The organism is Desulfovirgula thermocuniculi DSM 16036, assembly GCF_000429345.1.
Lineage (GTDB): Bacteria > Bacillota > Desulfotomaculia > Desulfotomaculales > Desulfovirgulaceae > Desulfovirgula > Desulfovirgula thermocuniculi.
The window spans coordinates 1-57,671 of sequence record NZ_AUBR01000015.1 but is presented as its reverse complement, the minus strand read 5'-3'; the positions used below and the strand labels follow the sequence as shown (position 1 = coordinate 57,671).

The 57,671-nt window shown below is 60.3% G+C and carries 49 protein-coding genes, 1 tRNA gene, 1 rRNA gene and 1 other annotated feature; of the genes, 35 read left to right on the top strand and 16 right to left on the bottom strand.

Annotated elements, in window-relative coordinates; translation table 11 throughout:
* Positions 1-156: 156 nt before the first annotated feature.
* On the top strand, positions 157-1,032 hold the full coding sequence (locus tag G454_RS0105205) for an HpcH/HpaI aldolase/citrate lyase family protein (protein WP_027717749.1): 876 nt from the start codon (positions 157-159) through the stop codon (positions 1,030-1,032).
* 23 nt (positions 1,033-1,055) lie between these two features.
* On the top strand, positions 1,056-1,559 hold the full coding sequence (locus G454_RS0105200) for a hypothetical protein (protein ID WP_027717748.1): 504 nt from the start codon (positions 1,056-1,058) through the stop codon (positions 1,557-1,559).
* 260 nt (positions 1,560-1,819) lie between these two features.
* On the opposite strand, the gene G454_RS0105195 is transcribed toward G454_RS0105200, so the two are convergent.
* The 9 genes from G454_RS0105195 to G454_RS0105155 all read right to left on the bottom strand — a co-directional run bounded on the left by G454_RS0105195 (position 1,820) and on the right by G454_RS0105155 (position 12,425).
* Complete coding sequence (locus G454_RS0105195; RefSeq protein WP_169719314.1) at positions 1,820-3,646, bottom strand: methyl-accepting chemotaxis protein; 1,827 nt, start codon at positions 3,644-3,646, stop codon at positions 1,820-1,822.
* Between the two features lie 63 nt (positions 3,647-3,709).
* Positions 3,710-5,869, bottom strand: a complete 2,160-nt coding sequence (locus G454_RS0105190) for an FAD-dependent oxidoreductase (RefSeq protein ID WP_027717746.1) — start codon at positions 5,867-5,869, stop codon at positions 3,710-3,712.
* A gap of 39 nt (positions 5,870-5,908) precedes the next feature.
* Positions 5,909-6,415, bottom strand: a complete 507-nt coding sequence (locus G454_RS0105185; protein ID WP_027717745.1) for a 4Fe-4S dicluster domain-containing protein — start codon at positions 6,413-6,415, stop codon at positions 5,909-5,911.
* On the bottom strand, positions 6,412-8,526 hold the full coding sequence (locus G454_RS0105180) for a molybdopterin-dependent oxidoreductase (RefSeq protein ID WP_027717744.1): 2,115 nt from the start codon (positions 8,524-8,526) through the stop codon (positions 6,412-6,414). The genes G454_RS0105185 and G454_RS0105180 overlap by 4 nt, the downstream gene beginning before the upstream one ends.
* 42 nt (positions 8,527-8,568) lie before the next feature.
* Entirely contained in the window at positions 8,569-9,099 is a 531-nt protein-coding gene (locus G454_RS17840; protein ID WP_156896670.1) for a hypothetical protein, read from the bottom strand.
* A 90-nt stretch (positions 9,100-9,189) separates the two neighbouring features.
* Entirely contained in the window at positions 9,190-10,395 is a 1,206-nt protein-coding gene (locus G454_RS0105170) for a sulfite exporter TauE/SafE family protein (RefSeq protein ID WP_027717743.1), read from the bottom strand.
* A gap of 266 nt (positions 10,396-10,661) precedes the next feature.
* A complete protein-coding gene (locus G454_RS0105165) occupies positions 10,662-11,330 on the bottom strand; it encodes a Crp/Fnr family transcriptional regulator (protein ID WP_027717742.1) in 669 nt (222 codons plus the stop codon).
* 97 nt (positions 11,331-11,427) lie between these two features.
* Complete coding sequence (locus G454_RS0105160; protein ID WP_245574323.1) at positions 11,428-11,931, bottom strand: nitroreductase family protein; 504 nt, start codon at positions 11,929-11,931, stop codon at positions 11,428-11,430.
* Between the two features lie 65 nt (positions 11,932-11,996).
* Positions 11,997-12,425, bottom strand: a complete 429-nt coding sequence (locus G454_RS0105155; protein ID WP_245574322.1) for a universal stress protein — start codon at positions 12,423-12,425, stop codon at positions 11,997-11,999.
* Positions 12,426-12,549: 124 nt separating this feature from the next.
* Here G454_RS0105155 and deoC point away from each other — a divergent pair, with 124 nt between their 5' ends.
* The 4 genes from deoC to G454_RS0105135 all read left to right on the top strand — a co-directional run bounded on the left by deoC (position 12,550) and on the right by G454_RS0105135 (position 15,471).
* Positions 12,550-13,227: a deoxyribose-phosphate aldolase gene (gene deoC, locus G454_RS0105150; protein ID WP_211229963.1), complete on the top strand. Its 678-nt coding sequence runs from the start codon at positions 12,550-12,552 to the stop codon at positions 13,225-13,227.
* A 398-nt stretch (positions 13,228-13,625) separates the two neighbouring features.
* A tRNA-Val gene (locus G454_RS0105145) sits at positions 13,626-13,700 on the top strand.
* A 143-nt stretch (positions 13,701-13,843) separates the two neighbouring features.
* Complete coding sequence (gene ytxC / locus G454_RS0105140) at positions 13,844-14,842, top strand: putative sporulation protein YtxC (protein ID WP_169719313.1); 999 nt, start codon at positions 13,844-13,846, stop codon at positions 14,840-14,842.
* A gap of 5 nt (positions 14,843-14,847) precedes the next feature.
* Positions 14,848-15,471, top strand: a complete 624-nt coding sequence (locus tag G454_RS0105135; RefSeq protein ID WP_211229962.1) for a DUF445 domain-containing protein — start codon at positions 14,848-14,850, stop codon at positions 15,469-15,471.
* Positions 15,472-15,521: 50 nt separating this feature from the next.
* Here G454_RS0105135 and G454_RS0105130 read toward each other — a convergent pair whose 3' ends face one another.
* Complete coding sequence (locus tag G454_RS0105130) at positions 15,522-16,103, bottom strand: flavodoxin family protein (protein ID WP_027717736.1); 582 nt, start codon at positions 16,101-16,103, stop codon at positions 15,522-15,524.
* 20 nt (positions 16,104-16,123) lie between these two features.
* Entirely contained in the window at positions 16,124-17,056 is a 933-nt protein-coding gene (locus G454_RS0105125) for a radical SAM protein (RefSeq protein WP_027717735.1), read from the bottom strand.
* A gap of 158 nt (positions 17,057-17,214) precedes the next feature.
* Positions 17,215-17,470: a binding site (T-box leader), on the top strand.
* A 46-nt stretch (positions 17,471-17,516) separates the two neighbouring features.
* Here G454_RS0105125 and thrS point away from each other — a divergent pair.
* The gene (gene thrS, locus G454_RS0105120; RefSeq protein ID WP_211229966.1) at positions 17,517-19,421 is read left to right on the top strand and encodes a threonine--tRNA ligase; all 1,905 of its coding nucleotides are present in this window, start codon (positions 17,517-17,519) and stop codon (positions 19,419-19,421) included.
* Here the strand turns inward: thrS and G454_RS0105115 are convergent.
* Positions 19,418-20,539, bottom strand: coding sequence for a methyl-accepting chemotaxis protein (locus G454_RS0105115; protein WP_027717733.1), 1,122 nt, complete (start codon positions 20,537-20,539; stop codon positions 19,418-19,420). The two genes, thrS and G454_RS0105115, sit on opposite strands and share 4 nt — an antisense overlap.
* 316 nt (positions 20,540-20,855) lie before the next feature.
* Here G454_RS0105115 and infC point away from each other — a divergent pair, with 316 nt between their 5' ends.
* From infC to G454_RS22310, 23 genes are all read left to right on the top strand, one after another.
* Positions 20,856-21,410 carry a translation initiation factor IF-3 gene (infC, locus tag G454_RS0105110; RefSeq protein WP_027717732.1) on the top strand — a complete coding sequence of 185 codons (555 nt, stop codon included), beginning with the start codon at positions 20,856-20,858 and terminating at the stop codon, positions 21,408-21,410.
* Positions 21,411-21,415: 5 nt separating this feature from the next.
* Positions 21,416-21,610: a 50S ribosomal protein L35 gene (gene rpmI / locus G454_RS0105105; RefSeq protein WP_027717731.1), complete on the top strand. Its 195-nt coding sequence runs from the start codon at positions 21,416-21,418 to the stop codon at positions 21,608-21,610.
* Positions 21,611-21,658: 48 nt separating this feature from the next.
* Positions 21,659-22,018: a 50S ribosomal protein L20 gene (gene rplT, locus G454_RS0105100; protein WP_027717730.1), complete on the top strand. Its 360-nt coding sequence runs from the start codon at positions 21,659-21,661 to the stop codon at positions 22,016-22,018.
* A 26-nt stretch (positions 22,019-22,044) separates the two neighbouring features.
* Positions 22,045-23,415 (top strand): TrkH family potassium uptake protein, encoded by a 1,371-nt coding sequence (locus G454_RS0105095; RefSeq protein ID WP_245574321.1) that lies wholly within the window; start codon positions 22,045-22,047, stop codon positions 23,413-23,415.
* A gap of 9 nt (positions 23,416-23,424) precedes the next feature.
* Positions 23,425-24,069 (top strand): potassium channel family protein, encoded by a 645-nt coding sequence (locus G454_RS0105090; RefSeq protein ID WP_027717728.1) that lies wholly within the window; start codon positions 23,425-23,427, stop codon positions 24,067-24,069.
* An 8-nt stretch (positions 24,070-24,077) separates the two neighbouring features.
* Positions 24,078-24,875, top strand: a complete 798-nt coding sequence (locus G454_RS0105085; RefSeq protein WP_027717727.1) for a TrmH family RNA methyltransferase — start codon at positions 24,078-24,080, stop codon at positions 24,873-24,875.
* Between the two features lie 395 nt (positions 24,876-25,270).
* Positions 25,271-26,797 (top strand): flagellin N-terminal helical domain-containing protein, encoded by a 1,527-nt coding sequence (locus G454_RS22570; protein WP_027717725.1) that lies wholly within the window; start codon positions 25,271-25,273, stop codon positions 26,795-26,797.
* A gap of 79 nt (positions 26,798-26,876) precedes the next feature.
* Positions 26,877-27,482 carry a hypothetical protein gene (locus tag G454_RS0105070; protein WP_027717724.1) on the top strand — a complete coding sequence of 202 codons (606 nt, stop codon included), beginning with the start codon at positions 26,877-26,879 and terminating at the stop codon, positions 27,480-27,482.
* Between the two features lie 21 nt (positions 27,483-27,503).
* Complete coding sequence (locus G454_RS0105065) at positions 27,504-29,315, top strand: motility associated factor glycosyltransferase family protein (protein ID WP_169719312.1); 1,812 nt, start codon at positions 27,504-27,506, stop codon at positions 29,313-29,315.
* 358 nt (positions 29,316-29,673) lie between these two features.
* Positions 29,674-30,330 (top strand): acetyltransferase, encoded by a 657-nt coding sequence (locus tag G454_RS20820; protein ID WP_084413276.1) that lies wholly within the window; start codon positions 29,674-29,676, stop codon positions 30,328-30,330.
* A 53-nt stretch (positions 30,331-30,383) separates the two neighbouring features.
* Entirely contained in the window at positions 30,384-31,361 is a 978-nt protein-coding gene (locus G454_RS0105060) for an SDR family NAD(P)-dependent oxidoreductase (RefSeq protein WP_027717722.1), read from the top strand.
* An 18-nt stretch (positions 31,362-31,379) separates the two neighbouring features.
* Complete coding sequence (locus G454_RS0105055; protein ID WP_035107011.1) at positions 31,380-32,489, top strand: LegC family aminotransferase; 1,110 nt, start codon at positions 31,380-31,382, stop codon at positions 32,487-32,489.
* Complete coding sequence (gene neuC, locus G454_RS17835) at positions 32,461-33,705, top strand: UDP-N-acetylglucosamine 2-epimerase (RefSeq protein WP_051275916.1); 1,245 nt, start codon at positions 32,461-32,463, stop codon at positions 33,703-33,705. Before G454_RS0105055 ends, neuC begins: the two co-directional genes overlap by 29 nt.
* Complete coding sequence (gene neuB / locus G454_RS0105045) at positions 33,692-34,711, top strand: N-acetylneuraminate synthase (protein WP_027717720.1); 1,020 nt, start codon at positions 33,692-33,694, stop codon at positions 34,709-34,711. The genes neuC and neuB overlap by 14 nt, the downstream gene beginning before the upstream one ends.
* On the top strand, positions 34,696-35,820 hold the full coding sequence (locus G454_RS0105040) for a nucleotidyltransferase family protein (protein ID WP_169719311.1): 1,125 nt from the start codon (positions 34,696-34,698) through the stop codon (positions 35,818-35,820). The genes neuB and G454_RS0105040 overlap by 16 nt, the downstream gene beginning before the upstream one ends.
* A 5-nt stretch (positions 35,821-35,825) precedes the next feature.
* Positions 35,826-36,533, top strand: a complete 708-nt coding sequence (locus G454_RS0105035; protein ID WP_027717718.1) for an acylneuraminate cytidylyltransferase family protein — start codon at positions 35,826-35,828, stop codon at positions 36,531-36,533.
* Between the two features lie 31 nt (positions 36,534-36,564).
* Entirely contained in the window at positions 36,565-36,819 is a 255-nt protein-coding gene (locus tag G454_RS20815) for a site-specific integrase (RefSeq protein ID WP_245574320.1), read from the top strand.
* Positions 36,820-37,175: 356 nt separating this feature from the next.
* Positions 37,176-38,198 (top strand): phenylalanine--tRNA ligase subunit alpha, encoded by a 1,023-nt coding sequence (pheS, locus tag G454_RS0105020; protein ID WP_027717717.1) that lies wholly within the window; start codon positions 37,176-37,178, stop codon positions 38,196-38,198.
* A gap of 24 nt (positions 38,199-38,222) precedes the next feature.
* The gene (gene pheT, locus G454_RS0105015; protein WP_027717716.1) at positions 38,223-40,652 is read left to right on the top strand and encodes a phenylalanine--tRNA ligase subunit beta; all 2,430 of its coding nucleotides are present in this window, start codon (positions 38,223-38,225) and stop codon (positions 40,650-40,652) included.
* A gap of 74 nt (positions 40,653-40,726) precedes the next feature.
* A complete protein-coding gene (locus G454_RS0105010) occupies positions 40,727-41,014 on the top strand; it encodes a cell division protein ZapA (protein WP_051275914.1) in 288 nt (95 codons plus the stop codon).
* 55 nt (positions 41,015-41,069) lie between these two features.
* Positions 41,070-42,815, top strand: a complete 1,746-nt coding sequence (gene polX / locus G454_RS0105005; RefSeq protein ID WP_027717714.1) for a DNA polymerase/3'-5' exonuclease PolX — start codon at positions 41,070-41,072, stop codon at positions 42,813-42,815.
* Between the two features lie 4 nt (positions 42,816-42,819).
* Positions 42,820-43,410, top strand: coding sequence for a DNA-3-methyladenine glycosylase (locus tag G454_RS0105000; protein ID WP_027717713.1), 591 nt, complete (start codon positions 42,820-42,822; stop codon positions 43,408-43,410).
* A 15-nt stretch (positions 43,411-43,425) separates the two neighbouring features.
* Positions 43,426-44,382 carry a Nif3-like dinuclear metal center hexameric protein gene (locus tag G454_RS22310; RefSeq protein WP_027717712.1) on the top strand — a complete coding sequence of 319 codons (957 nt, stop codon included), beginning with the start codon at positions 43,426-43,428 and terminating at the stop codon, positions 44,380-44,382.
* Here G454_RS22310 and G454_RS0104990 read toward each other — a convergent pair.
* Positions 44,377-45,129 (bottom strand): response regulator, encoded by a 753-nt coding sequence (locus G454_RS0104990; RefSeq protein ID WP_245574319.1) that lies wholly within the window; start codon positions 45,127-45,129, stop codon positions 44,377-44,379. The genes G454_RS22310 and G454_RS0104990 overlap by 6 nt on opposite strands.
* 77 nt (positions 45,130-45,206) lie before the next feature.
* On the opposite strand from G454_RS0104990, the gene G454_RS0104985 reads away from it, so the two are divergent.
* Complete coding sequence (locus tag G454_RS0104985) at positions 45,207-47,741, top strand: U32 family peptidase (protein WP_035107005.1); 2,535 nt, start codon at positions 45,207-45,209, stop codon at positions 47,739-47,741.
* 417 nt (positions 47,742-48,158) lie between these two features.
* Here G454_RS0104985 and G454_RS0104970 read toward each other — a convergent pair whose 3' ends face one another.
* Complete coding sequence (locus tag G454_RS0104970; RefSeq protein ID WP_027717709.1) at positions 48,159-49,637, bottom strand: hypothetical protein; 1,479 nt, start codon at positions 49,635-49,637, stop codon at positions 48,159-48,161.
* Entirely contained in the window at positions 49,618-50,259 is a 642-nt protein-coding gene (locus G454_RS0104965) for an IS607 family transposase (RefSeq protein WP_027717708.1), read from the bottom strand. Before G454_RS0104965 ends, G454_RS0104970 begins: the two co-directional genes overlap by 20 nt.
* 42 nt (positions 50,260-50,301) lie before the next feature.
* Between G454_RS0104965 and G454_RS0104960 the strand changes: the two genes are divergently transcribed.
* A complete protein-coding gene (locus tag G454_RS0104960; protein ID WP_027717707.1) occupies positions 50,302-52,656 on the top strand; it encodes an endonuclease MutS2 in 2,355 nt (784 codons plus the stop codon).
* Here the strand turns inward: G454_RS0104960 and G454_RS17825 are convergent.
* Entirely contained in the window at positions 52,634-54,934 is a 2,301-nt protein-coding gene (locus tag G454_RS17825) for a transglycosylase domain-containing protein (protein ID WP_245574318.1), read from the bottom strand. The two genes, G454_RS0104960 and G454_RS17825, sit on opposite strands and share 23 nt — an antisense overlap.
* A 135-nt stretch (positions 54,935-55,069) precedes the next feature.
* Here G454_RS17825 and tyrS point away from each other — a divergent pair, with 135 nt between their 5' ends.
* The 3 genes from tyrS to G454_RS0104935 form a co-directional block, all read left to right on the top strand.
* Positions 55,070-56,284: a tyrosine--tRNA ligase gene (gene tyrS, locus G454_RS0104950; RefSeq protein WP_483782830.1), complete on the top strand. Its 1,215-nt coding sequence runs from the start codon at positions 55,070-55,072 to the stop codon at positions 56,282-56,284.
* 141 nt (positions 56,285-56,425) lie between these two features.
* Positions 56,426-57,046, top strand: a complete 621-nt coding sequence (gene yunB, locus G454_RS0104940; RefSeq protein ID WP_156896669.1) for a sporulation protein YunB — start codon at positions 56,426-56,428, stop codon at positions 57,044-57,046.
* Positions 57,047-57,205: 159 nt separating this feature from the next.
* Positions 57,206-57,671: ribosomal RNA gene (locus G454_RS0104935) — 16S ribosomal RNA — on the top strand; the annotation flags it as partial.

Genomic DNA, 57,671 nt, shown 5'->3' with positions numbered 1-57,671 from the left:
TACCGTCTGCATTTAACATCTCCTCTGGCCTGCTTAAATTTTAGCACGGCCGGAGAGAAAAACCAAGCCGCCATTCATCCCCCGATTAAAAATCGGGGCATTCTGGCGGGGCTTTTGTAAACCAGGGGACAAAAGGTTACGAGGTGGTGTTAAGGGATGTTTTTGCTGCGCACCCTCCTTTTCGTGCCGGCTGTTGACCGGCGCAAGGCGGAAAAGGCCTTTACCACGGAGGCCGATGCGGTCATCTTCGACCTGGAAGATGCGGTGGCCGAAAACCAGAAAGACGCGGCGCGCCGGGCAGTGCGGGAAATGCTGGCCGCCCTTAGCCCCACCCGGCCGGTTTTCGTGCGCGTCAACGGGCCGCAGTCCCCCCACATCCTGCGCGACCTGGAAGCGGTTGTGGACCTGCCGCTGGAAGGTCTGATGGTAGCCAAGGCAGAGTGTGGCGAGGACGTAGCCCGAGTGGACTGGTTGCTCTCCCTCCTGGAAAAAGAGCGCGGGTTACCCATGGGAAGGCTGGCGCTCATACCCTTTGTGGAAAGCGCCCGCGGGATTGCCAAAGCCCAGGAAATTGCCGCCGCTCCCCGAGTGGCGTGCCTGGCCTTCGGCGGAAACGACTACCTCGCGGACCTGGGGGTGGCCTACTCACCGGAAGGGGAAGAGATGGCTCACGCCCGCTGCCAGCTGGTGGTGGCCTCGCGGGCGGCAGGCATTGCCCCGCCGCTGGACACGGTCAACCCGGACTTTAAAAACATTCCCGCCCTGGTGGACGACGCCCGCCGCGCCCGCCGGCTGGGCTTCGGCGGCAAGCTGGTCATCCACCCCGCCCAGGTGGCCCCGGTAAATGAGGTCTTTACCCCCACGAGGGAAGAAATTGCCTGGGCCCGGGAGGCCGTCGAAGCCTTTGCCCGGGCCCAGGCCGCCGGCAGCGCCGTCATCCAGGTGAAGGGGAAAATGGTGGAGCTGCCCATTGCCCGCCGCGCAGAGCAGGTCCTGGCCGCCGCGCGTCGGCTGGGCCTGCTGGAAGAGTGATAGGCAAGGGGGGCGGATGAGTCATGCCCGAACACCAACTGCTAAGGGAAATCCTCGGTGAACTGAAAGTCCTGAACCAGCGTGTCGCCAGCCTTGACGATCGCCTCGCCGGCCTCGACGCGCGCATCAACGTTCTCGACGCGCGCGTTGCCGGCCTTGACATGCGCGTAGCCAACCTGGAAGAGCGTTTTAACAACCTTGACACGCGCCTCACCGGTCTCGAAGAACGCTTCAACAACCTCGAAGAGCGCTTCAACAACTTCGACATACGCCTCGCCGGCCTCGAAGAACGCTTCAACGACCTTGCAGCAGGGCAGGAACAACTCTGGCAGGCGCTGGCCAGAATTGAAAGCGAGCACGGCGAAAAGCTAGCGGCCCTCTGTGACGGCTTTAAACTTCGCGGCGACCAGCTTGAGGAGCTCAAGCGCCACCTGGATCACCGCCTTGACTCCATTGCCCTTGACCTGGCTTATCTTGTCAGCAAGGTCGCCAGCCATGAGGTCGCGCTAATTAAGCTGGTCAAGTAGAGCCGCACGGCGGTAAGCCCGAGCGTTACTGGTGAGGCGGTAAAAAATTGTGTCGGCCCCAAACCGGGCATAAGGACGAAGGGGCCTTTACCCCGGGGGCCGACTAGAGTGATCTTCAGCCTATAGGTCACAGCAGCCGAAAGCCAAAAAGCTGCGGTATGCCGAACAGTGCAGGAAATGCGCCCTTATGGGTCTACGCCCGCCGCGCGGAGCAGGTCCTGACCGTCGCGCACAGGCTGGGTTTGTTGGAAAGGGGGGGTCTAGTGGAGCTTAAAGCGGTTTATCCTTTCTTCCAGGGTTAAGGCCAGCTTGGCTAGTTCTTCGGCCACGCGGGTGACCTGTTCCATGGCCGCCGATTGCTCTTCAACTGTAGCGGCTACTTCCTGGCTGGCAGCGTTAATCTCGCTGGTGGTCTCGGCTATTCTTTCGACCTGGTTAACCAGGTCCTGGATGTGCCGCACGATATTCTTAAACCGGCTGCCGCTTTTCTCGGCCAGCCGGAGCCCTTCCCCAATGCCCGAAATGCTGTTTTCCATTTCCTTTATTGCGAGGTCCGTTTCTTCTCTTATTTCGCGGATGAAAGCCCCGATCTCCGCTGCTGCCCGGGCGGACTCCTCAGCCAGCTTGCGTACCTCATTGGCCACAACGGCAAAGCCCTTTCCTTGTTCCCCGGCGCGGGCCGCTTCAATGGAGGCGTTGAGCGAAAGAAGATTAGTCTGGCGGGCTATTTCCGTGATGACCTCCACAAAGCGCCCGATGTCCTGGGAACGCTGGCCCAGGCCGTGGACAACCCGGGAAAGACGACCAATTAAGGTATTAATTTTTTCCACCTGGGCAATTAAGTTGGCTACGGCCTCTTCCCCTTCTACCGCTCCTTGGGACGCATGGTGTGCAGCCTCTTTTAACTCATGAGTTCCCTGGCTTAAACCTTCGGCAATTTGCGCTAGGGCTCCAGCTACTCCAGTAGCTTGCCGTGTGCCGGAGGAAATTTGCCCCATGTGTGCAGATAACTTTTTGCTGGAAGCCGACAGGGCCACAGCAGCAGAAGCAACTTGATTAATTAAAGAGCGAATGCTTTCCAGCATTTTACAAAAACTTTCCGTTAAACGACCTACTTCATCCTTGGAGGAGCAGTGGGGAGAAACCGTAAGATCTCCTTCTCCAACCCTGGCCATTTCCTTTAAGAGATTGGAGAGGGGGTGCAAGAAGCGCTGCATTATTACGTATAAAACCGCGGTGGAAAAGAGAGCGGCCAGGAAAAAGAGCACCGCTATTTTAGTTACAGCACTGCGCATATCGGCCAGCACCTGCTGCCGGCTCACAACAGCTTTTACATACCCAACCGTAGCTCCCGTGAAATCCTTCAGCGGTATTAACTGTACGGCCAGTTGCCCGCCTTTTATGTACGCAAACTGCGCCTGACCCTTTTCCAAACAGGCCTCGAGCAGCTTTTCATCCACCGGGTAAGAATCCTCTTCCTGAGTTGCTGCCAGGAGGTCTTTCCTGTCCACCCAGGAGATGCCCCGCTCGCCACGGCGGTAAACAAAAAACTCTCCTCCTACCTGCTCCTTCCACCTGGCCAGCAGCTCGCTGTTAAACCCCAGCCCGTATTCCACGCTTCCCACGTGCTGGCCCTGATAAAAGACAGGTGCTACGGCCCGGAAACCAAAGCCGCCCCTTCCTTCTTCCAGGCCGCAGGTCAATTTCTTTTCCCTATTAGCCTCCACTACCGTAGCGCGAAATGAGGAAAGGTCATCCCCGTACTTTTCAGGCATGTGTAGCCGCAGAAAGGCTGTGGCAGGAGGCAGGTGGAACTGGAACTGCTCCACCCCCTCTCTTTTTACCTGCAGCCACACGGGCTCCGTCAAAGCCCTCAGCTTCTCCCTGTCGCGGGCAGCCAGAGCCTCCTGCACGGCAGGGTTACTGGCCACGCTCTCGATGCCCAGGCGAAGGCCCCGGTAGGTTTCCGTAAGGTGGGTTTCCACCAGATTTTGCACTGAACTAAGCCGTTTCCGTTCTTCCCGCATGATAATGCTTTTTACCTGCCAGTAGCCCAGAGCCAGCATAGCTGTAAAGGACAAAATCATTATGAAAAAAAGGGGGACAGCGAGGCGGCCCCTTATGCTGTTAAACATGGTGGCACCTCCGCTCTAAATGGCGCGGTGAATCACCCAGGCCCTGCGGGCACAGGCGGGGCAAGCACCCGCGGGGTAAACGGGCAGTACATTTTCTTTTAGCCGCTCTTTCAGGTAATCCAGGTGCCTTGCCGTGGCCAAAGGAGCGCCGCATACGCGGCACCGCACCAGCTCCAGGCGGCTTAAAAGGCAACCCGCCATGGCTAGCTCCCTGTAACCGCCCCTATCCTCCAGGGTAATAGCACCGGTGGGGCAGGCGGCTGCGCAGGTGCCGCAGCCAAGGCACTTCTCCCCTACCGCGCCAAACCCCGCTTCCCGGCGCGCAGGGTTTGCCAGGTGCCCCAGCTGCAGGGCGTCCGGCCCCACCGACCGGCAGCTTTCGGTGCACCGCCCGCAGGCCACGCAGAGGTCGCAGCGCAGGCAGCGCGCCGCCTCCAGGGCCGCCTCTTCCGGGGTCAGGCCGCGCATGTTTTCTTCAAAGCTCTTACTTTTCTCCGGCAGGTAAAGGACGGGGAAGTAGTCCTTACCGGGAAGGTCTCTTGTGGCGGGCGTGGCCGGGAAGAAAACCCCGGGTTTCCTTTTCACCGGGTACTTTATGGTTGCTGCGGGCCTCTTCCCGCGCAAAAAGGCGTCGATGGCCGCCGCCGCCCGCTTGCCCGCCGCCACGGCCAAAACAGCCGAAGCCGGGCCGGTCACCGCGTCGCCCCCGGCAAATACGCCCGGCCAGGAGGTTTCCATGGTGTCGGGGTTAACGGAAATGCAGCCGCCGGAAAGCTGCACGACCGGAGTACCGCCGCTACCGCCGAGAAAGCCCAGGTCCGGCTTTTGGCCGATGGCAAAAATAACCAGATCGGCCGGCAGCGCAAACTCCGAGCCCTCAAGCGGCACCGGCTTCCTGCGACCGCCGGCATCCGGCTCGCTCAAAACGTTCCTCACGCACACAAGGTGGCAGAGCATCTGCCCCTCCCCCACCGCGCCGGCGGGGGAAACCAGGTAATCAAAGATTACCCCTTCCCTTTCGGCTGCCTCGACCTCTTCGGCCAAGGCGGGCATCTCCCGGCGCGTGCGCCGGTAGAGGATCCTCACCTCAGCCGCCCCCAGGCGCACGGCAACCCTTGCCGCGTCTATGGCCACGTTGCCCCCGCCCACCACCACAACCTTTTTCCCGCCAAGGTCCGGCGTTCCCGTGCCCTCAAGGAAGCCTTGATTAACCCGGCGGAGAAAGCTCACCCCGTCCAGCACGTTTGCGTAGCGTGCATAGGCCGGGTCCGGCAGCGAACCCTTCCAGGCACCCGTTCCCAGAAAGACCGCGCTGTATCCCCCGGCAAAAAGCGCAGCTATTTCCTCTGCGCCACGTACGGGGGTTTTCAGCCTTATCTCCACTCCCAGATCCATAAGGCGGGAGATCTCATCCCAGAGCACCTCGCGCGGCAGGCGGTAGGGAGGGATGCCGTAAGCCAGCATGCCGCCCGGGTAGGGCATGGCTTCAAAAACGGTCACGCCGTAGCCGCGCCGGGCGAGGAAATAGGCGCAAGAGAGCCCCGCCGGGCCGGCGCCCACCACGGCCACCCGCTCTTTGTACTTTTTTTCGGCTTTCAGAGGCAAGACGCCCGCGCTCTCCCGCGCCCCGTCGTAGGCCAGCCTCTTTAAGGCACAAATGGGTAAAGCGTGGTCTACGGTTCCCCTGCGGCAGGCGCGCTGACAGGGATGCTCGCAGATACGCCCGAGAACCCCCGGAAAGGGGAGGTCTTCTAAAATTAAGCTGAGCGCTTCCCCGTACCTCTTTAAGCCCACCAGAGCTATAAAGTGAGGGATATCAATTCCCGCCGGGCAGGCCGCCTGGCAGGGGGCGGGTACCAGCCGGGGACAGGTACCCGCCACGCACAGGCGGTTATGCAGGTGCACAAGGAAGTCGTCCTCGTTTTGCGCAAGGAAAAGCACCAGCTCTTCTCCCGCCTGCCCTCCCTGGCCGCAGCGGCAGGCGGCGGCAATTTCGCCGGCCAGCTCTTTTAGCTGGAAGAAGGCGTGCTCCGGAGCTTTACCCTCTCTTATTTCTGCCAGCAATTCGCGAAAAAGCTCCAGGTAAAAGCGGCAGCGGCTGCACAGCTCTACACCCTGCAGGCGGCGCGCCACCACCTCTTCCGCCCCTTTGACCGCACAGCACTCTCCCCTCATACGGCCAGCATCCTTTCCTAAATTCCTAATTCCTAATTCCTAGGTGCGGGAAGCAAATATCTCCCGGGCGTAGCGCACCCTCCTGATGTCGGGCATGCGCTCGGCCCTCCCGAAACTAAGGGCACCCGTGGGGCAGGCGGCAACGCAGGCGGGCTTTAAGCCGGCGTCGAGGCGGTCCTTACAGTAGTCGCACTTCACCACCGCCCCTCTCTCGCTATCCCACTGGGGGGCTCCCCAGGGGCAGACCAGGATGCAGCCCTTGCACCCCACGCAGAGGGCCTGGTCCACAAAGACCACGCCGTCCTCCGGGCGACGCTGCATGGCCCCGGTAGGGCAGGCCGGCACGCACCAGGGCTCCTCGCAGTGGAAGCAGGCCATAAAAACAAAGGCGGCGCGAAGCTGGCTTGCCGGGCGCAACGGCCCTACCGTGATCACCTGGTTGGGCCGGGGGCCCACGGGCAGGCCTTTATGGACCTTGCACTGCACCTCGCAGGCATGGCAGGCAATGCATTTTTTTTCGTCGTGGTAGAGGTAATAGACGCTCATCGGCCTGTTCCCCTTTCTTCCTTAGAAATGGGCCTTACCGTTACCAGGACGTGCTGCAGGGCCGGGCTGCCGCCGACCATGTCGGTAATGTTCTCCTCCAGGGCGGTATCGCTGGCCCCCCTGCGGTAACATCTGGTCTGGGCCGGCACCCGGCGGCCAAAGCCGTGGAGCATGAAGACGGCCTCCGGATGGATGAGGTTGGTGACGTATGCCCGCGTGACCTCCCTGCCCCGGGAAGAGATTACTTCCACCATCTGGCCGTCCTTTATGCCCAGCTTTTCCGCCTGCCGGTCGTTAATCCAGATGACGTTCTCCGGCACCAGCTCGTTGAGCAGGGGGTTGTTCTGGGTGGAAACGTGGGTGTGCACGGCGCACCTGCCGATCATCAGCCGGAAGTAACCCTCAGGCGGCGGCGGCACCGGCTCGTACTTGGGGAAGGAAGGGAAGCCGTTTTTCTCCAGCAGGCTGGAAACAAACTCGATTTTGCCCGACGGGGTTTTAAGCTTTAAGCCGTCTTTGCGGTCCCAGAAAAGCGGTTTGTCGCTAAACTCCACGAACCCCTTTTCCTCAAAGTCACTTATGCTGATCCCGGTGCCGTTGAGCTGGTAGGCCCACAGGTCTTCCAGGGTCCGGTAGGGGAAGTAGTGGCCGATGCCCAGGCGCTCGGCCAGGAGCTTCATAATTTCCCAGCCCGGCTTGGTATCGTAGCGGGGCTCTACCGCCGGACGGCGCATGTACAGGGCCGGCTTTAAGCCGCTGGCTTCCTGGATGGAATCGCCCCTTTCAAGGTAAATGGACTCCGGCAGCACCACATCGGAAATCCAGGCCGTCTCGCTGAACTGGATGTCAATGGTCACCAGAAGGTCGAGCTTCATAAAAGCCTGGCGGTTGTACTCGTAGTCCGGGATGGAAAGCATGGGATCGAAGCGCCACACCAGCAGGGCTTTAACCGGGTAGGGATCCTCTTCCAGGATGGCCTTGGGCAGCATCTGCACCACCCCGTGGTTGGGGTCGGGCAGGGGAAACTCCGGCGTGCCTACTTTATCGCACCTGATGTCTTCCACCTCGGGCAGTTCCTGGTCGGTCAGCTTATTGAGTGGCTTCTTGCCTACATCTTTTAAGCCTTTTTTAAAGAAAAGTCCTCCAGGGGTCTCAATGCTGCCCATGAGGGCGTTGAGCATGATGATGGACCGGCGGAAGTAAGTCTCGTTAAGGTAGTGGGAGCAGCGGTAGCCGTAGTGGAAGACCACCGCGGGCCTGGCTTCGGCCACCTCCCGGGCCAGGCTCACAATCTCGTAGGCCGGAATACCCGTTTCCTTCTCCGCCCACTCCGGGGTGTACGGCTCCACAAACTCCCGCAACTCCTTTAACCCCAGCACCCAGCGCTCTACGAACTCCTTGTCGTAAAGGCCTTCTTCGAGGATCACGTGCATCAGGGCGTAGTTTAAGGCCAGGTCCGTGCCGGGCCGGATCATGAGGTAGCGGTGCGCCTTGGTGGCCGTAACCGTCACGCGGGGGTCGATGTAGGTGATCTTGGTGCCGTTTTCTACGGCCTTCATCAACTGCTTAACCTGCTTGAGCTCCAGGGATTCAAAGATGTTCCTCCCGTACAGGACCACGTGCCTGGCCCGGCCCAGGTCCACGCCCACCTGGGCATCGGTGTAGCCGGTGAGGGTTCTGAAGGCCGTGTTGAGGGAGCCTTTGCAGCAGGAATCGTGGGTAAAGTAGTTGGGCGAGCCCAGGGCCCGCACTAAGGTCTTGCTGATGTGGGAGTTCAGGTGGGCCCTTTCCGCCAGGGCAATGCTCCGCCCCCCGTACTTTTCCTTGATTTCCTTTAGCCTCTGCGCCACGTAGTCCAGGGCCTCGTCCCAGCTGACCTCCCGCCACTGCCCGGAGCCCCGGGGGCCCGACCTGATGAGGGGCTTCTTTAAGCGCTGGCTGTCGTTTAACAGCGCCACCCCGGCTGCCCCCTTGGGGCAAATGCTTCCCTCGATGCCGGCTGCATGGGGGTTCCCCTCAATGAGCTTGACCTCTCCGTTTTCCACCGTGACCTTTATGGGACACCTGACGGTGCACATCAGACAAATGCTGTACACGCTGTGTGCTGCCATATCCCCTTGCTTTCCCTCCCGCCTCATGATAAGCTTGCCGGTCTAATCGTAGCTGCTGAGCATCTCCTTTACGTGTCGGAAGTAAGGCAGCCGGTACATCACGCGGCCGAAAATCACCCGCGCCATTATATAACAGACGAGGAAAACAAACACATAATTTACCGCCCAGGGGGTGAAGGGAATGGGGAAAGGTATGCCGCCAAAGCGCCCCTGCATCCAGGCCAGGGCAAAGAAAACCGGCCAGAGGGAGGCGGCGGAAAGGCCGACGGCATTGAAGAAAGCCTTCCCAAAAGCTTCGTTGGCCTCTTTATTGCACGCCCTGTAGGCCTCCTCATTTCCCTCCGCCAGCGCCGCCATGGATAGCCGGTGCAGCTTTTCCAGCCGGGCGTTGATCCGGTCCAGGTGCTTTTTATTGGCCTTAAAGACCAGGGAAATGGTAAATTCCCCCACAACCACCGCCAGCAAGGCCACGAGAAAAGTCCCCAGGAAAAAGTCCACCACCGGCTCTCCCGTAATCCTGTAAAAGGCAATTAAAAACCGATCCAGCGCCGCCCAGAAACTCATTCCCCTCACCTGCCCTCACTCCAAGGAATGGCCAAAATCTTTTGCCGGGCTCCGGGAGCACCCGCGGAGCCCGGCGCACGCAAGTAAACCGCAAGACACCTACATGGGCACCCAGGCACGGCCAAAGAAGCCCTTGCTGAAGTAGCCCAGGCCTACATACAGGGCAAGAACCACAAAGATGCGCTTCAGCCAGATGTCGGGAATGTACTTCTGGGTGCGGGGGCCGATCATGGAGCCGATGAACACGCCCACCAGCTCCACGCCAATCATGCCCCAGTCCATGGCCGCGCCGGCAGCGGTAATGTAAGTGGTGATGCTGGTGAGCATGCTCACCAGAACGGCCATGGCCGAGGTACCGGCCACCACGAACATGGGCAGCCCGACAATGCTCGTCAGGTAGGGCACGTACAGGAAGCCGCCGCCCACGCCCAGGAAGGCGGAGATGGCCGCAATGACAATGCCGCCCACGAAAGCCCAGATGGGGTTGAACTTGAACTCCACGCCAAAGAAGGAAAACTTAATGCTGGTCAGGCCCCACTGGGTAACGGTGATGCCTTGGGCGGCCTCTTCCTTCTTTTCCTTCACGCTCTGCTCAAAAGCCTTGGCCGCTTCCCGGGCCGCCTTCTTGCTGGCCTGCCCCCGGGGAGTAGTTTCGTACAGCAGCACCCCGCCAACTACAAAAACGAAGAGACCGAACCAGCCCTGGTACTGGCTGAAAGTCACTTTGCCGCCGGTCAGGATGGGGATAGCCACCGCTCCCACGATGGAGCCAAGGCCCAAGGCGATACCCAGCGGCCAGGCCAGGCGCCTGGCCTTCAAGTAGTTGATGGTGCTCAGCAGCGCCGACAGGCCCACCAGCCACTGGTTGGAGGCCCGGATGCTGTCGGTGAGGAGCTTGTTCAGCTGCGGTGCCGTTTTCTTGAAGGCATTGACGTAGTTGCCCAACCCGTAAACGGTCATGTGACCCACACCGGCCATAATGCCGCCAAAGGCACCGACGGTGGAAAAAATCCAGCCCACCCAGATGGCCCACAGGAAGGCCAGGGGGTAGTTAATCTTGGGCGCACCGGGGATACCGAAAGCTCCCCTGGGCGCGTCGGGGTTGATATACCCCGGCTTGTCTCCCACAGGGGCTTTGGCAATGGCCTCGCCCAGCTTGCCCTTTAAACCCAGGTCGCTGCCCACCACTTTGGGGGCTTCCTTGGAGGCGGTTTGTGCCCCCACACCGCCGGCTCCCAGCGCCAGCACAACGAGAAGTAAAAAGGACATGATGAGAGCGATTTTGCCGAGAGACTTCCGCTTCACCAAACTCCTTCACCCTTTCTTTAAAAGTGTTTTCCGGCCCGCACGAAAGCTACCTTGAACTTTCCTCCTTCTCCCCTCCCCGCATAAAAGGTTAATCCTTAAGATAACTTAAACTTATCCATAAAAATTTAACCAAAGACCTCTGCCTTTTTAATGTCGCGCACGAGACAAAAAAGGTGTCTGCTTGCCGACAAAGCGCCTGCCGGCACGCAGACACCGCGTTGAAAACGGAAAAAACGTTTAGCCGGCCCGAAGAGCCGGCTGCTTCACATGATCCACCTGGCCAGTCTTTCCGGATCGATGATTTTAATAAACCTGCCCTCGTAAGCAATGCTTTTTTCCTGCTTGAAGGTATTAAGCAGGGTGGTCACCGTCTGGCGCGAGGCGCCGACCATGCTGGCCAGCTCCTCGTGGGTCAGCAGGAGGTCGATCTTGATGCCGTCCCTGGTCTTCACCCCGCAGCGCTCGCCCACCTTCAGCAACGTCAGGGCCAGGCGCCCCGGAGCCTGCCAGCAAACCATTTCCTGGATGATTTGCTCGGCCTCCCGCATGCGCGCCCCCAGGAGCTTGGCCACCTTTAAGGCCAGAAAGGGATGCGTGGCCAGGAGCTCCTCGAACTTGTTCTTGCGTACCACCACCAGGCTCACGTTGCTGATGGCCCCGGCAAAGCAGGTCCTCTCGCCGCCCCAGAGGGTTTCGGCCAGGCCCATTAGTTCCCCGGGGCTGCGGATGCTGCCCACGGTGACGCGGCGACCGTCGGCAGAGAGCCGGTAGATTTTTACCCAGCCGCTCTCGATAAGGTAGACCCGGTCGGCCATATCTCCCGCCGCGAAGATCACGTGGCCCTTGGGGTAATGCACCGTGGATCCTGCCTGCCTGATGAGCATTTTCTCTATGTCGTCCAGGGCCACCCTTTCCAGATGCGGCCTAAGCATAGGATACCTCTCTCCCGGATGGCCAAGATATTAGCCGGACAGTTAGTATTAATTTTCATATACACCCCGCCGCCGTGTCAATACGCTTGTCCTTACATTAAACGTAGCTTACTATTTCCTCCGGCTCCCTCCGGGTGGTGCGGTGAACCGGCTCCTCTGCCGGGTAGCCCACCGGGATGATGGCCACGGGCACGCGGTGCGGGGGAACGGCCAGGCATTCCCGCACGCGGTCCTCGTGAAAGGCTCCCACCCAGCACGTCCCCAAGCCCATAGCGGTGGCCGCCAGGAGGATGTTCTGCACGGCAGCTGCCGTGTCCTGGTAGCAGTATAGTCGCCGGCCCCGCTCGCCGTAAACACGGCCGGAGCGCTCCGGCTCGGCACAGACGACGATGACTACAGGCGCCTGGGCGATAAAACGCTGCTCCAGGGCCGCGGCGGCCAGGCACTCCTTCACCCCCTGGCTGCGCACCACGTAAAAAAACCAGGGCTGCAGGTTTCCGGCAGAAGGAGCCCAGCGGGCAGCCTCCAGCAGTTGCCCGATTGCCTCCTCCGGGACAGGCGTGGCCTGGTACCGCCGCACGGAACAGCGCTTTTTTATCACTTCCAGCAAGGCGCTCACCTCCACAAAAAGCGCAGCCGTACAATTTCATTATGCCCCCTCCGGGGCTACTTTACCACCACCACCGGGCAGGGAGCCAGGTGGATTACCTTGTGGCTCACACTTCCCAGCGTCATGCCCCCCGGCTCACCGTACCCGCGGCTGCCCACCACCACCAGGTCGTACTGCCCCTCCCTGGCCAGGCGGGCAATGGCTTCGGCAGCGTTTCCCCGCTCCACAGCAGCCCGAAATTCTTTCCCCTCCGGCGCGAAAACTTCCCTAACGGCGGAAAAGACTTTCTCGGCACGGGCCTCTATTTCCTGATCCAGCTCTTTTTGCTTAATAAAGGAGCACCCGCCGGGATCGGGAAAAAGGCTGTGGCAGGAGGGGCCCACGTAGAGGGCCGTAACCTCCACTTTCGGGCTGAGCCTGCAGAAGCGGAGGGCCAGCCGGGCAGCGCGCAGGGAGTTCTCCGAACCGTCCACCGCCAAAAGCACCTTCAAGGCCGCTCTACCCCCTTTAACTACTTTAAAAATTTCCACGAACCTGCCCCAAAAACCTGCCGGTGCTCTATAATCTTGCGTTAGGAGCAAAATCGCAAAAGGGGGCTTGAGGACTAAAATGACTTTGACCACGGCTCAGCTGGCCGGGGTAATCGACCACACCCTCCTTACCCCCACGGCCACCGGGGCCGATATACGCCGGCTCTGCGAGGAAGCCTTAAAGGCGGGTTTTGCCGCCGTATGCGTCAATCCCGCCCACGTGCCGCTGGCCCACCGGCTGCTGAAGGGCTCACCGGTAGCCGTGTGCACGGTGGTCGGCTTCCCCCTGGGGGCCACCACGCTGAAGGCCAAGGTGGCGGAGGCAGAAGAAGCAATAAGAAACGGCGCCGCGGAACTGGACATGGTCATTAACATCGGCGCTCTGAAGGAGGGGGACTGCGAGTACGTCCTGGCCGAGATACGGGAGGTGGTCGGGGCAGCCACCGGCATCCTGCCGGAGGCCAGGGTCAAGGTGATCATTGAAACGGGCTACCTGGAAAACGAAGAAAAAGTAGCGGCCTGCCGGTTAATTGCTCAGGCCGGGGCCCATTTCGTCAAGACCTGCACCGGCTTTGGCCCGCGGGGGGTGACGGTGGAGGACGTCAGGCTATTGCGGGAAAACCTCCCGCCAGGTGTGGGGGTGAAGGCCGCGGGGGGCATCCGCACCCGCGCCCAGGCCCTGGCCCTTCTCGAGGCCGGCGCCAGCAGAATCGGCACCAGCGCCGGCCTGGCCATCATCGGGGACCCGGGCTCGTAAATTTCCTGAGCGATCCCCAGTTTTAAGAGCGCGATTTAGCTCGTAAGCGAGCGACGACGAGCAATTTTGCCCCGATAAGTATCTCGTACAACGAAAAAAATTGGCTTGCAAAATTGCTCGTCGCTTGAGCCGAGCGGAAGACCAAACTTAGCGAAATTGAAGGTGGAGGTGGGGCCGAGGCCTTGGATGGCCGAGGCCGGCTCGTGAGGCAAGGAAGCCGAATGAGCCGGGGACCCCGCCGGAGCCCGAAAATTGAGCGCTAGTTTGGTCCGCGAGGCGAAATTTAAGCGAGCGGGAGCTAAGTCACGCCTGGCAAAAAGGTGGGGGTACCTGAGCTGCCGGGGGCCTTGACAAGGTGCCGGATTTGCGTGATAATGGTGGTGTGGCTTGTAAGACCCGGGCGGGTAGTTCAGTGGGAGAACGTCTGCTTGACGCGCAGAAGGTCGTGGGTTCAATTCCCTCCCCGCCCACCAGATAAATCAAGGCTTCCGGGGTTGGAAGGAGATTTCCAACCCCGTTTTTTATGCAACCGTACAGCAATTGGGAGGAAAGGAAATCCGCCGGAATTTTCCGGCGGGTGGGGGTGGTGGCCTTCCCGCGTGGGAGGCTTTTCTTTTTGCTCGGCCTGCCAGCGGCTCCCTGCGGCCTGCTTTCCCGCCCGGCGGCGGCCCCGGGCCTGCCCGTATACCGTTCCGGGGGGTACACATATACTAAAAACCGGGAGGGGCAAGGGAAGATGGCGGGCATTTCTATCGGCACGGCCCGGCACACCAGCTTAATTAAGGCCTGCCTGGGGCGGGAAATGAAAATCATGGAAAAAGAAGGGCTGAAGATCAGGTTGCGGGAGTGCAGCTCCGGCAAGTATACTTTTTTCTCCTGCCAGGTGCTGCCCGACGGGCAGAAGAGCGGGGAAGAGTTGGAGCGCATTTTGCGCTGCCGCATGGCCAGGGTGCTTTCGGATTTAATCCTCAACCACTGGCAGGGGTTGCTGCTCAAGGACATGATCCGCGAGAACTACTACTACTTCGATGAGGAGGAAAAGAGGAGCATCCTGCGCTATGCCAAAAACCGCCTCGGCGGGGGAGGGAGAAGTTCCTGCGCCGCCCGCTACCCGGCACTGCGCCAGAAGATCATGGGCAAGCTCCTGGACTTTTTAAGCCACCACAACCAGCTGGTGGTGGAGGGTTTTATCCGCTTCCGCCTCAAGGAATACGTGGAGGTCCTGGAAGAGGCCGTTGAAAGGGCGGTCGACGATTTCCTCCTGGAAAAGGAATACCGGGAGTTTATCCGCCTCCTCAGGTATTTTGTGGAAATCCAGGAACCCCGGGTCAACCTCGTACACCTCCTCCGGGAAGGAAGCGGGGCCTTCCGGCTCTACGATGAATCCCGAAGGCCCATCAGGCTGGATTGTTTCGAGGGCCTTTTGTATAACCTGTCCGCGGAAGAGCTCAATTATGACGACGTGCTCATCAGCGTCCTCATTACCCTGGCGCCGCGGCAAATTACGGTGCACCGCCTGGCGCACGACAAGAGCACGCTCGTACAAACCGTCCGGCAGGTTTTTGGTGAAAGGGTGCGGGAGTGCCTTGACTGCCCCCTGTGCCGGGGAGAATAATATTCATGAGGTGGGAACAGTTGCACTGGGGGCAGGCCGTGCTCATGCCCGTAACAGGTGCTTTTATCGGGTGGCTGACCAACTGGATGGCGGTACGGCTCATCTTTCGCCCCCACCGCCCCGTGCGCGTGCTGGGCTATACCATTCAAGGGGTGGTGCCCCGGAGGCGGCATGAGATAGCCAGGCTTATCGGCAGGGTGGTGGAGGAGGAACTCCTGCCCAAAAAGCACCTCCTGGGCTCCCTGATGACGGAAAAAATGACCGCAGAGATCGTCCGCTCGGTGGAGGAGGCAGTGCGCCTGCGGGTGATGGACAAGCTCCCCGCCTGGCTGCCTTTTAATTTGCGCCGGGCCGCTGCCGACCTCCTGGCGGAGCAGGTTAAAAAGGAGTTGCCCCTTTTGGTGCGCCAGCTGTGGGGCCGCCTGGAGGAAGAGGTTGACCTCTCCCTGGCCGCGCTGGTGGAGGAGCGCATCAACGGCTTTTCGCTGGAGCAGGTGGAGAAGATCATCACCGCCGTTGCGGCGCGGGAGCTAAAGCACATCGAGTACCTGGGCGGCGTGCTTGGTTTTATCATCGGCCTCCTGCAGTTGGGGGTCCTCTGGTTTGCCAGGTACGGGGGGCATTTATAAAAAAAAGCGGCCCGGCTGCCGGCAGGAGGGCCGCTTTTTTACATTACCCTCTACTGGGCCAGCTTTTTTAGCACGCGGGCCATGTTTTGCCCCAGCGTCTTAAAGGTGTTAAGCGCCTCTTCGTCTTTGAGGATGTCGCCCGGGGCAAGGGCCAGGCCGAGGTTCCAGTAGTTGGACGAGGGGATGACCATCTGCGAAATGCCGAAGAAAAAGTTGATGGCGGAGTAGGCAAAGGTGGCCCCTGCCCTCCGCGCCACGACCACTGCCGCGCCCACCTTCCCTTTGAGCATATCGTCGTTGGCCCTGGCCACCATGCCGCAGCGGTCGATGAAGGCCTTTACCTCCGCAGTGACATTGCTGAAGTAGACGGGCGAGCCGATAATGATGCCGTCCGCAGCAACCGCCCGGGCGATGAACTCGTTCATTTCGTCCCCGCCCTGCTGGCAGCGCTTGTCCTTGCTCTTGAAGCACTTGAAGCAGGCGGCGCACCCGGCCAGGCGCCTGCCGCCCAGCTGCACGATTTCGCCGCTTATCCCCTCCTGGGCCAGCGCGCCCAGGACCGCTTCCAGGGCGTGGTAGGTGTTCCCTTTGGGCCGCGGGCTGCCGTTAAAGGCTACGACGATAAGGGACAAAGCCTAAACGCACCTCCTTTTTAGAGTCCCCGCGCATATTCGGGGCGCAGAAGAGCAGGGTTGCGGCTGGACAGGACGTAATCCAGCGCCTTAAGCATCTTGTCGCGTTCCGCCGGCAGCCAGCCGCGCACGGAAAAGTAATTCGAGGCGTGCATGGAGCTGAAAAAGCAGCGGGTAAAGCGGCTGTGCTCGATAATTATCTTCAATTCGGCGAGGGTCTGGAAGGGGTCCAGGGGCTCGAACTCGCCCCTTTGGGCCTGCTCGTAGAGGGGCGTGCCGGGGATGAGGGTTAGGGTGAGGGCGCCCACAAAGTCGGGGTCCATGGCGCTCAAGACGTTAGCCGTGGCCAGGGCGTGCTTGATGCTGTTTCTTTTGCCGGCCAGCCCCAGGATGACCATCACGGAAAGGAGGATGCCTGCCTCCTTGGTCAGGCGGGCGGCTTCAATCATCTGCTGGCTGGTGTAGCCTTTGCCGACCGCCGCGAGGGTGTCGTCGTCGCCGCTTTCCAGGCCGAGGTAAAAGATGCCCACCTTCAGCGCCTTCAGCTCCTTGAGCTCGGACGGGGTGCGCCGCAGGATGTCCCCGGCGGTGGCGTAGGTGCCGACCCGCTCGAGGTCCGGGAAGCGCCCGTTCAGGTAGGCCAGCGCCTCCACCAGCGGCCGCTGCGGGTAGACCAGGGCGTTGGCGTCCTGGAGAAACACCCTCCTGCCGTCCCAGCCGCGGGCAACGGCGTAAACGATGGGCGGCATGTCGGAGCGCACGATGCCCAGGCGCAGGAACTGGTGGAGGGCGTCGATCTCTTCCTTGACCTCTGCCAGCGGGCGGACCTGCAGCCTTGTGCCGTAATAATTGCAGAAAGTGCAGGTGTTGTTGGAACAGCCGCTGGTCAGCGGCAGGTAGTAGCTGCGCCACTCGCTGGGCGGGCGGATGATCTCGGGGCGCGCAAAGGCCATATATTGCGGGGCACCTGCCTTGAAGAGTTTCTTTTCGCTAAGGAAAATTATTTTTTATTGGCGCCATTCTGGCAATGGCCGTTTGAGACCCCTGCGGCCTGCTGGTTGACACGGCGCCGCCCGTTCAATATAATTTTCCCGGTAAAGCAGTTTTTCGGGCAAAAGCGTTGATGGGGAAGAGTAGGCCCGGGCAGCCTGCCGCCAGAGAGGGGAAGGCCGCGGCTGGAAGCCTCCCCCGGCAGGAAGGGCTGAAGACCGCCCCGGAGCTGCCCCGCCGAACGCCCCGCAGGGGGCCATTAGGCGGGGCCGGCCACGGCGCCGTTATGTTGCCGCAAGAGGTGGGCCGCCGTCGCTCGTTTCGTCCCGGCGGCCAAGCAGGGTGGAACCGCGGAAAAGAAATTTTTCGTCCCTGAAAAGGGGCGTTTTTTATTTTGCCTTGCAGGAGGGAGATGCGGCGGTGATAAGGGTAACTTTAGCCGACGGCACGGTGAGGGAGTACCCCCCGGGCACGACTTTGGGCCAGGTGGCCCGTGACATAAACCCGCGGCTGGGCCGGGAGGCCCTGGTGGCCGCCGTTAACGGGAAGCTGGTGGACCTCAGCTACGGGCTCGGCGAAGATGCCGAGGTACGGTTTTACACCTTCGAGGACGAGGAAGGGCGGGACGCTTTCCGCCACAGCGCCGCCCACGTGCTGGCCCAGGCCGTGAAGCGCCTTTTCCCCGAGGCCAAGCTGGCCATCGGGCCGGCCATTGAGGGGGGCTTTTACTACGATTTCGACGTCCCCCGCCCTTTTACCCCGGAAGACCTGGAGAAGATTGAGCGGGAGATGGAGGCCATCGTCAAGGAGGACCTGCCCATTGTGCGCCGCGAGGTATCCCGGCAGGAGGCGCTGGAGTTTTTCGCGGCGCGCGGCGAGCCCTACAAGGTGGAGCTGATCCGCGAGCTGCCCGAAGGTGCAGTGATTTCCTTCTACCAGCAGGGGGAGTTTGTGGACCTCTGCACCGGCCCGCACGTGCCTTCCACCGGGAGGATAAAGGCCCTGAAGCTGACCTCCGTGGCGGGGGCCTACTGGCGGGGCGACGAGCGCAACAAGATGCTGCAGCGCATTTACGGCACCGCCTTTCCCAAAAAGTCCCAGCTAGAGGAGCACCTGGCCCGCCTTGAAGAAGCCAAGCGCCGCGACCACCGCCGGCTGGGCGCCGAGCTGGACCTCTTCAGCCTCCAGGAGGAGGGACCCGGCTTTCCCTTCTTCCACCCCAAGGGCATGGTGCTGCGCAACCAGCTGGAGCAGTTCTGGCGTGAGGAGCACTACAAAAGGGGCTACCAGGAGATCCGCACGCCCGTTATTTTAAACCGCGCCCTGTGGGAGAGGTCCGGCCACTGGGACCACTACCGCGAGAACATGTACTTCACGCAGATTGACGGCGTGGACTACGCCATTAAGCCCATGAACTGCCCGGGCGCCATCCTGGTTTACAAGAACCGGCTGCACAGCTACCGGGAGCTGCCCATCCGCCTGGCCGAGCTCGGCCTCGTCCACCGGCACGAGCTTTCCGGCGTCCTGCACGGTCTCTTGCGGGTGCGCTGCTTCACGCAGGACGATGCCCACATCTTCATGCTGCCCTCCCAGATCAAGGAGGAGGTCATCGGGGTCATCGACCTCGTGGACCACTTCTACAAGGTCTTCGGCTTTAACTACAAGGTGGAGCTCTCCACCAGGCCGGAGAAGTCCATGGGCTCCGACGAGATCTGGGAGGTGGCCACGAGAGCCCTGCAGGAGGCACTGGAAGCTAAGGGGATGCCTTACAAGGTCAACGAGGGTGAGGGCGCCTTTTACGGGCCCAAGATAGACTTCCACCTGGAGGACTGCCTGGGGCGCACCTGGCAGTGCGGCACCATTCAGCTGGACTTCCTCATGCCCGAGAAGTTCGACCTGGTGTACATCGGCGAAGACGGCGCCAAGCACCGCCCGGTCATGCTCCACCGCGTGGTCTTCGGGAGCATCGAGCGCTTTATCGGCATCCTCACCGAGCATTTTGCCGGCGCCTTCCCCACCTGGCTGGCACCGGTGCAGGTAAAGGTGCTGCCCATTGCCGACCGGCACATGGAGTACGCCCGCCGCGTGCTGGAGCGGCTGGAAGCGGAGGGCATAAGGGCGGAGCTGGACGCGCGCAACGAGAAGGTTAACTACAAGATCCGCGAGGCCCAGGTACAGAAGATTCCCTATATGCTGGTCATCGGCGACAGGGAGGTGCAGGAAAGCACCGTGGCCGTGCGCCACCGCGCCAAAGGCGACCAGGGCTCCTTTACCCTGGAGGAGTTCCTGGGCCGCCTGAAAGAGGAAATTGCCCGCAAGGCTTTCTAGGCATCCAGGCGGAACCTTCGCGAGAGGGCGAGCAGCTCGGCGGAAAGCCCTTCCATTTCGCGAATGGTGGCCTTGGCTTTTTCCATGCTTTCGAGGTGCCTTTCCTGTGCCCCGGCGATGTGCTGAATGCTGTTGGCCACTTCTTCTGCGGCGGCGGTTACCGCCTGCACCTCGCCGGCCAGCGCTTCCATGCGGGAGGTAATCCCCTCCACGGTACCGGTTATCTCCCGCACCATTTCCAGGCCGGCCCTTATCTGGTTGATGTTCTCGCCGGCTTTTTGCACTGCCCTGTGCGTTTCCCTCTGGATGAGCTCAATAAGCTCCTGGATTTTGCCCGTGGCGCTTCCGGCTTGTTCGGCCAGCTTGCGCACCTCTTCCGCTACCACCGCAAACCCTTTTCCCTGCTGGCCGGCCCGGGCCGCTTCAATGGCCGCGTTTAAGGCCAGGAGGTTGGTCTGCTCGGCAATCTGCCTGATCACCTCTGCAAACTGCGACACCTGCTGTGCGGCCCGGGTCAAATCCTGAATGGCCGTGGCGTTTTCCGCGGACGCCCTTTGCATGGCGTTCATCTGCTCTTCAAGGCGCAATAATCCCCTGCTTCCTTCCAGCGCGTGGCCGGCGGTTTCTTCGGAGGCCCTGGCGATGGTCTGTGCGCTGGCCGAGACTTCCTGGCTGGAAGAGGCCACCTGGCTTACGGCGGAGGCCGTGGCCGCGGCCTCTTCGGCTGTGAGCTCGGCGTAGTTCACCAGCTCGCGGCAGGTTTTTTCAATCTTGCCGCTGATCCTGCCTAAATCGGAAGTCAGGCCGTCCAGGATCTCGCGGAAGGCCTGCTTTATTTCCCCTACGGTGTTAATGGACCTCGCGCCGCCGCTCAGGCTCTTTGCCGCTAGGCTTTCCAGGTCGTTAATGACCTCCTTCATGGGCGCGATGACTTGCCTGAAGTTTCTGGTACTTATGGCGATGCCTAAAAGCCCGGCCAGAAAGCCGGAGGTGAGCACCACCAGAAGCTTGTTTGCGGAGAAGGTGTTAACTGCATAACCGATGACCATTCCCCCGGGTACGGCCAGCAGGAATGTCCTGGCCAGGTACCGCCCCAGACCCGCTTTCCTGATGTTCAAGCCGCTCTGCCCCCTTAATAAATGAATATTCATTCACTTTACAACTAAGGATAAATTATCCCCCCCGGGGTGTCAATAAGCAATTTCGCTGGCCACGCTGCCTTGACGGTTTTTTGCCTGCCGTGCTATAATTGGGTGAACAATTTAAGAGGGCACCTTTTGGTTTAAGCAGAAGCCATCCGCTTCTCACCCCACGACGCCCCGGAGGGCTGTCCATGGGGTTCTTTGAGCCGGCAGGACGTACCTTTTGTTGAGGAGAGCTTAAAGCGGGTGGGCGGACCCGTTTTTATTTTGCACATTTCCGGAGGTGGTATGTATTACCAAAGACTACCGGGTGAACGAGGAGATCCGGGCCAGGGAAGTGCGGGTCATCGATCCCTCGGGGAACCAGATCGGGATCATGCCCTTGAGGGAAGCATTGCGCCTGGCGGAGGAGAGGCAGCTGGACCTGGTGGAGATCGCCCCCCAGGCAAAGCCTCCGGTCTGCAAGCTGATGGATTACGGCAAGTACAAGTACGAGCAGAGCAAGCGGGAAAGGGAAGCCAGGAAGAGGCAGCGCATTATCAACGTCAAAGAGGTAAAGTTGCGCCCCAGCATTGAAGAGCACGACTTTCAAATCAAAGCCAGGAACGCGGCGCGCTTTTTAAGGGACGGGGACAAGGTAAAGGCCACCATCATGTTTCGCGGACGGGAGATTATGCACACCGAGCTGGGGCACCAGCTCCTGGTGCGCTTGGCGGAGCAGCTAAAGGACTTATCCATTGTGGAGAGGCAGCCGAAGCTGGAAGGCAAGAATATGGTCATGATCCTGGCCCCGCGGCCGGATTTGCATAAACAGGAAGTAAAGCAGGAAATGGAAGAAAGGGGTTGAATCCGTTGCCCAAGCTCAAGACACACCGCGGCGCAGCCAAGCGTTTCCGGAAGACGGCTACCGGCAAGTTCAAGCGTTCCCGGGCTTTCCACAGCCACCTCCTGAGCAAGAAGAGCTCGCGCCGGAAGCGCAGGCTCTTAAAGCCGGCCTACGTCAAGTCCACGGAGGCGAAGAAGCTAAAGAGGTTGCTTCCTTACTAGACGGGTTTTCGCCCCACATTGCACATTGCCAAGAGGAGGAGATAGACCATGCCTCGCGCCAAAAGCAGCGTCGTATCCCGCAGGAGACACAAGAAGATCCTCCGGCTGGCCCGGGGTTATTTCGGGGCCAAAAGCAAGCTTTACCGCATTGCCAAACAGCAGGTCATGAAGTCCCTGGCCTACGCCTACCGGGACCGGCGGGCCAGGAAGCGGGAATTCCGCCGCCTGTGGATTGCCCGCATTAACGCCGCCGCCCGCATGAACGGCCTCACCTACAGCCGCTTCATGGAGGGCCTGCGCAAGGCCGGCATCCAGATCAACCGCAAGATGCTGGCCGACCTGGCGGTGAACGACGCCCCGGCCTTCAGCCAGCTGGTGGAGATAGCCAAGTCCAAGGTTGGCGCCTAGTCTTTGTTGAGAAGGGTTGACCTTGCTTGTTCAACCGCAGTGGCAGGGTTAGGCTGGACTCGCTCAAAGGTTTTCCCCTTCGCTTAAGCCCCCCGCAAGTCCTGGTGCTGGGATTTGCGGGCGTGATCTTATCGGGGGCCCTTTTGCTCATGCTGCCGGTGGCCAGCCGCGCAGGCACGCCGACGGATTTCCTCACCGCCCTTTTTACCGCCACCTCGGCCACCTGCGTGACCGGCCTGGTGGTGGTGGACACGGCCACCCACTGGTCCACCTTCGGGCAGGTGGTCATCCTGGCCTTAATTCAGGTCGGCGGCCTGGGCTTCATGAGCATGGCCACCTTTTTCTTTATCCTCATGGGCAAGCGCATCGGCTTAAAGGAGCGCCTCATAATCCAGGAGTCGCTGAACCAGCTACGCGTCTCCGGCGTGGTGCGCCTGGTGCGGGCCATCTTGCTTTACACCTTCTCCCTGGAGGCCTTTTTTGCCCTCATCCTGGCCGTGAGGTTTTACACAGATTTTGGCTTTCCGCGGTGCCTCTGGATGGGAGTCTTTCACGCCGTCTCGGCCTTTAACAACGCCGGCTTTGACCTGATGGGGGATTTTCGCAGCCTTACCGGCTACGTCAGCGACCCGGTGGTGAACCTGTCCGTAACCACCCTCATCATCCTGGGAGGCCTGGGCTTTTCGGTGGCCATGGAGCTTTTAGATTACTTCCAGTTCCCCCGCCGCCGCCTTTCGGTGCACACCAGGCTTGTCCTGCGGGTAACGTTCCTGCTCATTGCCGGGGGTGCCCTGGTTTTCGGCATGCTGGAGTGGGACAACGCATTGCGCGACCTGCCGCTGCAGGGCAAAATACTGGCCAGCTATTTTCAGGCCGTCACCCCCCGCACTGCCGGCTTCAACACGGTGGACATCGGCCAGCTCAACCCGGCCACCCAGTTCTTCCTCATCGTCCTCATGTTCATCGGGGCCTCTCCCGGTTCTACCGGCGGCGGCATTAAGACGGCCACCTTTGCCCTCCTGGTGCTGACCGTGTGGTCCATTGCCCGCGGCAAGGAGGACGTGGAGCTCTTCCGCCGCCGCATTCCCCACTACCAGGTCTACAAGGCCCTGGCGGTGGTCCTCCTCTCCATCGGCACGGTGACGCTGGTGGCGCTGCTCTTGAGCATTACCGAGAGGGCGAGCTTTCTGGCCATCCTCTTTGAGACCGTTTCCGCCTTTGGCACCGTGGGCCTGAGCACGGGCATCACGCCGCAGCTTTCCCCCGCCGGCAAATTACTCATCATCCTGACCATGTTCGGCGGCCGCCTGGGCCCGCTCACCCTGGTTTACGCCCTGGCCCAGCGCCGCCGCAAGACGACCATACGCTACCCGGAGGAAAAAATCATTGTTGGGTAGGGGTGGGGCATGAAGCAGTTTGCCGTTATCGGCCTGGGGCGCTTTGGCTCCAGCGTGGCCAGGACCCTGGCGCGCATGGGGTATGAAGTGCTGGCCGTGGACACCAACGAGGACAGGGTTAACGACCTGGCAGAGGAAGTCACCTACGCCGTCTGCGTGGACGCCATGGACGAGCAGGCCCTGAAGTCCCTGGGCCTGCGCAACTTCGACGCCGTCATTGTGGCCATCGGCCAGGACGTGCAGTCCAGCATCCTGGTGACGGTGATGCTCAAGGAGATGGGCGTGCCCCGCGTGGTGGCCAAGGCGCAAACCGAGCTCCACGGCAAGGTCCTCCAAAAGGTGGGCGCGGACATGGTGGTTTTCCCCGAGCGGGACATGGGGGTGAGGGTGGCCCATGCCCTGGCCTCCCGGAACATCCTGGACGAGATCCAGCTCTCGCCCGACTACAGCATTGTGGAGCTGGTGGCCCCGCCGGAGTTCGTGAACAAGACCCTGCAGGAGTCGGCCATGCGCCGCGAGTACGGGGTAACCGTGCTGGCCATCCGCCGCGGCGAGGAGATCATCATCTCGCCGGGCGCCAAGCACGAGATAAAGGAAGGGGACGTGCTGGTGGTCCTGGGGCGCGTGGACAGGCTGCGGGCCCTGGGAGGCTAGGCCCCGCCGTGATCACGAGCAGGTCCAACCCCCTCATAAAGTCCCTGCGCCGGCTCTCATCCGACCGGCGCTACCGGGAAAGAGAGGGCTGCTTTCTGGTGGAGGGGGTGCACATGGTGGAGGAGGCCCTCTCCTCCGGGTGGCCGATCAGGCTCATCCTCCACACCCCTGCGGCGGCCGAGCGGGCCGGCTTCCTGTGGCCGAAGGCCAGGGAAAAGAACGTGCCGCTGGTGGCCGTGGCGGAAGGGCTGATAGACGAACTGGCAGGGACCGTCACCCCCCAGGGCATCATGGCCCTGGTGGAAATGCCCCGCGGCGAGCTGGCGGCCCTCCTGGGAGCCCCTCCTTCGCTGCTGGTGCTGGTGGACGGCGTCCAGGACCCGGGCAACCTGGGCACCATCGTGCGCAGCGCCGCCGCCGCCGGCGCTCAAGGGGTCGTCCTCCTCCCCGGCACGGTGGACCTGTACAACCCCAAGACCGTGCGCGCCACCATGGGCGCCCTCTTCCACCTGCCGGTGGTGGCGGCGGCGGAAAAGGAAGGCGTGCTGGTGCGCTTAAAGGAAGCCGGCTTTGCAGTGGTGGCCGGCGTGCCCGCAGGGGGGGAGCCCCTTTTCGCGCTGGACCTTACCCTTCCGGTGGCCCTGGCGGTGGGCAATGAGGCCAGGGGCCTTTCCCCCGAGGTGCTTGCCCGGAGCAACTTCCTGGCCACCATTCCCATGCCCGGGCGGGCGGAGTCCCTCAACGTAGCCGCTGCCGCCTCCATCATGCTCTACGAGGCGGTACGCCAGCGGGCGCGGAAATGCTAGGCAATTCAAAAAGTGCGCCTGCGGGGAGCGAAAAAAACCAGGTCCGCCGGCCGGAGAAACCGGCGGGCTTTTTTATTTTCGACGATACCATAAATCAGGGACTGCTTGTTGCCGAAAACATATCTAGAAAAAGTCTCCAAGAGAGGCTGGTGGCGGTGCCGGAAGGCGGTACGGCTTGCTGGACGAGGGAAGACTGCGTTCCGGTGACGGTTATCAGAAAGGTCACTGGCGGAAGGAGGGCCGGGGGTATAAAGCCGGCGCACCGGGCTGACGATAAATGCTTGTGAGGAGGTGGGACGCGGGCTTAAGGCGGCGCTTTAAGAAAGCGGCGGTTACTTAAAAGCCTATCCCCACGGACGGGGAAGCACAAAACACTCTGGAGGAGGTAGGTTTGTGTGATAATCAACCACAACATTGCGGCGCTAAATACGTACCGGCAACTCTCCATCAACAACATGATGGCCGCGAAATCATTGGAGAAGCTTTCCTCGGGCCTGCGCATCAACCGCGCTGCCGACGACGCCGCGGGCTTGGCCATCAGCGAAAAAATGCGCGGCCAAATCCGTGGTTTGGACAAGGCGGTGCGCAACGCCCAGGACGCCATCTCGCTCATCCAAACGGCAGAAGGGGCATTGAATGAAACTCATTCCATCCTGCAGCGCATGCGCGAGCTGGCCGTGCAGGCGGCCTCGGACACGAACACTGAGAGCGACCGGGCGGCCATCCAGGCGGAGATCAATCAGTTAAAAGAAGAACTTACCAGGATCGCCAACACCACCGAGTTCAATACCAAAAAACTCTTAAACGGCGAATTAGCCCGCAGCGTTACAGTAAGCGGCCCCAATGGCGATCTCGCTAGCGCCACAATTAAAGTAAATCCCGGCTCACAGGCGGTGGGCAGCTATACCCTCACTGTCTACAGCTACGCGGAAAAGGCAAGGCTAAATGCTTCGGGAGTATCAGCTGATGGTGTTACATTTAACTCGGGTGTAACCTTGGCTTCGGGTATTGCAACTTATATATCGGGAACAAATAAAGTAAATACTATCGATGCCACAGACTCCTTTACCTTGACCATAAATGGTGTCGCGATAAATATCTTGGGCTCTGACACCTTTGCTGTCATCAGAGATAAGATTAATCAATTGGCGGGTAAAACTGGAGTTACGGCTACCATTAGCACAACTGGTGGTTTGGGCATTAAATTGGAAAGTGTAGAAAAAGGCAGTAGCCAGGTTATTACAGTGGCTGGTACTGATGAACTACTAAAAGGCTTGGGTTTACAAGCAGCAGGTACTGGTGCTGGTTCCGTCAGCACCAACACAGAAGTGATGAGCGATGCTGGCACAGATGCTGTGGCTACCTTACTTAATCAGGCTCCTGGTTCCACGGAGATAAATCTCACCGCCACAGGTAATGTACTCTCCTACAGCGTTACTGGTCTCAAAATTACCTTGGAGGGTGTGACAAAGGAAGGCCAGCCCACCGACAGCAACCCTGATACGGCCACCATCATAATTTCACCCGGCGGACAGCTACTCTTCCACATTGGTGCCAACATTAATCAGAGTGTTAGCCTGGCCATCGATAAGATGGATGCGGAGAGCCTGGGCGTGCAGAATGTGGACCTGACTACCCAAGCAGGTGCAAACAACGCCCTGGCAACAATCGATCTTGCCATAGCGCAGGTTTCCTCAGTGCGCGGCAACCTGGGTGCCCTGCAGAACCGCCTGGAGCACACTATCTCTAACCTGGATGTGGCCAAGGAAAACATTACCGCCGCCGAATCCCGCATACGGGATGTGGACATGGCCAAGGAGATGATGGAGTTCACCAAGCTTTCCATTCTCCAGCAGGCGGCCACGGCTATGCTGGCGCAGGCCAACCAACAGCCGCAGCTGGTGCTGCAACTGTTGCGGTAAAACCGGGCTTAAGAGAGGGGGGCAGGGAGATAGCCCCCCTTATTTTTATCACTTAATTAATTAAAGCGAGGTCTGCGTTATGGAGATTAAGGTAAATGGGCAAGACATTACCCTTCCTAGGGACTTGCGCCAGGGGAGCCAGCAGGACCTAGAGGAATTTTGGCATGGGTTAGAGAAAAAAATTCTTTGCTCGGGCCGTGTTATTGAGGCCGTGGTAATTGACGGCATCCCCGTGTACGACAACCACCTTGAGGCAATTGCATCCACCTGGCCTGCCATAGAAAAGCTGGAAGTCATCACCGTGCCATGCGCCGAAGCCTGCCGAAGGTTGGCGGGGAGTTTGCGAAGTTATTTAAGTGGTCTTTTGCCGCATTTGGAGGACCTTGCCAATGAGTTTTATCTGGGTGCAGGGCAGCAAACCTGGAAGAGATTTGAACAGCTTTTAGAGAACCTGCAATGGGTGGTGCAGGGCTTGCAGGTTCTGGCTAAAAGCCTTCCCAAACCGCTACCCTGTGCTTTGGAGAGCTGCAGCCAAGCTTTTTATCAGGTAACGGAGGAACTTTGGAAGGCGGTTGAAAGGAAGGACGGCTTTGCCATTGGTGATATCTTGCGCCAGGAATTGGCGGAGCAGCTGGAATTACTGGAAGCTGCTCTTGGGGAACTAGAGGAAAGCGGCTCGTGGTGAACAAGCGTGAGTGCAGTTTTCATGGAAAACATACAACACCTGGAAAAGTATTTTCCTAACATATCCCATGCCCTCTCGAAAATACCTTTGCCCGATGGCAGGTATAAGTTTCTTGCCGCCAGAAGCGGGGAGTTAACCGTTTGCGCGCATCACGACGGGCAAGAGGTTTACCTGCATAGTCGCTACGACCCTGTAGGTGAAGCGCGGCGCTGGATAGCTGCCAATGTGGATGAAAGTTACCGGCAGGTGGTTTTTTACGGCTTCGGCTGTGGGTATATGGTGGCCGCGCTGCTGGAAAGGCGGCCCGAGGTAAAGATTTCAATCTACGAGCCGGATTCCGAGCTTTTTAAAGCGGTTCTCAAACAAATGCCGTTGGCGCAAATACTAAATCCCCGAAATGTGGAAGTTTTAGGAGTAGAAGTTTCCCCACATACACCGGAGGCTTTTATAGCCCAGGTGGTGCCTAGGATTACCGGGGAAACCTGTTTCCTGGTGCTGCCCGCCTACCGGCGGCTGTTTCCAGACAAGGTAGCCGACTTTCAGAAAAAGTTTTTGGACGCTTTAGAGCAGCACAGGTACAGCTTGCGTTTTGACTCCCGCGCCGAGGTGTGGTGGACCTTAAACTCCCTCTTAAACTTTTCGTGGCTTCTTGCCGCCCCTAGCATTTTTAGGAAAGAAGGGGAGTTCAGGGGAAAACCCCTGGTCATTACCGCTGCCGGCCCTTCGCTGGAAGAGGAGTATGAACATCTGCGTCAAATTTATGAAAGGCGCATGGCCTACATCTTTGCGGTGGGTTCCGCCGTGCACGGGCTTTTGGCCCACGGCATCACTCCCCACGCCTTTTGCTCCTACGATCCCTGGCCGGAAAATGAAAGGGTCTTTGCTTCTTTGACGCGCACTGATTTCCCGCTCATTTTCGGTACCAGTATTTTTGCCAATACGCTGCGGCACCATGCGGGGCCCAAATTTTATATGACCATCAGCCAGGATACCGTTAGCCCCTTCCTTTTGGGTACACCTAAGGAAGAAATTATTTTTGACGCTCCTTCAATTGCCGTTTGCGTGTTGCAGCTGGCGTACCGACTCGGCTGCCACCCGGTGGTGCTGGTGGGGCAGGACTTGGCTTTTCCGGGAGAAAGGGTTTACGCCAGCGGCATTAACTTTGCCCGTTCTGAAACCCTCGGGAACGCGGAAAAGGAGCAATGCATAAAGGTACCGGCGGTAAGCGGTGGCGAGGTTCTCACCAGCCATTCCTTTGAGCGCATGCGTCGCAGCATGGAACATCATTTGCGCCAACTCAGGGGAATAAAGGTGTTCAACACCTCGCGAATGGGGGCTAGGATTGCCGGTACTGTGGAAAAACCCCTTGCTGAGATCATCACGGAGTTCCTGGAGCCGGATGTAGCAAATCCTTTCTGGTACGAGGGCGAGTACGGCAGGCCAGACACCGATACAGTAAGGAGGCGAGTGGAGGAACTTTTAGCTGCAGCAAAGACCATGTGGAATATTTTAGGGGAAATTTGGTCGGCGCTAAGAAAAATTGAGCATGACCCTGTTGCGCTGGGAAAGGTGCTGCGGAACTACGAGAAGGTACGAAAGGAGCTTGAAGCTCTATCTGAAAACCTCTTTTTTAACATCGTGGCAAAACCTATGGTACGGGCAGAGATTGAGGTATACGGGAAGCTTGCCGCCGATATAGCAATGGAAAAGAGGATTAGCCGCAAGTCCGAATTGATCATTAGGTACTGCGGTGGCTTGGTTAGTGCAGCTGCCGAACGCAGCGCGGCAGCGGAGTTCGTGCTCAAAGGAATTGCGGCTAGCTTAAAGGAGTAGGCATTATTCGAGGTGATGCAAAAACCTGGCCTGCTGGCTTGTATAGCATTCGTAAAAGTGGTTGAAAGAAGGGCAGTCTTTGACGTGGATCGCAATTTGGCCTTAGAAAGTGCACCTTTGGGGATTGAGCTATCGCAGGGGTGTTATTTTTCATTACTCCAGTAAACATTTACCATAACGCTTGCCTAAAATAATGCAACGTCTGGGAGAAGGTTTCAGGAAACGCTGTAGCCCCTAAGAAAGAAATAGCAAGAGTTACCATGTCCATTCAGTATGCATTATGAATTTTGCAAGTCACTCTGGCATGGCTGGGTAAGCGAGTATTTCTCAGTTTAGTAATGCGGCATGGTGGGTCCTTATGTCCAGGCAACAGATAATAATCATTGGTGCCGGTGGCCACGCATTGATGATTGCGAGCATCATCGAGGAACTGGGAGCATTTGCCATTGTGGGTTATACAGCACCTGCGCCTGGCAAGGGTCCTCTTTCTGGTCGTTATAAATACTTAGGGGATGATGAAGTTCTTCCGGGTATGTTGAAACGAGGAGTAAATCTGGCCGCTATGGGTGTTGGGGGTACCGGTGACAACCGCCTGCGTAGTGAATTGTTCGTCAACATTACTTCCATGGGGTTTGAGTTTCCTCCATTACAACATCCGAGGGCAATAGTGGCACCTGGGGTGGAGTTAAATAGCGGCTCTGTCATAGCCCCTGGAGCGGTTATTGGTCCCGGGGCTAAAATAGGGGTCAATGTTATAGTAAACTCCGGCGCTGTAATTGAGCATGAGTGTCTTTTGGGCGATCACGTTCATGTGGCTCCGGGCAGCATCCTTTGTGGCGGGGTTAAAATAGACCGCCTGGCTCATGTTGGTGCCGGCGCTGTGGTGATTCAAGGCATTTCGATTGGGGAAGGAGCTATTATTGGCGCTGGTGCAGTAGTAGTTAAAGACGTAGAACCTTGGAGTGTAGTGGTGGGTAATCCCGCAAGGGTTATCAAGAGAAGGTGCGATACTTAAGTGTATAGATTTTGCCAAGCTAATATATTTGGCACGAAATGGGATGGCAAAGTATGAAAGAAAAAATTCTCATCACCGGCGCAGCCGGCTTTATCGGCTCGCACCTGGTAGAAGAGCTGGTGAATCAAGGATATAGGGTGCGGGCCTTTGTCCGCTACAATTCTCGCGGCGAGTGCGGCTGGCTTGAGTCTTCGCCCTGCCGTAAAGAGGTTGAAATTTTCTTTGGCGATGTGCGCGATTATGAGAGCGTGAGGCGCGCCGCACGAGGCGTGGAAGTTATTTTCCACCTGGCGGCACTGATCGGCATACCGTATTCCTATGAGGCCCCCCTGGCGTATATCAGGACTAACGTGGAGGGTACTTACAACGTGCTGCGGGCAGCCCTGGAAGAAGGCGTGGCCAGGGTGGTGCACACCTCCACCTCCGAGGTGTACGGCACGGCCAGGTACGTGCCCATAGATGAGGACCACCCCCTGCAGGCGCAGTCGCCTTATGCGGCCACCAAAATTGCTGCCGACCAGCTGGCGTTAAGCTTTTACCGCTCCTTTGGCCTGTCGGTGGTGGTGGTGCGGCCCTTTAACACCTACGGGCCACGCCAGTCGGCCCGCGCTGTCATCCCTACCATCATCACCCAGGTGTTGGCCGGAAACGGCTGTGTGCGCCTGGGAAACCTCCACCCCACCCGAGACTTTAACTACGTGCGGGACACCGTCGCGGGTATGATTGCCGTGGGCCTGGCCGCAAATACGGTGGGCCGGGTGGTGAACATCGGCAGCGGCAAGGAGACTTCGCTAAAAGAACTGCTTACCCATGTCGAAACTATAACCGGAAGAAAGATTACCGTTGAGGTGGAAAAGGCACGGCAAAGGCCGCCATCAAGCGAAGTTGACCGCCTGGTTTGCAATAACCGTCTGGCAAGGGAGCTGACTGGATGGTTTCCTCGTTACACCCTCATCGGGGGCCTTGCAGAAACGGTAAGGTGGTTTGAGCAGAACCTCCACCTCTATAAGCCGCGAGTTTATAGCATTTAGAGGCAGGGGAACATTTCCTTGGGCAGTTACAGGATCCCCCTTGATGCGCCGAACATCGGTGAGTTGGAAAAGGAATACGTGCTGCGTGCCCTGGAAAGCAGCTACGTATCTGCGGCGGGGCCGCTGGTAGCGGAATTTGAAGAACGCTTTGCCGCCTACGTGGGTGCTAAGTATGCCGTGGCCACGGCCAGCGGCACCGCTGCCTTGCACCTGGCTTTGAGACTTCTGGGCATTGGTCCAGGGGACGAGGTGATCGTACCGGCCCTCACCTTTATTGCCACGGTAAATCCGGTGGTGTACGTGGGTGCTACTCCCGTGGTGGTGGACGTGGACCCGCAGACATGGAACATAGACCCCGCGGAAGTAGAAAAGGCCATCACCAGCAGAACGCGCGCCATCATTCCAGTCCACCTTTACGGCAACCCGGCAGACATGGGGCGGCTGATGGACATAGCCTGTAGGCACGGTTTATTTGTAATTGAAGACGCCGCCGAAGCCCTCGGTGCTACCTATAAAGGACAACACGTTGGGACGTTCGGGGATATTGGCATATTCAGCTTCAACGGGAATAAGGTTATTACCACCGGCGGGGGCGGCATGCTGGTGACGAACGATTCCATCCTGGCCAAGCGTGCCCGCCTTTTGGTCAACCAGGGGAGAGCCCTGGGCAGCTTTGAGTATGAGCACGTGGAAATTGGCTACAATTACCGGCTAACCAACATACAAGCGGCCTTGGGTCTGGCGCAGCTGGAGCGGCTAAATGGGTTCTTAGCCAAGAAACGCAATTTTGCTGCTGTATACCGTAAGATGCTGGGAGAAGTTAGTGGGATATCCTGGCAGGAAGAGTTGCCGGGGGCAGAAAGCAGCTGGTGGCTTTTTGCAATACAGGTGGACCCGGGCAAATTCAGACTGGACAGGGATACTCTGGCTGCAAAGTTGCAAAAAGCAGGCATTCAGGTGCGGCCCCTCTTCCTGCCCCTTCCCCGGCAGCCTGCCTATGAAAGTTTACAATTTAAGCCGTGCCCTGTGGCCGAATTGCTCCATGCGCGTGGACTATGCCTTCCCAGCGCCACTTTCCTTACGAAAGAGGATATACTAAATGTCTGCCAAGTCCTATTGGACAGGTGAAGTTTTAAGCAACATGAGAAAAATAATGGCCTTTTCAACAACGCGGGCCGAGTTTGGCTTGCTAAAGCCAATCCTACGTAAAATTTATACTTCGCCTTTAAGTGACCTTATACTTGTAGCCGCAGGAGATCACGTTAACCCCCATAAGGGAGAAACAATTCAGGAAATCTATCGAGAAGGCTTTCAACCTATTATCCTAAAAGAATGCTTCCCAGAAGCTGATAGGCCGGTTGCCATTACGAGGTACACAGCCGACATTTGTGTCAACTTAGCAAGAATCATTGAGAGTACGGCACCAGACATCTTATTGCTTTTGGGGGATAGGCATGAGCTCCTTGCGGCAGCTACGGTAGCTATAATTGCGCGTGTTCCTATAGCACACATTGCCGGCGGCGAATCAACGGAAGGGGCAATTGACGAGCAGGTGCGGCATGCTCTTACAAAAATGTCTCATCTTCACTTTGCTAGCACCTTTGAGTACGCGCGCCGTATTCGCCTCATGGGGGAAGAGGCTTGGCGGATTCATGTGGTTGGCGCACCGGGTGTGGAAAACATTCACCGGGGAGAACTGATGAGCCCGGAAGAAATTATGGCCAAATTTGGTATTGATGTTAGCCAGCCCACGTTGCTGGTAACCTTTCATCCCGAAACACTTACTCCTGATTTAAACCCCGCAGAAGAGGTAAATATCCTTATTTCGGCTTTAAAAGAGTTCGGGGAATTCCAGCAGGTCATCACCTATCCGGGAACGGAAGTCGGCTACCAGGGTATAATTGCCGCCTGGGAAAACTATGCTAGAGAGCGCCCTAATGTTAAGTTGTTTAAAAGCTTAGGATCACGCGGTTACCTGGGAGTCATGAAGCATGCGGCAGCGGTGGTGGGCAACTCCTCCAGCGGTGTTATTGAAGCACCTTCTTTCAAAGTACCGACGGTTAATGTTGGTGATAGGCAAAAGGGCCGCATAAAGGCCGAAAGCGTAATTGACGTGCCCTGCTGCAAGGAGAAAATCACTGCTGCTATTCGCAAGGCTCTTTATGATAAGGTTTTTCGTAACCAGCTAGAAAAGGTTAAAAATCCCTATGATCCTTTTGGAGACGGTAATGTTAGTGGCAGGATAGTCTCTGTATTGGAATCTGTGCCTTTAGGAAGGAAACTATTAGAGAAAAAACTTGATTTCCCAGGTCCGGAAGAGGTGTCTTTATATGGCCTTCAGTAATGGCGTCTTCATCATTGCCGAGGCAGGCGTAAACCACAACGGGAGCCTTGAGCTGGCCAAGAAGCTGGTGGAGGTAGCGGTTTCTGCTGGAGCCGATGCAGTAAAATTCCAAACGTTTATTCCGGAAGAGGTGGCCAGCAGGTGCGCCGAAATGGCATCTTACCAGAAGGCCAGCATACCCGGCTCCGGGTCTTCGCAGCTTGAAATGATCCGGCGCCTGGCATTATCTTATGACCAGTTCCGGGAGCTGAAGGTTTACTGCGATAGGGCGGGAATAATTTTTTTATCTACGCCCTTTGATTATGTCAGCGTTGACTTCCTGGATGCCTTGGGAGTCCCCCTATTTAAGGTTCCCTCGGGTGAGTTGGTCAACCATCGTTTTTTGCGCTGCGTTGCGGCACGTGGGAAGCCTCTCATCATTTCTACAGGCATGTCTACCCTGGGCGAGGTGGAGGAAGCCTTGGAAGTGGTGCAAGAAGCAGGGGCGCGGGATATCACTCTGCTCCATTGTACTTCCGCTTACCCAGCGCCTTATGAAGAGGCCAACCTGCGGGCCATGATCACGCTTGAGCAAGCTTTCGGCTTGCCTGTAGGCTATTCCGATCATACTCCGGGTATCGAGGTGGCGGTAGCGGCGGTAGCCCTCGGTGCCAGGGTAATTGAAAAGCATTTTACACTTAGCCGAGACATGGAGGGACCGGACCACAAGGCTTCGTTGGAGCCGCACGAGCTGGCGGCGCTGGTGCGGGCCATCCGTAACGTGGAAAAGGCTTTGGGCGACGGCAAAAAGCGCCCGCGCCCCGCCGAAAAGGAGGTAATGAAAGTAGCAAGGCGCAGCCTGGTGGCGGCCCGTTTTATCGCTGCGGGCGAGATGATCACGGAGGAAAAGCTGGTCATCAAAAGGCCGGGGACAGGGATCCATCCGAAAATGTGGGATGTAGTTGTTGGCCGCAGGGCCCGCGTAGACATCCCCGCGGATACACCAATTACTTGGGAAATGATTTAATTAGCGGCATCATTTTGGTCATTCTTGCACCAAGGGGAGGGGCATTTTTGAAGGACGACAACCTGGAAAAAGTCAAAGTAGAGGCCCAGGAGCAGATAGTACGTGCTTTAGAAAAAATGGACCGGGCTGCCAGGCAAATTCTTTTGGTAGTTGACGAGGAAGGCCGCCTGCTGGGTACCGTTACCGACGGGGACGTCCGCCGGGCTCTTTTAGAGGGGGTGGATCTAAAGGCTCCCGTTTCACGCATCATGAACCCCCGCCCCAAGGTACTGCCGGTAGGTTCTTCCCTTGAGGCAGCCCGCCAGCTCATGCTGCAGTTTGGTATCCGCCACGTTCCTATAATAGACGAAAAAGGTAAAGTGGTGGAGCTGGTTCTGTGGCAGGATCTTTTTTTACCGCGCGTGAAAAGCCGTCCCGAACCAGTGGTCATCATGGCCGGTGGCCAGGGTACGCGCCTTGATCCTTTTACTAAGATCCTGCCCAAACCAATGCTTCCCCTAGGGGAAAAACCTGTCTTAGAAATAATTATGGATCGCTTCCACAGTCAGGGATTTAACCGGTTTATCCTCTGTCTTGGCTACAAGGCCGAAATCATCCGCCTGTATTTTGACCATGATAGCCGGCCCTATCGTCCGGAGTTTGTTCTGGAAGATAAGCCGCTGGGCACAGCCGGTGCCCTTTCTCTGCTGGCGGGGCGTATTGAGGAGACCTTCATCTTAAGTAACTGCGATATTATCGTGGAACTCGACTATGCCCACTTGCTGGACTACCACCGCGCGCATGGCTATGCTCTAACGGTGGTCGGGGCTTTGAAAGAGTTTGTTGTTCCCTATGGGGTATTGCGCACTGGAGCGGAGGGTTTCTCAATCGAAGAAAAGCCCAACTTTCATTTTTTAGTGAACACCGGTCTCTACGTGCTGGAGCCAGCAGTGCTCTCATTACTTGAAAAAGGTGTCCGTATTGATATGCCCGAAGTTATCGAGGCGGTGCAAAAGGCAGGGATGCGCACGGGGGTTTATCCGCACCACGGGCGCTGGTTTGACGTGGGACAGTGGGAAGAGTACCAGCGCACGCTGCGCGTGTTTGCGGCGCTGGAGGCGGGAGGTTAAGAACAATGTACGAAAACCTTTCTGTACTTGGATTTATTCCCGCCAGGGCGAGCTCCAAGGGGGTGCCGGGAAAAAATTTGCGGCCTCTTGCTGGAAAACCTCTCATCTTACATACCATCGAAACAGCCAGGCAAAGCGGTGTTTTTGACTGCTTGCTCGTTTCCACCGACGGGGAGGAGATCGCCCGCGTGGCCCGGGAAGCGGGAGCAGAGGTGCCTTTTTTGCGTCCGGCTGAGCTGGCTACCGATACAGCGCGAGGGATTGATGTGCTCCACCACGCCATGGAGTGGCTTGAGGAGCGTGGGCAAAAGTACGACTGCGTGATGGTTTTGCAACCAACCAGCCCCCTGCGCACGGTGGGCGACATCCTGGCCGCGCTGGAGCTTTTGGTGCGGCGCGATGCCGGAGCTGTTGTTTCGATCTGCGAGGTGGAGCACCATCCCTGGTGGTGTAATGAGCTTCCTCCCGACGGCTGTATGGAAAACTTTTTGCGTCCAGGTATTCCGGCCAACCGCCAGGAACTTCCCAAGTATTACCGCTTAAACGGGGCCATTTACCTTGCGCGGTGGGATTACATTCGCCACCGCGATTCCTGGTTTGGTCCCCGCACTTATGCCTACATCATGCCACAAGAGAGATCGGTAGACATTGATGGTGAGCTTGACTTCCTGTTAGCTGAAGCGATACTTTCACTGGGAAAAAATTCTTGTTAAATATTTTCGAAATAGCACTTTCTAAATTTCTGTGCGGAATGCCTTTAAGCTTTCTATCCGCAGGGCGGGAGTCCCAGAAATCCGCTTCCATGACCTTCGCCACACTCACGCCACTTTCCTGCTGCGGAAAGGCGTGCATCCAAAAGTCGTAGCCGAGCGCCTGGGCCACTCCAGTGTGAGCATAACCCTGGATACCTATTCCCACGTTTTGCCGGATACCCAGGCGGAAGCAGTAAGGGTTATGGAGGAGCTGTTCCGCACCAGGGGGCTGAGACCCGGGCGCTAACTCTGTCCGGTTTGCAAATGTTTGCAAATGTTTGCAAATGGGCAGGTGCGGACTTGGAAGGCCATAAGTATCAAGGGCCAGCGGGCGCGGGCGAGAAATACCTTGTTTTAGCAAAGGGCATATGATATAATCTGCCCTGGGGGCACTCCAAAAAATGAGGAAAGGTTGTGGTTAAATGGTTTTGACCGCCGAATTTTTTTGGAGGCTGTTTGAGGCGACCGGCTCGGTACTAGCCTACATCTTATACCGCAGGCTGGCCGTGCACTGAACCATTTAGCCCCTGGAACGCTGGTTGGCGGTGAAAAGGTAACTTCCGTCCCTTTGGGGGCGGTTTTTATGTTTGGAGGGAGCAGGCGTTGGAAGCAAAGCTGGAGAGGATTGCCCTGGAGGCCAGGGAGGCCCTGCTGCGGGCAACAAGCTTAGAGGAACTGGAAGAGCTGCGCGTGCGCTACCTGGGCAAGAAGGGAGAGCTGACCCAGATCCTGCGGGGCATGGGCAGCCTCGCCCCCCACGAGCGGCCCAGGGTCGGCCAGCTGGCCAACAAGGTGCGCCAGGACCTGGAAGACCTGCTCAAAGCGCGCACGGAGGAGCTCAAGTCCCGCCTGAAGGAGGAGATGCTGGAGGCCGAGCGCATTGACATCACCCTCCCGGGGACCGCCCTGCTCACGGGCAGGAAGCATCCCCTGACGGCGGTGGTGGAGAGGATCGAAGAGATCTTCCTGGGGCTGGGGTTTGCCATTGCCGAGGGGCCGGAGGTGGAGCTGGACTATTATAACTTTGAGGCCTTAAATTTGCCCAAGGACCACCCCGCGCGGGACATGCAGGATTCTTTTTTCTTTGGCCCGGACGTTTTGCTGCGCACCCACACCTCGCCCGTGCAGGTGCGGGTCATGGAGCGCACCGCGCCGGAGGTGCCGGTGAAGATTATTGCCCCGGGCAAGGTGTACCGCCGGGACGACGACGCCACCCACTCCCCCATGTTCCACCAGGTTGAAGGCCTCATGGTCGACCGGCGCGTGACCTTTGGGGACTTAAAGGGCGTGCTGGAGGTTTTTGCGCGGGAGATGTTCGGCCCCCAGACGCGCACGCGCTTCCGCCCCAGCTACTTCCCCTTTACCGAGCCCAGCGCGGAGGTGGACATTTCCTGCGTCATCTGCCAGGGAGAGGGGTGCCGGGTATGCGGCATGAGCGGCTGGCTGGAAATACTCGGCTGCGGCATGGTCCACCCGCGCGTGCTGGAAATGTCGGGGTACAACTCCGAAGAGGTAACCGGCTTTGCCTTTGGCATGGGTGTGGAGCGCATAGCCATGCTCAAGTACGGCATTGACGACCTGCGCCTGTTTTTTGAGAACGACCTGCGCTTTCTGGCGCAGTTCTAGCGGAGAAAGGGGAGAAATGTTGCTTTGCGCGTCTCGCTTAAGTGGCTAAGGGATTACGTGGACGTGCCTTTGGAAGCGGAGGAGCTGGCCGAGCGGCTGACCATGGCCGGTGTGGCCGTAGGCGCCGTTTACCGCCCGGGAAGGGAAGTTGCCGGGGTGGTCACCGGGCGCATCGAGCGCGTGGAGCCGCACCCCAACGCGGACAAGCTGGTCGTCTGCCGGGTGAACACCGGTGACGGGGAGCTGAGGCAGATAGTCACCGGCGCCCCCAACGTGCGGGAGGGGCAGGTAGTGCCGGTGGCCCTGGAAGGGGCCCGCCTGGCCGGCGGCGCGGTCATCAAACGGGCCAGGTTCCGGGGCGTGGAGTCGTGCGGCATGCTCTGCTCGGGCCAGGAGCTGGGGCTCGATCCCAAGACCATGCCGCCCGATCAGGCCCACGGCATCATGGTCCTCCCTCCCGATACGCCTTTAGGAGCGGACGTCCGCCCGCTGCTGGGCCTGGATGACGCCATTTTAGAGCTGGACCTCACCCCCAACCGGGGCGACTGCCTCTCCGTGATTGGCGTGGCCCGGGAAGTTGCCGCCCTTTTAGGGTTGCCCCTGCGGCTCCCGGAGACGGAAGTGGCAGCGGCACCCGGGTCCTCCCTTGAGGGGCGCGTGCGAGTGGACATCCTGGATCCCGGGCTCTGCCGGCGCTATGTGGCCCTGCTCTTTACCGGCATTAAGGTGGGCCCCTCGCCTCTCTGGCTGCAGGAGAGACTGCGGGCGGCGGGCATGCGCCCCATCAGCAACGTCGTGGACATCACCAACTACGTGATGCTGGAAATGGGCCAGCCCCTGCACGCCTTCGACTACCGCGCTTTAAAGGACGGCCACATTATCGTGCGCCGCGCGCAGCCGGGCGAGACCGTCGTCACCTTAGACGGCGTGGAGCGGCGCCTGGACCCGGAGATGCTGGTCATTGCCGACCCCGGCGGGCCGGTGGCCATAGCGGGGATCATGGGCGGGCTGCATACCGAGGTTACGGAAAAGACGGCAGAAGTGCTCCTGGAGTCCGCCTATTTCAACCCCACCTCCATACGCCGCACTTCCCGCGCCTTGGGCCTGCGCTCCGAGGCGTCCCTGCGCTTTGAAAAGGGCATCGACCTGGAGGGCTGCCTGGCGGCGGCCAGGCGCGCGGCTTACCTGGTCGCCCGGCTGGGGGTGGGCGAGGTGGTGGCCGGGGCCGTGGACAACTACCCCCTGCCCCAGGAGCGCCGCGTGGTAGTGCTCCGCCCGGAGCGGGTCGCCCAGGTGCTGGGCGTGGATGTGCCGCCCCAAGAAACCCGGGAGCTCCTGGGGCGGCTGGGCTTTGAGGTGCGGGAAGGCGAAGGGCGGCAAATGCTGGTGAAAGTGCCCAGCTACCGGGTGGACGTGAGCCGCGAGATTGACCTGGTGGAGGAGGTGGCCAGGGCCTACGGCTACCAGCGCATCCCCGCCACCCTGCCCTGTGGCCCCACCACCAAGGGCTTCAGGACGCGCCGGCAGGAGCTGCTGCGGCGGGTGGGGGGGGTTTTGGTGGGGTGCGGCCTTAGCGAGGTCATCACCTACAGCTTCATAAGCCCGGCCTCCTTTGACCGCCTGCGCTTACCTCCGGAAAGCCCCCTGCGCAAAGCGCTGAAGCTGCAGAACCCCCTTTCCTACGAGCAATCGGTTATGCGCACCACCCTCCTGCCGGGCCTCCTGGAAGTGCTGGTGCGCAACTTCAACCGCCGGGTGACCAGCGGGGCAATTTTCGAGCTGGGGCGGGTGTTTTACCCCAAGGACGGCGAGGTCCTGCCGGAAGAGCGGCTCCTGCTGGCGGCCGCGGCCATGGGCCAGGCGGCCTCCGGCTGGAACCGGCAGCCGGTGCAGCTGGACTTCTACTTCCTCAAGGGGGTTCTGGAGGTGCTTGCGGAGCGGCTGGGGCTGCCCGCGCTAGACTACGAGCGGGAAAGGCAAAATCCCGCCTTCCACCCCGGGCGCGCCGCCCGCGTGGTGGCCGAGGGTAGGGAGTTGGGCGTGCTGGGCGAGATCCACCCCGACGTCCTGGAGGATTACGGCCTGGGGGCGCGTGCCTGTGCCTTTGAGCTGGACCTAGAGGCCGTGCTGGAAATGGCCACCCGCGAGCCCCGGTACCAGCCGCTGCCGCGTTATCCCGGCGTGAGGAGGGACATCGCCCTGGTGGTGCCCCGGGAGGTGAGCTGCGGGGAAATCCTGCGGGTGATCCGCGAGGCAGGCGGAGAAAACTTGCGCCAGGTACAGCTTTTCGATGTGTACGAGGGCCGGCAAATTAAAAAGGGCTACCGCAGCATGGCCTTTTCCCTCTTCTTCCAGGCCGTCGACCGCACCCTGACCGACGAAGAGGTGGCAGCCAGGGTGGAGGCCATCTCCGCTGCCGCCGCAAGAGAACTGGGGGCCGAATTAAGGCGCTAGGTTTGGAGAAGGAATTACCCCTGGTTTCGGCGAAAGGTGTAACAATTTGAAAAAAGCCAGGGGGAAGGCCGCCGATGGGGAAGCAAGAGGGAAAGCCGGAGGATAAGCAGGAAACCCGGGTGGAAGTAGAGATTTTCGGGGAGTATTATATACTCAAGGGCAACGCCCCGGAGGACTACCTGCGCATGCTGGCCCAGTATGTGAACCAGAAGCTCCGCCAGATTATGACCCGCAACCCCCGCCTGGGCTTGACCAAAGCGGCCCTGCTGACCGCTTTAAATATTGCCGACGAGTTGATGAAGCTGCAGAAAGAGTACGACGAGCTCATAGAGCTTCTGGAAATGGAAAAGAGGGCCAAGTAATCCTGCAGCCCCGGTTAAGCCGGGGCTGTCAGGTGGAAGTGGGGTCTTGGCAGCCGTGCACAACATGGAGATTTCCTGGGCCTTGCGGGAGCTGGCCGACATCCTGGAATTTCTGGGGGAGGACTTTTTCAAGGTAAGGGCATACAGGCGCGCGGCAAAGATCATTGCCGGCCTTGAGCGCCCGGCGGAGGAGTTGTACCGGCAGGGTACCCTGGGCAAAATTCCGGGGATCGGCAGGAACATCCTGGCCAAGATCGGGGAACTGCTCACCAAAGGCGAGATGGAGAAGCTTAAAGCACTGCGCCAGGAGGTGCCGGCGGGAATCCTGGAGATCATGGCCCTGCCGGGCATAGGCCCCCGGCGGGCCCGCTTTTTATACGAGCAGCTGGGGGTCACCAGCCTCGAGGAGCTGGAGCGGGCGGCGCGGGAGAAAAAGGTGCGCGCCTTAAAGGGCATGGGCGTGAAGACGGAAATGGAGATCCTGCGCAGCATCGAGCTGGTGCGCAGGCGCCAGGGAGAGGTCCTCCTGCCTCTGGCCCGGGAGCTGGCGCGGGAGCTGGCCGAATGCGTGCGTGAGGCGCCCGGCGTTTTGGCCGTGAGCGTGGCCGGGGGCGTGCGGCGCTGGCAGGAAACGGTGGGCGAGATCCTCCTGGTGGCCGCGGCTAAAGGCGCGGAGCCGGTGCTGGGCGCGCTGGCCGCCCACAAGCGGGTGCGGGAGGTGGCCTGGCAGGGGAACGGCGGGATACGGGTGCAGACCTGGTGGGGCGTGCCGGTGGAACTCCGCGTGGTGAAGCCGGAGGAATACGGCGTAGCCCTGGTAAAAGCCACCGGTAGCGAGGAGCACTGCGCAAGGCTCTTTGCCCTTGCCCGCCGCAAGGGCGTTTCGCCTGAGGACCTGCTCTTTCCTCCGGCGGCGGGGGACGCAACCCAGCCGGTTCCCGAGTTCCCCGGTGCGCCGTTGCCGCAGGCGGAACAGGAGGTGTACCGCCGGCTGGGGCTCTGGCCGGTGCCACCCGAGCTGCGGGAAGGCGGGGAGGAGCTGGAGGCTGCCGTGCGGCCCGAACCCCCGCGCCTGATAGAGCCGGGCGATATAAAGGGCGACCTGCACGTGCACAGCGACTGGAGCGACGGGGCCAGCTCCATCCTCCAGCTGGTACAGCGGGCAAAGGAGAAGGGCTACCGGTACATAGCCATTACCGACCACTCCCGCTCCCTGGGGGTGGCCAGGGGGCTTTCCCTGGAGCGCCTGGAGGAGCAACACCGCTTCATCCGGGAGCTGAACGAGAAGGAGAAGGATTTCCGCGTGCTAACGGGCGTTGAGGTGGAGATCCTGCCCAGGGGGGGCCTCGACTTCCCGGAGGAAGTCCTGGCCGGGGCGGACGTGGTGGTGGCCTCTATACACAGCGGCTTCCGCCAGGACAGGGAAACCATTACCGGGCGCCTCCTGGAGGCCATCAAAAACGAGCATGTGGACATCATCGCCCATCCCACAGGGCGCCTGCTGGGAGAAAGGGAGGCCTACGCCGTGGATATGGAGAGGGTGCTGGAGGCGGCGGCCAAATACGGCAAGATCCTGGAGATAAACTCCTCGCCCGACCGCCTGGATTTAGACCCCCACTACGCCCGCCTGGCCCGCCAGTACGGCGTGAAGGTGGCCATAAACAGCGATGCCCATGACTTGCGGCGCCTTGACGAAGTGGTTTACGGCGTGGCCGTGGCCCGTAGGGCCTGGCTGAGCCCGGAAGATGTGGTGAACACCATGGACCTGCCTGACCTGCTGAAAATCCTGGGCCGCAGCTAAAGGGGTGGTTCCGTTCAAGCTCTCGGAGATCCTGCCGCGCTCCTTTTACGCCCGGGATACCGTGACCGTGGCCAAAGAGCTCATCGGCCATTACCTGGTCCACCGCAGCCCGGAAGGCCTCACGGCAGGCATGATTGTGGAAACGGAGGCCTATTTGCAGGGCGACCCCGCCTGCCACGCCGCCCGGGGCATGACGCCGCGCAACCGGGTGATGTTCGGCCCTCCCGGGCACGCCTACGTGTACTTCATTTACGGCATGCACTTTTGCTTTAACGTGGTTACGCGGGAAGAAGGGGTGGGCGAGGCGGTGCTCATCAGGGCCCTGGAGCCCGTGGCGGGAATTGAGCTCATGCGCCGCCGGCGCGGGAGGGAAAAGATCACCGAACTGTGCAGCGGTCCGGCGCGGCTGGTGGAGGCCATGGGCATTACGCGGGCCCACAATGGTTATGATTTAACCAGGGAGCCCCTGTACATCTGCCGGGGGCGCCATGCCTCCCTCAAGCTGGTGACCACCACCCGCATTGGCGTCACCGAAGGGCGCGATCTCCCCTTGCGCTTTTACCTGGAGGGGTCGCCTTACGTTTCCAGAAAATAGGAGGTGTTTTTCCTTTTGAAACTCCGCGAAATCTACGAGCTGGCGGTTAAAATGGGGATGGAGAGCGATCCCCGGGGCCTGGAAGCCGTGCAGAAGCTCCTGGCCCGCGAGAAGGAAAAGTACGAGGAACTAAAGGAGGAAGAAAAGAAGGAGTACGACCCGGAGCGCCTGCAGAACCCCTATGACGACACGCGCATCCTGGCGGGAGATCCGGAAAAGGAAGTGCGGCGGGTGCTGGCGGGCATTGACATGGAGGTGGGGGAGGTGCTGCTGGCCGACCGCCTGGGGGAGAGGGGCTGCCCGGTGGACCTCATCATCTCCCACCACCCCGAGGGCAAGGCCATGGCCGCCCTCTACCAGGTCATGCACCTGCAGGAGGACCTTCTGGCCCGCTTTGGCGTGCCCATTAACATTGCCGAGGGCATCATGGCCTCCCGCATTGCCGAGGTCAAGCGGGGGCTCATGCCCTTAAACCACAACAGGGCCGTGGATGCCGCGCGCCTTCTGGGCCTGGCCTTCATGTGCGCCCACACGGTGACGGACAACCTTGTGGCCAGCTTCCTGCAAAAACAGATGGACGAGCAAAAGCCGGAGACGCTGGGGGATATCTTGAAGCTCCTCAAGGAGCAGCCGGAGTACCGGGAGGCGGTCAAGTACCAGGCGGGGCCGGCCATTGTGGTGGGGAGCAAGGAGCGGCGGGCAGGGAAGGTGATGGTGGACATGACCGGGGGAACCAGCGGCTCGGAGGACGCCTATGCCAAGCTCGCCCAGGCGGGCGTGGGCACCCTCCTGGTCATGCACATAAACGAAAAGCACCGCAAGGAGGCGGAAAAAAACCACATCAACGTTATCGTGGCCGGCCACATGGCCAGCGACTCCCTGGGCATGAACCTTTTCCTGGACGAGCTGGAGGCCAGGGGTGTGGAGGTCGTGCCCTGCGCGGGTCTTTTGCGCTTCTCCCGCCGCTCATAGTTCTCCGGCCAGCGCCTTTCTGGCGGAGGCTAAAAGCTCCGGCCCGCTCCTGCCGTCCTCGGGGAAGACGGCCATCCCAAAATGCCAGTCTTTCCCCCCGACCCACTCCTGCACTTTTTTAACCACCACTTCGGCGCCGCTGCGGTCGGTCAGGGGGAGGACCAGGGCCAGGAGGTTTTCCTCCAGGGGTATGACCTCATCGATTTCGCGCAGCTTGCCCTCGATGTACCTTTTGATGTCGGCAGCGTTTGCCCTGCCCGGAGCCTTTCTCCTGGCCAGCACCAGAGAAAACTTGAGGTTCCCCCTCTGGGCGCGGTTGGCTTCCAGGCGGAGGACCCTCTCCAGCACCTCCGCCGGCTCCTCCGCGGCGGCGCGGCCCACGATCCTTTCCACCCTGTGCAGGAGTTCCTCGAGGCTAAAGGGCTTGCGCAGGTAGTCCACGGCCCCCGCGTGGATGGCCTCCTTTACGGTGGAAGCCTTGGCGTCGGCGGTCAGGCACATCAGCGGTACGTAGCGGTACTGGGGATTTTCCCTTATTTTTTTCGCCACGGTCAGGCCGTCCATGCCGGGGAGGTGTATGTCGATGATCACCAGGTCGAAGGGGGACAGCCGCTGCGCTATTTTGGCCAGGGCCTCTTCGCCGCTGGTAGCCTCCACCACCTCGTAGCCCTTGCCTTCCAGGTGTTTCTTTACGGAAAAGCGGGTGAGGGTGGAATCTTCCACCACGAGAATGGATTTTTTCTTCAAGGGGCTCACCTCTTCCTGACATGACCGTTTTCGACAGGAAGTTAAATAATTCCTGCCTGGCAAGGAGGTACGGTCCCTTGGTTGAGCTGCTGGCCCCGGCCGGCGACTGGGATTCCCTGGTGGCGGCGGTGCAAAACGGTGCCGATGCCGTATACCTGGGGGGCAAAGCCTTCAACGCGCGCATCGGGGCGACCAACTTTGAGGAAGCAGAGCTGCAGCGGGCCATAGATTACGCCCACGTGCGGGGGGTCAAGGTTTACGTCACCGTAAACATTCTGCTGGCGGAGCAGGAAGTGCGGGAGGCCCTTCGCTTCCTGCACTTCCTGCAGCGCGCGGGCGCCGACGCGGTGATCGTGCAGGACCTGGGGTTGGCCGCTCTGGCGAGGGAAGTAATACCTGAGCTGGATATACACGCCAGCACGCAGGTGACCGTGCACAACCTGCCGGCCGTGAAAAAGCTCGAGGAGCTTGGCTTCAAGAGGGTGATCCTGGCGCGGGAGATGGGCCTGGCCGAGGTTGCCGCCATTAAAAGGGCTACTGACATGCAGCTGGAAGTTTTTATCCACGGGGCGCTTTGCATCTGCTACTCCGGCCAGTGCCTCTTTTCCAGCATGATAGGGGGGCGGAGCGGCAACAGGGGCCGCTGCGCCCAGCCGTGCCGGCTGCGCTACGCGCTGGTGGACGAAAAGGGGCGCCCCCTGGTGGAGCCAAAAGAAGCGGGGGAACACCTCTTGAGCCCCCGCGATTTAAACCTCTCCTCCCGCCTGCCGGAGCTTATTAATGCCGGCATCGATGCCTTTAAAATTGAGGGGCGCATGAAAAGGGCGGAGTACGTGGCCACGGTGGTGCGCATTTACCGGGAGCTCATCGACCGCGCCCTGCGGGGGGAATTTTACCTCCTGCCGGAAGAGGCCCGAGACCTGGCGCAGATCTTTAACCGGGACTTTACCACCGGGTACTTCTTCGGCCACCCCGGCCAGGACCTGATGAGCACCAGGCGCCCCAACAACCGCGGCCTCTTCCTGGGGCGGGTGGTGCGCTACGAGCGGGAGAGCCGCCGGGCGCAGGTCAAGCTGGAGGAGCCCCTGCGGGAGGGGGACGGGGTGGAGGTTTGGGTCAGCCACGGGGGGCGCCTGGGAGCGGTGGTGCACGCCCTGCGGGTAGGCGGGCAGCAGGTAGAGGAGGCGCCGGCCGGGGCGGTGGCGGAAATATTCCTGCCTGAAGGTGTCCGGCCGGGGGACCGCCTTTTCAAGACGCACGATGCCGCCCTGGTGGAGAAGGCGCGGGCTACCTTTGCTTCCCCGCAGGAGAGGCGCAAGATCCCGGTGAGCTTTTTGGTGCGCGCCAGGATGAACGAGCCCCTTTATCTGGAGGTGAGGGACGAAGAGGGCAACGCGGGTAGCGCGCACGGCGAATTTCCCGCCCAGCCTGCCGCCACCGCCCCTTTGACGCCGGATTTTTTAAGGCAGCAGCTGGACCGCCTGGGCAACACGCCCTTTGCCTTAAAGGAAGTGCGCTGCGAGCTGGACGAGAAGGTTATGGTGCCGGCAAGCGATATTAACCGCGCAAGGCGCCGGGCCATTGCGGGGCTGGAGGAAGCACGCAAGGAGGCGGCCCGGCCGGCGCCGCCACTGCCGGCAGAGGTTTTTGCCGCCAGGATGGAGGAGGCCCGGAGGAAGTTCCCTGCGGCGCGCAGAGGGGGGAAGAAGGAACTCCGCCTCCCGGTGCTGGCGGTGGCGGTCACGGACCTGGCTTCCCTAAAAGCCGCCGTGGCCGCCGGGGCCGGCCAGGTGTACTTTGGCGGGGAGTGGTTTAAGAGCGGGCCGCCGGTGGGCGAAAGAGAAATTCGGCAGGGGGCGGAGATCTGCCGCGCGGCGGGGGTTAGCTTTGTCCTCTCCACCCCCCGCATTGTCCACGATAACGAGATGCCGCATGTGGAACGGCTCTGCGCGCTGGGAGAGGAGCTGTGCGCCGACGGCATCCTGGTGGGCAACCTGGGCCTGCTGGCGCGGGCGGCAAGGTCCGGCCTGCCCGTTTGTGCCGACCTGGCCTTCAACGTTTTTAACCCTTACACCGCCGCCTGCCTGGCAGGGCAGGGCGCCGTGCAGGTGGCCCTTTCTCCGGAGCTGACCAAAGAGCAGGTCGGAGAGATAGCGGCCGGCGCCGGCGTGAGGGTGGAAGTGCTGGTGCAGGGGCGCCTGGAGCTCATGGTTTCCCGCTACTGCGCCCCCGGGGGGCTCCTGGGGGGCTTTGCCGGCGGCAGGCGCTGTGAGGCGCCCTGCCGGGGGAGGCGCTTTGCCTTGAGGGACCGGTTGGGGGTCCTTTTCCCCCTGGAAATGGATCAGTTCTGCCGCATGCGCCTGTTTAACTCCCGGGATCTCTGCTTGCTCGATGACCTGCCCGGACTTTTGGAGATGAGGGTGGGGGTGCTCCGCATTGACGCCCGGGGCCGTGGTCCGGATTACACCCGGGATACCGTAAGGGCCTACAGGCAGGCCCTGGAACTGGCCCTGGCCGGCAGAACCGGGCAGCTCAAAAAGCTGCGGGACGCCCTTTACCGTTACAGCCCCGGTGGCCTCACCAAGGGCCACTTTTACCGCGGGGTGGAATAATGCCCGTTAAAGAGGGATGCACCGTGGAGGTCAACTTTCCCTATACAAAGCTAAGCAACCTTTAGCTTTGCACTCAGGTACTTGTTGTGCAAGTTCATCGGCCTTTTTTCTCGGCCTCCCCGACGGCTACCTCCGTCACCGTCTGGCCGGCCCGGCATCCCCTCACGGGGAAGGCCCGCATCTTCCCGGTCTCGGGCCCACGGCTGCCGGGCCGCTTCCCGGCGTTTTTCCGTCCCTCAGGCGGGTCCCACATTTGTGGGCTGCAGAGGAATTCCCGCAGGCGGTACCCGCCCCGGGCACATACCGGGAAGGGGAGTTACCCGCCTACCCGCCGTCCCTTTGCCCCCACCGCACGGTGTTGCCGGAACCCCGGGCGGCCCCGGCAGGGAAGAACGGCAGGCTTAAGAGAAAAGAACTTTAACCCGCTCCGGCAAAGACGTGCTCCACCCAGGCGGAAGGAGTAAAGGCTCTGGTGTTGAAATAGCGCGAGGCTTTTTTCCGGGCCGCCTTGAACATGCCGAAAAGTCTGCCCCAGAGCTTCGCGTTCACCCATCCTTCCCCGGGCGGGCGCCCGAGAAGCTGAAGCAGGGCCTTCGGCACCTTCTCCTTGAAGCCCAGCGCCCGGCGGGCTATAACTAAAGCCGCTGCCTGGTGCGCGGACAGCCCGTAAGTTTCGGCGTACTTGAAAAAGCCGATGAGCGAAGTGAAATGCGCGGGCACGGTGAACACCGCGATGCCATGCTTCCTCAGGGCCACGGTGATACGGTTGAACAGGAGTTTCTTGCAGAAGTTGTGCGTAATGCGGTTGAAAAGGCGGTTGGTGTCGTGGTCCTGGGCGAAGGACAGCTCCTCCAGGGCCACCTGCTTTACGTCCAGAGATTCCAGCCAGCTGGCCACCTCCCTGGCCAGGTTGCCCGCGATCCACTCCCTCTTGTTGTGGGAAGCGTGCACCAGATCCGAGCACCAGAAACAGCGGGAGACCTTGAAGTTGCCGTCCGGCAGGACCACCGTCACGGCCACCACGTCGGGGTTCAGGTCTATCCCGCCCACGGGTTGGCTCTTGTCCACTTCCGCGGTGTCGCCCAGGGAAAGCGAAATGAGGCAGTCGAACCTGCCGTCCCTGCGCACCACCCGCACCGAGTACGGCCCGCCTCCAGCCAGACACCGGAGGAGCAGGTTCCGGTAGCGGGCGGAAACCTCCAGAGGCACGGTTACCCAGTCTTCCTCTTGGCGCTTACGGTTGCTTTTATTCTCAGGTTCCGGCGGTATGTAAATGTTGAGCCGGAAGGAGCCAATAACTTCGTCGAAGACTACCTCCGTATTGGCATTGCCATGCTGGCCCTCCAGTCCTTTCTGGTTGGTCTGGCCCACGGAGTAAAAGGCGTTTGACCTCAGCTCCCGCCACTCTTCCCTGGAGAGCTTTCCTTCCTGGAGGAGGAGCAGGTTTTTCCTGCCGCCGAAGACGGCGGGCGGGACCTCATCGCGGTCCAGGAAACCTTTCCAGTAAGCGAGTTTGGCGCGGAGTCTGTTCAGCCGCAAAGTCAAACCCTGACGGTGAAGCTTGTTTTTGGTGCGCTCCAGCTTCTCCGCGGACTTTTCTATCTTGGCCTCCAGGTCCGAAACATGCATTTTGACCTGCTCTTTCTGGCTCTCGATGGTGGCCTTTGCGTCCTCCACGGCCCACTGGCACCAGCGGGCGTTGGGAAAGAACTTCCGGTAGAGGTCTTTGACGATTTCTCCCGGTTCCTTTCCCCGCCTCAGCGCCTGGTAAGCGGCGCGCTTGGCCGCCTGGAACCGGCGCATGAAGGAGATGAGCCTTTCCTTTGCCGCCTCATCCGGATATATCCGGCCCGGTATGGTTACCACATCGGCGGGTTTACTCACCCCTGGCCGCATCACGGATTGCCTCCCTTACTTTTCTGCGAAACTCCTTGCTCCGCGAACCGTAGAGCTTGGTCGAAAAAACGGTCAGTATGGAAAGCATATCCTGCACCAGTTCTTCCTGCAGGGACTTCGGTTCTTCTCCGTTCACCACTTCCACCTTCACGCCGAAGGCGTTGAGGTAGCGCTCGATGTAGGTGAAGCCGAACCTGGCCAGGCGGTCTTTGAACTCGACCACCACCAGGTCCATCTTGCCTTCGCGGGCCATTTTGAAGAGCCGGGCCAACCCTTTGCGCTTTTCGTTGAGCCCGGAACCCTGTTCGGCTATGACGGCAACCACTTCGTAGCCCCTGGTCCGGCAGTATTCCTCCAGGCGCTGCTTCTGGCGTTCCAGGTTGCCCGCCCCGGCCTGCTTGGCCGAAGAGACGCGGGCGTAGATGACAGCCCTGCGGCCGGAGGGTAAATCTTCTCCTAAGAGGCGCAGGATTTCGCTTCTGGGAAAGCGCCTCTGGCCGGAAGGCGTGCGGATACAGCGGATTTTGCCCGTCTTTTCCCAACGGCGCAGGGTAATGGGGTGCACGCCGAGTATTTCGGCTGTTTTGCGTAATGGATAGTGCTCTTCTAGATCATGTCTCATAGCCTAAGTATAGCATTGATTAAGAAAGGAGACAACTGTTAGATGGACGTGCGCAACCTGCAAAGGCTGGAGTTTGACAAGGTGTGCGAGCAGCTGGCAGGCTTTGCTTCTTCGGAGCTGGGGAGGGAAAAGGCGCTTGCCTTGCGCCCTGCCACGGACGCAGGGGTGATCAGGATCTGGCAGTCCCAGACCTCCCAGGGGCGGGAGATCCTGCGCCGGGAGCCGGAGTTCTCCTGGGGGGGCTGGAAGGACGTGCGCCCCGCCCTGCAGAGGGCGCGGCGGGGAGCAATGCTGGACCCCCTGGAGCTCTTTGAGATCGGCCAGGCCCTTGCCGCCTTCCGCCGGGTGAGGGAGTTTTTCCAGAAGCGCCAGGGCCGCTATCCCCTTCTGGAAAAGATAGCCTTCAACATCGGGGACTTTCACGAGCTGGAGAAAAAGATAAGCCGTACCGTGCTTCCGGGCGGCGAGATTGCCGATGACGCGTCTCCGGCCCTGTACCAGATCCGCCGGAAGCTGGAACGCGCCAGGCAGCAGGTCAGGGAGAGGCTGGAGGGGATCATCCGCTCCCCGCACTACCAGAGGTACCTGCAGGAGGCAATTGTGACCGTGCGGGAGGGGCGCTACGTGGTGCCGGTCAAGCAGGAATTCCGCCACCAGGTCCCGGGCCTCGTCCACGACCAGTCGGCCAGCGGGGCCACCCTCTTTGTGGAGCCCCTCGCGGTGGTGGAGGCCAACAATGAGATCCGCCGCCTGCAGGCGGCGGAAAAGCGGGAGGTGGAGCGTCTTCTGACCGAGCTCTCGGCCATGGTGGCCAGGCAGGGAGCCGAGCTGGCCGCTTCCCTCGAGGCCATGGGCGAGCTGGATTTCATCATGGCCAGGGCGCGCTACGCCGACGCCACGGATGCCGTCGAGCCGCGCCTCCTGGAAGAGCCCAAGTTGCGGCTGAACCATGCCCGCCACCCCCTGCTGGGCAAGGGCGCCGTGCCCATTTCCGTTCACCTCGGCTACCGGTTCGACACCTTGATCATCACCGGCCCCAATACGGGGGGCAAGACGGTGGCCTTGAAGACGGTGGGGCTGCTCGTGGCCATGGCCCAGTCGGGCCTCCACATCCCTGCCGCCGACGGCAGCGAGCTGGGGATTTTTGCCCACGTCTTTGCCGATATCGGGGATGAGCAGAGCATAGAAAACTCGCTGAGCACCTTTTCCTCCCACCTGACCAATATCGTCCACATCCTTAACCATGCCGGACCGCGGAGCCTGGTCCTCCTGGACGAGATCGGCGCGGGTACCGACCCCACGGAAGGGGCGGCGCTGGCCCAGGCTATTCTGGAGCGTCTGCAGGAGCTGGGCGCCAAGACCCTGGCCACCACCCATTACAGCGAGCTGAAAAACTTTGCCCACCGCCGGGCGGGGGTGGAAAACGCCTGCGTGGAGTTCGACGCCGTAACTTTAAGGCCCACCTACCGCCTGCTCATCGGAAGGCCGGGGCAGAGCAATGCCTTTGAAATTGCCCGCCGCCTGGGGCTCCCGGAAGAGCTGGTGGAGCGGGCGCGGGGCTTTCTCAGCCCCGAACAGGTGCAGCTGGCCGACCTCCTGGCGCAGCTGGAAAGGTCCCGCCAGGAGGCGGAGCGGGAGCTGCTCGCCGCGAGGAAGGCGCGGGAGGAAGCGGCGGCGCTGCGGGAGCGCTACCGGCTTTTGGGGGAGCAGCTGGCTGCAAAGCGCCAGGACATCCTGGCCAGGGCCAGGGAGGAAGCACGGAGGCTGGTGAAAGAGGCGCAGCGGGAAGCCGAGGAGGCCGTGCGGGAATTGCGGGAGCGCCTGGCGGAGGAATCGGCCCGGGCCAGGGAAGAGGCCATCCGGGAGGTGCGGGAGAGGCTGGCCGGTATGCGCCGGAAGCTGGAAGAGAAGCCGTCCTCCCGCCCGCTCGAGGGCGAGGCGCCCGCCGCGGTGAGCGTGGGGCAGGCGGTCTACTTGCCCCGCTTTGGCCAGCAGGGGACGGTGGTGGCCGTGGCGGGGCCGGAAGAGGTCACGGTGCAGGTGGGCGTGGTAAAGCTCAGCGTGCCCGTAAGGGAACTACGCCTGGCCGCGGAAACCCAGGGCGGTGCCGGAGAAACCGGCGTGGCCAGGCTGCTGGAAGAAAAAGCCCGCACCGTCTCCCCCAGGCTCGACCTGCGGGGGATGCGGGCGGACGAAGCGCTGCAGGAGGTGGAAAAGTACCTCGACGAAGCGTCCCTGGCCGGGCTGTCCAGGGTTTACCTGGTGCACGGCAAGGGCACCGGAGCCCTGCGCTCGGCCATCCAGCAGCACCTGCGGTCGGACCGGCGGGTGAAATCGTTCCGCCTGGGCGAGCACGGCGAAGGGGGTGCCGGCGTTACCGTGGTGGAGCTGGCTTAGGCTTTTCCTCCGGAGTTCGCCCGGGGCCGAGGTTGGCCAGCGGCTCCGGCGCCGGCTTTGCCTCCCGCGAGGCTCCCTGGCCCGGCTTGGCGGGCTGGTTGCCCGTACCGCCGGTAGCCGCGCCGCCGGCGGTGTGCAGGGTGCAGGTGGTGGACGGCACCCGCTGCTCGTAATCCTCCACGTAGCTGGGCACGCTGTAGGGCAGGCTGATCATCACCCGGGTAACCCGCTGCGGGCAGTAGGGGCCCGCCAGCTGGCCGGTGGTGGCGCAGATTTCCACGGCCACGCGGGTATTATCCACCTGGGTGGGCACGGTGCCTTCCGCAAAGAGGTCGGTCACCAGGTCGGAAGGCGGCGTGTTGGGTCCCGGAAGCAGGCCCGACTTGCCGTCCACCGTGGCGGTGACGATTCCCGGGGGCGGCGTGAAGTCGCGCGCCGGGACGTTTTTGAGCGCCTGAGACATGACCTGGCGCCAGATGATGGCCGGGTAGCGCCCGCCAAACTCGTAGGGCATGGCCCTGGGCTGGTCGTAGCCTATCCACACCACGCACACCAGGTCGGGGGTGTAGCCGGCAAACCAGAGGTCCTTGCCCTGGTCCGAGGTGCCCGTTTTCCCCGCCGCGGGGCGCCCGATGTTGGCATTGGTGCCCGTGCCCTTTTCGATAACGGTCTTGAGCATATCCGTGATCAGGTAGGCCGTAGTCGGCCTCATGACCTGGCGCGGCTTGGGCTGGTACTCGTAGAGGAGGTGCCCGGTGGCGTCCTCCACCCTTAAAATGGCCGTGGGCTCCAGGTAAAAGCCCTGGTTGGCAAAAGCGGCATAGGCGGCGGCCATCTGCAAGGGGGTGATGCCCTCATGGAGCCCTCCCAGGGCCACGCTGGGGCCGTGGGTGGCAGGGTCGAGGTTAATCCCCAGGTCGCGGACAAACCGGATGGCGTTGGGCAGGCCCACGTACTCCATGAGGGTCCTGACGGCCACCACGTTGATGGATTCGGCAATGGCCCTCCTCATGGTCACGAGGCCGTGAAAGCGCCCGTCGTAGTTGCGCGGGGTATAGCTGCCGTAGGTTACGGGGATGTCGTCAATGACGGAGGCCGGCCCCATGCCCTTGTACTCGATGGCCGGGGCGTAGGCAATGAGGGGCTTGAAGGTGGAACCCGGCTGCCTGCCCGGGGCCATGGTGGCCCTGTTCCACTGCAGGCGGTGGGTGTGCTCCCTGCCGCCCACCAGGGCCTTTATGTGACCGGTGCGGGGGTCGAGGACCACCAGGGCACCCTGGGGCTGGAGGAGCCCGTTGCTGTCCCGGGTGGAAGCCGGGAAGTTAAGGGGGTCGGCCATAACCTTTTCGGCTATTTCCTGTATCTTGGGGTCCAGGGTAGTATAAACCCTCAGGCCGCTTTTAAAAACCTTCTCCGCGCCGTACTTTCCCACCAACTGCTCCGTGACGTAGTCCACGAAATACGGGTAGGGGTAGGGCTGGCCCTTACCGGGCCTGAGCTGGTCCTCCAGCTTTACGGCCTTGGCCTTTTCCGCCTGGGGCTGGGTGATGAAGCCGTACTCGGCCATCTTGTCCAGCACCACGTTGCGGCGGGCCAGCGCTCCCGCGGGGTTCCGGAAGGGGTCGTAGGCGCTGGGCGCCTGCACCAGGCCCGCCAGGAGCGCGCCGTCCGCGAGGGTAAGCTGGTTCACCGGCTTGCCAAAGTAGGTTTCCGCCGCCGAGCGGATGCCGTAGGCGCCGGCCCCGAAATAGACCTTGTTCAGGTACATTTCCAGTATTTCTTCCTTGGTGAAGCGCCTTTCCACCATAAAAGCCAGGATCACTTCCTGGACCTTTCTCTTAAAACTCCTTTCCGGCCCCAGAAAGGAAAGCTTGACCAGCTGCTGGGTGATGGTGCTGCCGCCCTCGTAAATGCCCCGTCCGGTGATGTTGGTCCAGGCTGCCCTGGCAATGCTCCGCAGGTCTACCCCGTGGTGTTGGTAAAAGCGCACGTCTTCAATGGCCAGAAAAGCCTCCTGCACGTGCGCGGGGACGTCCTTGAGGCTGGCCGGCATGCGGTTCTCCTCGCCCACCCTGGCCACAACGTCCCCGTTCTTATCGTAAATCAGGGTGGCGGAGGTGGAGAGAAGCTTCTCCTCGCTCCAGGCGGGCATATCTTTTAAGCTGACGACCACCAGGCCCAGGGTGAGTAAGCCGCCGAACATGATGGACACAAGGAGGAGAGAAAAAAACAGCCGCCAGATGCGGAGCTTCCTTTTTCTCCTCTTCCTGGAATACAATTGTTTTGCCCCCTCCGGGTTTCTCTACAACAGCATTATAGCATATTTTTTGTGCTGCTTGTCAGGCGGCGCGGCCTTCTGGTATAGTTTTGAGTTGTGAGGCGGGAAACGGAAAGGGGAAAAGCAATGCTACCCGTGGAAAAGCAAATGGAAATAATCAAGCGGGGCGTGGCGGAGATCATTTCCGAGGAGGAGCTGGCCGCCAAGCTGGAAAAGTCCCTGGCTACAGGGCGCCCCTTGCGCGTTAAACTGGGCCTGGACCCCACCGCTCCCGACATCCACCTGGGGCACACGGTGGTGCTGCAGAAGATGCGCCAGTTTCAGGAACTCGGGCACGAGGCCATTATCATCCTGGGCGACTATACCGCGCGCATAGGCGACCCCACGGGGAGGGTGGAAACGCGCCGCCAGCTTAGCGAAGAGGAGGTCCTGGCCAACGCCCGCACCTACGAGAAGCAGATCTTTAAAATACTCGACCCCCAGCGCACGAGGGTGGTTTTTAACAGCCAGTGGCTGGGTTCCCTGACCTTTGCCCAGGTGCTCGAGTTGGCGGCAAAGTACACGGTGGCCCGCATGCTGGAGAGGGAGGACTTTGCCCGCCGCTTCCGCGAGGGCCTGCCCATAGGCATACACGAATTCTTCTACCCCCTCATGCAGGGCTACGACTCCGTAGCTCTGGAGGCCGATGTGGAACTGGGCGGCACGGATCAGAAATTTAACCTGCTCATGGGGCGTACCCTGCAAAAGGAGTACGGCCAGGAGCCCCAGGTGGCCCTCATGATGCCCATCCTCGAGGGCTTAGACGGCGTCCAGAAGATGAGCAAGAGCCTGGGGAACTACATAGGCATTGACGAGCCGCCGGGCGAAATGTACGGCAAGACCATGTCGCTTCCCGACGATCTCATGGTGCGTTACTTTGAGCTGGTAACGCCCGTGCCCCTGGAGGAGGTGCGCGCCATTGCCGCCGGGCTGGCCAGCGGCGAGCTTCACCCCAGGGACGTGAAGATGCGCCTGGCGCGGGAGATAGTGAGCTTTTACCACGGCCGGGAGGCGGCCCTAAAGGCCGAAGAAGAATTCAAGCGCGTTTTCCAGCAGCGGGAGCTACCCGAAGAGATCCCCGTCTTTGAAGTCACCCCCGACCTCATGGAGGGGGGAGCCGTCTGGCTGCCCAGGCTGCTCCACGCGAGCGGTCTGGTGCCCAGCACCAGCGAGGGGCGCCGCCTCATCCAGCAGGGAGGGGTAAAGGTGGACGGCGAAAAAATATATGATCCCGGCTTCAAGCTGGTCCCCGCCGACGGGATGGTCATCAAGGTGGGCAAGAGAAAGTTCCTGCGCCTAAAGTGCACATAGAACTTGCAAGCGGCAAAAGCGCCGCTTTTTTATTTGGCGGGTTTCTGTTTGGCGGGTTTCTTTGGCGGGCCTCATATAATTTTTTAAAAGCCCAAAGGGAGCGGTACCCCCTTGCGGTATAAGAGGCGGAAAAAGCGCCGAGTGCTCTGGGTTCTGGCTGCCTTTTTCCTCGCCCTGGGAGGGCTCTTTTACTGGGCGGACCGCATCTTGCGCCCCACCATTTTAAAGATTGCCGAGGCGCAAGCCGTGCACATGGCCACGGAAGCCATAAACCAGGCGGTGCGGCAGGAAATCAAGGAGAGCAACCTCCAGTACGACGACCTGGTCAGGCTGCACAAGGACAGCCAGGGCCACATAGTCCTGATGCAGGCCGATACGGTGAAGATCAACGGCTTTATGGCCGAGGTGACGCTGGACGTACAGCGCGCCCTGCAAGAGCTGGCCCAGAAGACTTTTCGCATCCCCCTCGGCCAGGTGACGGGCAGCCAGTTGCTGGCCAACTACGGCCCGCGCATTTCCGTAACCGTAATACCCGTGGGCACCGTCAGGGTGGGGGTGGACGACCGCTTTGAGCAGGCCGGCATAAACCAGACGAGACACCGCATTTACCTCGACCTGTCCGCCGAAGTGCGCATAGTCGTACCGCCGCAGAGCACCGTGGCCCTGGTTACGGAAAAGGTGCCCCTGGTGGAAAGCATCATTGTGGGGCAGGTGCCCGGGACCTTTGTGCAGTTCCCCCCACTTTTTAAGGAAAGCCCTTGACGGATTTCAGGCCGGGATGTTAACATATTCTTAACAGTCCTGCCAGACAAAAAACCACAAAAAGCTGTTGACAAAGGTCGGGCGGGCAGCTATAATGTGAAATTGCTGGTCCTTGAAAACTGAACAGGGTGGCGCGGAGCTGGTATTGGGTGGGGCTTTTTTATGGAGAGTTTGATCCTGGCTCAGGACGAACGCTGGCGGCGTGCCTAACACATGCAAGTCGAGCGGGCTGGTGGTGGGTGATGAGTCTATCATCAGTTTAGCGGCGGACGGGTGAGTAACGCGTGGATAACCTACCCGTGAGACCGGGATAACCCTGGGAAACCGGGGCTAATACCGGATATACTCCTGCTGGGGCATCCTGGTGGGAGGAAAGGTGCTTGTTGGTGCCGCTTACGGATGGGTCCGCGTCCCATTAGCTAGATGGTGGGGTAATGGCCTACCATGGCTGCGATGGGTAGCCGGCCTGAGAGGGTGACCGGCCACACTGGGACTGAGACACGGCCCAGACTCCTACGGGAGGCAGCAGTGGGGGATCTTCCGCAATGGGCGAAAGCCTGACGGAGCGACGCCGCGTGGGGGAGGAAGGCCTTCGGGTTGTAAACCCTTGTTCTGGGGGAAGAAG

Excerpts from the sequence above, each read along its gene's own strand:
- G454_RS0105205 (WP_027717749.1), top strand. The coding sequence starts at position 157 with ATGTTTTTGCTGCGCACCCTCCTTTTCGTGCCGGCTGTTGACCGGCGC.
- G454_RS0105200 (WP_027717748.1), top strand. The coding sequence starts at position 1,056 with ATGCCCGAACACCAACTGCTAAGGGAAATCCTCGGTGAACTGAAAGTC.
- G454_RS0105195 (WP_169719314.1), bottom strand. The coding sequence starts at position 3,646 with ATGATTTTGTCCTTTACAGCTATGCTGGCTCTGGGCTACTGGCAGGTA.
- G454_RS0105190 (WP_027717746.1), bottom strand. The coding sequence starts at position 5,869 with ATGAGGGGAGAGTGCTGTGCGGTCAAAGGGGCGGAAGAGGTGGTGGCG.
- G454_RS0105185 (WP_027717745.1), bottom strand. The coding sequence starts at position 6,415 with ATGAGCGTCTATTACCTCTACCACGACGAAAAAAAATGCATTGCCTGC.
- G454_RS0105180 (WP_027717744.1), bottom strand. The coding sequence starts at position 8,526 with ATGGCAGCACACAGCGTGTACAGCATTTGTCTGATGTGCACCGTCAGG.
- G454_RS0105165 (WP_027717742.1), bottom strand. The coding sequence starts at position 11,330 with ATGCTTAGGCCGCATCTGGAAAGGGTGGCCCTGGACGACATAGAGAAA.
- deoC (WP_211229963.1), top strand. The coding sequence starts at position 12,550 with ATGACTTTGACCACGGCTCAGCTGGCCGGGGTAATCGACCACACCCTC.
- G454_RS0105135 (WP_211229962.1), top strand. The coding sequence starts at position 14,848 with ATGAGGTGGGAACAGTTGCACTGGGGGCAGGCCGTGCTCATGCCCGTA.
- G454_RS0105125 (WP_027717735.1), bottom strand. The coding sequence starts at position 17,056 with ATGGCCTTTGCGCGCCCCGAGATCATCCGCCCGCCCAGCGAGTGGCGC.
- rplT (WP_027717730.1), top strand. The coding sequence starts at position 21,659 with ATGCCTCGCGCCAAAAGCAGCGTCGTATCCCGCAGGAGACACAAGAAG.
- G454_RS0105090 (WP_027717728.1), top strand. The coding sequence starts at position 23,425 with ATGAAGCAGTTTGCCGTTATCGGCCTGGGGCGCTTTGGCTCCAGCGTG.
- G454_RS0105070 (WP_027717724.1), top strand. The coding sequence starts at position 26,877 with ATGGAGATTAAGGTAAATGGGCAAGACATTACCCTTCCTAGGGACTTG.
- G454_RS0105065 (WP_169719312.1), top strand. The coding sequence starts at position 27,504 with ATGGAAAACATACAACACCTGGAAAAGTATTTTCCTAACATATCCCAT.
- G454_RS20820 (WP_084413276.1), top strand. The coding sequence starts at position 29,674 with ATGTCCAGGCAACAGATAATAATCATTGGTGCCGGTGGCCACGCATTG.
- G454_RS0105060 (WP_027717722.1), top strand. The coding sequence starts at position 30,384 with ATGAAAGAAAAAATTCTCATCACCGGCGCAGCCGGCTTTATCGGCTCG.
- neuC (WP_051275916.1), top strand. The coding sequence starts at position 32,461 with ATGTCTGCCAAGTCCTATTGGACAGGTGAAGTTTTAAGCAACATGAGA.
- neuB (WP_027717720.1), top strand. The coding sequence starts at position 33,692 with ATGGCCTTCAGTAATGGCGTCTTCATCATTGCCGAGGCAGGCGTAAAC.
- G454_RS0105035 (WP_027717718.1), top strand. The coding sequence starts at position 35,826 with ATGTACGAAAACCTTTCTGTACTTGGATTTATTCCCGCCAGGGCGAGC.
- G454_RS0105010 (WP_051275914.1), top strand. The coding sequence starts at position 40,727 with ATGGGGAAGCAAGAGGGAAAGCCGGAGGATAAGCAGGAAACCCGGGTG.
- G454_RS0104970 (WP_027717709.1), bottom strand. The coding sequence starts at position 49,637 with ATGCGGCCAGGGGTGAGTAAACCCGCCGATGTGGTAACCATACCGGGC.
- G454_RS0104965 (WP_027717708.1), bottom strand. The coding sequence starts at position 50,259 with ATGAGACATGATCTAGAAGAGCACTATCCATTACGCAAAACAGCCGAA.
- G454_RS0104960 (WP_027717707.1), top strand. The coding sequence starts at position 50,302 with ATGGACGTGCGCAACCTGCAAAGGCTGGAGTTTGACAAGGTGTGCGAG.